Raw genomic sequence first — 57,671 nt, forward strand, 5'->3', positions numbered from 1 at the left:
GCAAAAATAACAATCCCCTTGCCGCTGGAAAACCATTTATACACAACTTCCTGCCAACGCTAGGCGATATGCTGCGGTTGAACATGGCCGTGCCTGCCACGCCCCGCGACGATGCAAAATTCAGCTCCCTCGGATTGGTTCAGGCTGCTGTGCTCGGTATAACCGACCCTGCCTACAATGGTTCTACCGATTTGCAATTCATACCTAATATGGACGGTTTCCCCAATGGCCGCCGCCTCGAAGACGATGTGACAACCATTGAGTTACAAGCCGTATCCGGCGTGGTCCTCGCGGCTGTCGGTTTATTTTATGACGATGCTACGGCAGAAGCCCCTGTTTCCCAGCAGCTTTTGAACGTGCTCACTTTTACTTCCGGTCCTACTAAAAATGATGTGGGGTTAAAAGCTGCCTTCCCGTACGTGCAAAATCCGTGGAGAGGATTTGACTATCCCGAAAAACCAAGATTCTGATCCCATCATCCAATAATAAATCGATTCATTATGAAAAATATTTTATACTTGATCGGGATCCTGGCTGCCATTTGCCTTAGTCCTGATCAGTCCACTGCTTCATCCCACCGCGAAGCGCCGCTGATCTCCAACGATCCGCTGGCCGATAATACCGATGTGTACGCTTTCAAGAGCCCGGTTAATAGTGAAAATATCGTTTTGATTGCCAATTATATACCTTTTGAACATCCTGCGGGAGGGCCAAACTGGTATTCATTCGGCGAAAATATCCGGTATGAAGTACATGTGGATAACAATGCTGCATCTCCCGGTGCGGACGTTGTTTACCGTTTTACATTCAAAAAAATGAATGAAGACCCATCCACTTTCTTTCTGATACGTCTGGGTAAAGAGAATCTGAAAACTACCTATACCTGCGAGCGCAGTACGGATGGCGGACGTACATTCTCTACCATTGTTTCAGATGGTAAAGTACCGCCCCCGCACATAGGACCGAGATCTATTGACAATACTACGGTTGGCCTGGGTAAATCTTATAACGCAATAGTGGAGCAGTCGATCATGACAGCCAGCACAGGTGAGAAAATCTTCTGCGGCCCTGTGGATGACCCTTTCTTTGTAGACCTCGGAGGTATATTCGACCTTGGAAATGTACGCCAGAGCGGCAGGGACGGAGTCGCCAAATTCAATTGTCATTCCATAGTCATTGAGGTTCCTGTTGCTACATTGCAAAAAGACAAGAAAACGGTTGCGATGGCGTCCAATATTCTGGATCCGGATTATGTGATCGGTGTGTATGCTTCTGCCAGCCGCAAGAAAATCACCACAATATACAATGGTGGTGACGTGGGTTTCGACGGCGAATGGGTACAGGTATCCCGGCTGGGTATGCCGCTGACCAACGAAGCGGTAATCCCGGTGGGAATGAAAGATAAATGGAATGCGGCTACTCCGGATAACGACCTGCAGTTTGCCAAGTATTTCACCAATCCCGAACTGGCATTATACATGGATGATTCGCAGTTTGGAACAGCAGTCCCTGGACTGGCACCGCTGAGGATTCAGTCAAAATCACTGGGTGCGTATGATTTCCGAAATGGCAAAGCAGGTCTATATGGTCTGAAAGGAAATGCAGCACTTGATGGTACCGCGCTTTCCGAGGCAGCTTTTGGTAGTGTTTTATTACCGGACGCGACCAGCCCCCGTGCGGTGGATATTTTACCAATATTTTATACTGGTGTTCCAAATTTGCCCCCTTATCAGCTTGCAACCGGCAAGGCAGGTAATCCGCTGGCAAAAGGAAAACCGTTTATCCACAATTTTTTGCCGACACTCGGCGACTGGCTGCGGCTGAACATGGCAGTACCGGCCACGCCTCGTAACGATCCCAAATTCAGTTCGCTGGGCTTAGTGCAGGCAGCAGCTTTGGGCTTGACAGACGCAGCGTATAACACCACTACCGATCTGCAGTTTATCCCTAATATGGATGGGTTCCCGAACGGACGCCGTCTTGAAGACGATGTCACAACTATCGAACTTCAGGCAGTGGGAGGTGTGGTACTGGCTGCGATCGGATTATGGTATGATGACTTTACCCCTAATGTTACGCCGAGCCCCTTAACTCCGAATCTGCTGAGTGTACTGGGCTTCAATGCCGGGGTTACCAAAAATGACACCACGCTTAAAGCGATGTTCCCTTACGAGCAAAACCCATGGCCTGGTTTCCGGGGTAATGGTTATGAGGGGCCAGTCAGCAATCCTGATCAGCCGCTTGCAGTGGCCATTACAAATTTTGATTGTCTCACAGGCGGATTCACTTTCAGCCACACAGGTGGAAATCCTTCCAAGACGGTCGAATATGCCGCTGCCGGGGTTGTAAACGGTGTGTATGGCACAAGTGTAAATCGTATGGTAGAAGCCGAGTTGTTCAAAGATGTAAACAGTAGCGGCGTCTTGATTGCCCGTGCACGGTATGTTAATGAACCTGCCTCCGAAGTTACTATGGAGTTTGACTTCCGGACGTTCTGCGGACAGAAAACATGGCGCATAGGATTTGAGGACAATGCTGAAAATGCCCTGGTTCCTTTATCTGCCACCGTCATGGGAAATCCGACTACCAATGACGAGGTCTTTGTTGAGATCAGGGGAGCCAGCGGTAAACGGGTGCAACTGGATCTTGCGAATATAAAAGGACAGGTAATTGGCCAGCAGGTGATCGGCAAAGCGGGAGTAACCGAGCAGAGATCGATCAAAATCGGACGTCAGCCTGGAATTTATTACCTGCGTGTAGTAACGGCTGATGACAGGCATACTGTCAAAATATTAAGGAAGTAACAATTACCGGCCGGAGGTTAACACTGCCCTCCGGCCATTTTTTGAACATCTATTCCCGGATTTACAACCACATGTATCATGAAAAAGATATTCACCCTTTACCTTCCCATACTGTTGCTGCTTCATTCGGCATGTACTGAAAAGAAGAAAACAGAAACTTCTCAGAGCTCGGGATCAGGCACAGATATCCCGCCTTTGTTTGAGCGCCACGGTGAGCTGGCGACAGCAGCCGAATGGCAAAAAACCAAAGAAAAAGTAGACGAGCTAAAACAAAAAATAAAAGAGAACCCGAAAGATGTAAAACCCCGCTTACAGGTTGTCGTGATTTATCTGGCAGAGGCCAGAATCACGGGTGAGCACCCGTATTATTATCCGGCAGCGCTCAAAATACTGGACGGAGTGCTGGCGATAGAGCCTCAGAATTTTGAAGCCAATACTTTTAAAGCCTCTGTAAAAATGTCGCAGCATCAGTTCTCGGAAGCGAGGGGCCTGGCTGAAAAAGCACGTCAGATCAATCCCAGTAATGCTTATGTATATGGAGTGCTTGTGGACGCTAATGTTGAGCTGGGCAACTATGAGGAAGCCGTGGCTATGTCCGACAAAATGCAGGCATTGAAACCTTCTCTGGAATCTTATTCCCGCGCGTCTTACCTTCGGGAGATCTACGGCAATTATCCCGGTGCAATTGCTGCAATGAAACTGGCGGTGGAGGCCGGTTTGCCTGGTTCTGAGCCACAATGCTGGAGTAAAAATACCCTGGGGCATTTGTATGAAACTACCGGTAACCTGAAAGATGCAGGTATACAATACGATGAAATCCTGGCCATGCGCCCGAGCTATGCATTCGCTTTACACGGAAAAGCACAGGTCTATAAGGCCGCAAAACAATATGACAAAGCACTGGCAGAACTGGAAAAAGCAGCCGCCATCATGCCGGAGTTTTCTTTTCATGAGGAAATGGCCGACATATATGCTTTGCAGGGTGACCAGATAAAAGCGCAGAAGAAGTATGCAGAAGTAGTAAAAATGTTGGACGAAGACGCGCAGTCAGGTCACGCGGTGGATCTTGAACTTGCCAAATTGTACATCAAAACCGGGCAACTGGATTCTGCACAAAAGTATGCTTTGAATGAGTACGCAAAAAGGCCAAAAAATATCGATGTGAACCATACGTTGGCGCTGGTTTATTTTAAAGAAAAAAATAACGCGAAGGCAAAGGACTATATGACGGTTGCATTAAGGACAGGCAGCAAAGACCCGGAACTGCTTCGGGTTGCGAGTGAGATAGAGGTGGCTTTGGGCAATAAAAATGAAGGAAGCAAATTGCTCGCCCAGGCAAAGAAAACAAATCCTAAATTTGTGCTTTGATCATGGATTCTGATTAACAAAGACATTTTCATCGTGAAAGCCCATGCATAAACTTCTACTCATCTCCCTTTTTGTGCTGGCTGGTTTTGGCGCTTATGCGCATCTGGGCGGCATTTCCGGCACTGTTTACGATCAGGCTACCCATCTTCCGGTTAAAAATGTGAACGTTATCCTGTCCAACCAGGGTAAGTCGGCGGTTACAAATGAATTGGGGCAATACCGGTTTGAAGGCCTGGTAGCATCCATGTACAAGGTCGAGTTATCGCATCTCAGTTTTAAAACGCAGGTGATAGAAGTAACAGTTAAGGATGACGAAACCACTTTTGCAAAAACATTATTAGCCAAGGCTGATGTGGAATTAAGCGAGGTTGTCATTTCATCACATCGCGCGCACGATCAGCAGCTGATCAGCAACCTGGACATCCGGCTCAGACCGATCACCAATTCCCAGGAAATACTGCGGATGGTGCCGGGCCTCTTTATCGGCCAGCATGCGGGAGGCGGAAAAGCCGAGCAGATTTTTTTACGCGGCTTTGACCTCGATCATGGAACGGATATCCGTCTGACGGTGGACGGTATGCCGGTAAACATGGTTTCTCACGCGCACGGGCAAGGTTATGCCGATCTTCATTTTGTAATTCCCGAGCTGGTTCAGGGTGTGGATTTTAAAAAAGGACCATACCATGCTGATAAAGGGAATTTTACCACCGCAGGTTGGGTTGATTTCCGGACAAAGGATGCTTTGGACAAATCTTTCGTCAAGCTGGAAGCCGGACAATATGATTCTTACCGGGCCGTGGCGGGTATTGATCTGCTGGGAAAGAAGGGTAGGGATAAAAATCAATCGGCCTATATTGCTTCTGAATATTCGTTCACCAATTCCTATTTTGATAATCCACAGGATTTCAACCGTTTGAACGTCGTCGGGAAATACCATGGGCATGTCAGCCCGAATACCAATCTCAAACTAACGGGCTCGACTTTCTGGAGTAAGTGGAACCACTCCGGGCAAATTCCTGACCGTGCTTATGAATCGGGACAAATCGGTTTTTTCGGTTCCATAGATCCGTCGGAAGGAGGAGAAACAAGCCGCACCAATTTCAATGCTGAGTTTGTAACCGTGACGGCTAAAAACTATGTGATCAAAAATCAGGCGTTTTTTAGTAATTACAACTTTGAGCTTTATTCCAATTTTACATTTTTTCTGGAAGACTCCCTGAACGGTGACCAGATCCGCCAGAAAGAAAAACGTAACCTGTTTGGCTATAATGGTAGTATTTCAAAAGAAACGTACATCGGCAAAACCAACTGGACTACGACCGTGGGCGTACAATACCGCCACGACCTGACCAAACGGAGCGAACTTTCACATACTAAAAACAGGACAGAAACTCTTGTTCCTTACCAGTTAGGGAATGTGAACGAACTCAATGCATCTCTCTACGCCGATGAGCAGGTTCAGGTAACCGATAAGTTTATGGTCAATGCTGGGGTTAGGCTGGACTATTTTCGGAATCAATATGAAGACCTGCTTGCCGATCCTGTCAATACCAGGCATGCCAGCGACGCTATTGTTTCCCCAAAACTTAATTTTTACTATACCTTCAATCCCCGGTTGCAGTTGTATCTTAATTCGGGACGGGGTTTCCATTCCAACGATACGCGGGTAGTGGTTCCGCAAGGCGGCAAGCAAATTTTGCCAGGTGCGTACGGTTCTGATTTTGGAATGATTTTCAAGCCTTTTCCCAAAATGTTTATCAATGCGGCGGTATGGTATCTCTGGCTGCAGCAGGAATTCGTTTATGTAGGTGATGCCGGGGTGATAGAGCCCAGCGGGAAATCAAAAAGGCAGGGTATTGATCTTTCTGTGCGCTACCAGCTCACCAAAACGCTTTATGCCGACGTGGATGTAAGTACTGCCAGGCCACGGGCAATAGGCGAAATGGAAGGTATGAATTATCTGCCCCTCGCGCCGCTTCTGACTTCTACCGGCGGACTTTCCCTTCAGATGCCAAACGGGCTGAGCGGATCACTGAGATACCGGTATATGGCCAACCGTCCTGCCAATGAAGACAATTCGATCGTAGCAAAAGGATATTTCGTCGGAGATATGCAGCTCAACTATGCCAGGAAAAACTACAACGTAGGCTTGTCCGTCCAAAATCTGCTGAATACCAAGTGGAAAGAAACCCAATTTGATACGGAAAGCAGGTTGAAGAATGAATCTCAGCCTGTTGAGGAGATTCATTTCACACCGGGTACCCCATTTTTCGCAAGATTAAGCCTTACATTGTTTTTTTGATCGGGTCCTGATCGATTGTCTTGTGTTTGCCCGTTGCTATAAAAATCCCTACAACGGCAATCATTCCTACGAAAAACCAGAGGCTCAGCATCAGGTTATAATACACAATCGCTACCAGGCAGATAGCAGATAACAGCAGCGCGACGATTGGAAAAAACGGATAGAACGGAACGGAAAATGGTCTTTCGAGATCAGGCTCTTTTTTTCTCAATGCAAACAGCGAAACCATGCTGATCATATACATCACCACCGCCCCAAGGGCAGCCAGAATAATAACCTGGTCTGTCGTGCCGAGGCTCAAAGCCACACATCCCGCCACACCTCCCGCGATCAGCGCCCAGTGGGGAGTTTGGAAGCGTGCATTTACTTTTCCTAAAAATGAAGGCAGGTAGCCGCTTCTTGCCAAAGCGAAAATCTGACGTGAATACCCGATGACCGTTCCATGGAAAGATGCAATGAGACCGAACAGTCCCAGACTTGCAAAAAGCTGCGTCCAGCTGCTGTCACGGCCCAATACAATACCCAGCGCAGCGGGAAGCGGGTAATCTATTTCACTCAATTGCCGCCAGTGCGCAACGCCCCCTGTAAAAATCATCACGGCCAGCGCAAGTACGACCAAGGTTAAAATACCATAAATATATCCCAGCGAGATCGTCCGTTTGGGATCTTCCACCTCTTCCGCCACCATAGCAACGCCTTCGATAGCTAGGTAAAACCATATCGCAAACGGCAGGGCAGCAAATATGCCGCCGAAGCCAAATGGCATCGGTTCTGTAACAAAAGTTTCATACGAGAAATGAGGGGCGACTATGCCGATATAGATCAGCAGCTCCACTACCGCCAGAATGGTGACAACCAGTGAAAACATAGCTGACTCTTTGATCCCCAATAGGTTGATGAGGATAAAAATGCCGTAACATGCAAAGGCAACGTCCAGGACTTTAAGCGAAGGATATAGAAAATGGGAATAACTGCCCAATGCAAACGCAATGGCGGGAGGCGTGACCAGAAACTCTACCAGTGTGGCATAACCGGCTATAAGGCCGCCCAACCATCCGAAGGCCCGGTAGGCATAAGAAAAAGGGCCGCCGGCCTGTGGAATAGAGGTTGTCAGTTCGGTGAAGCTGAAAATGAAGGTTACATACATCACCGTCACGACCAGCGTGGCAATCAGAAATCCGACGGTACCGGAAACTCCCCAGCCGTAGTTCCAGCCGAAATATTCACCGGAAATGACAAGCCCGACCGCTATGGCCCAGAGATGTATTGGTTTTAAAACTTTTTTAAGTGCAGCGTTTTGATCAGCAGACATTGGAGGGTTGTTATTGGGAATTGGTTATACCGGATCAATATAAGGCATAACTGGCCCAAAGCCATCATTTCTATGGGAGAAATTAAATGTTACTGTATAAAATTCTGGTTTTAGCGTGGTGCGGTGCGTAAATAGTCTCCCATCTCCCGTACTTTGTCCGTGTTGAGGTAATCTACGCCCAGGCTCATCATGGTTTTCCAGGAATTGATATTATCGGGTGTTGCCCATAGCCGGACTTTCTTTCCCATATCGTGGACCTTCCCGATCATGCTGTTCACCTTTTTCTTTTGGTTTTCCGGCAAGGGACCTTCGCCATTCCAGCGCGAATAGATCTGAAATGACTGGCTGATGAGCCCGACGCGAGCAAGCTGGGAAGGAGTATAGGTAATTTCAGGACGTCCGTCAAAAAATATATAAGACGGATATTTTTCGAAAGTTGCCGGGTCGGGGACATTGCCGCTGATCACGATCTTTACGGAACCTGCGGGTGCCAGCAGATCTTTATGCGGTTCCAGTTCTTTCACCAACGCAGCCAGCGTTTCTTCTCCGGAAGTTTTTAGATCGATCAGCAATTGTATCACCTGGTTTTTTTCGGGATAAATGCTGCCACCGTTTTTCTCTGTATACTCCTTGAGCGGTTGCAGATATAATTTTTGGAAAGTTCTTTTACTGGAAATATTTTTCATCTCATGTGCGACAAACAATGTGTCGTTCACCAGGTACAGATCGGCTTCCATAGATCCAAACTGCTGTTCGTACGCGTCATAAAATGCCCTTTTTTGCTCGTAGTCATTGTGAGAATGGGCGTTTGCGGTAGTGTAGGATTTTATGTTCTGGGCGGTCACTGTTTGCATTACAACCAATATGCCGGACAGAAGGATCAGGATGGATTTCATAACGTAACTTGCTGAAAGGTATAGGAACGGGCCGGTAAATATAAGCCAAATAACATCGCTGAAGAATCTTCTATGGAGTATTCGGCGATAATTCAACAAATTTTCAATGATTCGGAAGATACGTTAAGAATATCATTATTTTAGCCATCTTATTGGATACAACTGTCGCGTATAACCAGCTCCTGCATGAAACAAAATTCTTCTCTTTTTCGCAAAAAAACGGTTGATCAAATTCTTAAAGACGCTCATTCCGGCGAACATGGAAGTCTGGCAAAAATATTGGGTGTCCGCGACCTGGTATCTTTAGGGATAGCAGCCATTGTAGGGGCAGGGATTTTCAGCACAATTGGTCTGGCGAGCTACAATGGTGGTCCTGCGGTATCTTTATTGTTCGTTTTTACTGCAATTGCCTGCATTTTTACAGCTTTGTCCTATGCCCAGTTTGCAAGTACAGTGCCGGTTTCCGGTAGTGCATATACTTATGCTTACGTTGCTTTCGGCGAGTTGTTCGCTTGGATCATCGGTTGGGCCCTTATTCTGGAATATGCGGTTTCCAACATGGTGGTGGCCATTTCATGGTCGGAATATTTCGTAAGCATGCTGAAAGGTTTTGGAATCACCATGCCTGGCTGGCTTACCATGAACCAGGAATCTGCTTCGGAGGCGTTCCAGAAATTACAGACTCTGGGAGCTGCGGAATTATCAGCTTACGAACGTCTGGCGGCTGCAACTTTTGAAACAGCCCCGCGTATCGGCGACTTCCCGATTATCCTGAACCTGCCGGCCGGGCTTGTCACATTGTTTATCACCGCACTGGTTTATATTGGTATCCGGGAGTCGCGTACCGCCAGCAATATCATGGTCGTCCTCAAAATCGGCGTGGTGCTTCTCGTGATCTTCGCAGGTGCATTTTATGTAAAACCTGAAAACTGGACCCCTTTTGCCCCTAATGGTGTCAAGGGCGTTTTGAGTGGCGTCGCCGCAGTTTTTTTTGCATTTATAGGTTTTGATTCCATTTCCACTACCGCAGAAGAATGTAAGGACCCTCAGCGGGATATGCCCAAAGCCATGATCTATTGCCTTATTATCTGTACGGTTTTATATGTACTGATCACGCTGGTTTTGACGGGTATGGTCAACTACAAAGAACTACGTGTAAGCGACCCGCTAGCCTTTGTTTTCCAGAAAAATGGGCTTGATTTTATGGCCGGGGTGATTTCCATAAGTTCGGTCATTGCTATTACCAGCGCCCTGTTGGTATACCAGCTGGGACAGCCTAGGATCTGGATGACCATGAGCCGCGACGGACTGCTATGGAAGAAGTTTTCCAAAATCCACCCCAGGTATCAGACACCATCTTTTGCGACGATCATAACCGGTCTGGTCGTAGGAATTCCGGCCTTGTTTTTCAAAATGGATTTCTTCGTAGATCTTACGAGCGTAGGGACATTTTTTGCTTTTATACTTGTTTGTGCGGGTGTTTTATATCTGGACCACCATGGTATCTCCGCCCAGTCCAAATTCAGGGTGCCTTATCTGAATGGAAAATATCTGGTAGGCCTGCTATTCATATTGGCCATTGCGGGACTGCTGCTTTACGGACAAAGCGTCATTCTGGAATGGGAAGCGCTCACTGTTTCGGAAATTGTGGAGCATAAGCTTTTGACGATCGTCTTCTGGATAGTTTGGGCAATACTCTCGATCATGAGCTTTAAATATGATTTTTCTATATTGCCGGTAGCGGGGATTCTCACTAATCTTTATCTGATGACAGAGCTCGGCTCTTCCAACTGGCTGATATTTGCGATCTGGCTGGCAATAGGATTGGTGATCTATTTCTGTTATGGATACCGGAAAAGCAAGCTGGCTAATCAGCAGTAGACGCTACTTTTTCTCTATTTTCAGCATGATGCGATAGTCTTCTTTTTTCAAAGTGCTATCCACTTTTGGCCCAGGCTTTAATGACGAAAGTATGAACCTGTATTGCTGTCCTGCAAATGATTTATCAACCGTATCGGCCATAATATAGCCCGCCTGGGTGCTGTCTTTGCGGACAAGCCTGCAATCGCCCAGGCACATTTTAACGTGTTCATTAATGCCGCCCTCTGTTGTAACGCCAGATAGCACCAAATCCATAGATGCATAGCCCGCCCACACGCATTGTACGCCTTCGGGGCAACGGCTGTCCGAGAAATCAAAAAATGTAAGTGTGGCCCTCGGGACGTCGTTGATAACGACTGTCTCTTTGTATCTGATACCCTCGTCTTTTTTATCGATGGAAGAATTCTGGCACGAAAAAATGCTCCACAAGGCTGCGATCGTCAACAGAAACTTTTTCATAACATTCAGATTTATTTCTTCCAAGACGTGCGGAAGCGTCGAATGGTTGTAAGGAAGTTGCCGACAGCCGGTTAAATGACAAGTGTAAAAACCGTACCTTTTCCTACCTGGGAAGAAACATTCAATTGACCGTTATGTTGTTGCAAGATCTGGCGGGAAAGGCTCAGTCCGATTCCTGAGCCTGTTTTTTTTGTGGTGTAGAAAGGGATAAAAATATTTTCGATCGCTTCCGGCTCAATTCCGTCTCCATTGTCACTTACTTCAATGATCGTCAGATTGTCAGCTTGGTAGGCCGAAATACTGATCAGCCGATTGGTTTGATTCGAAAAAGATTCGGACGCATTTTTGATCAGGTTGATCAGTACCTGCTGGATCTGGCTTGCATCCGCTTTTACAGTAAGGGTTTCAGGTTTTACTGCTAATGCCCAAAGAACGCCTGCAACTGTAAGATCAGTTTGCAGAAGCTGCAGGACTTCCTGCAAAAGCTCTGCCACACTGATACTGGCAAAAACAGGCTTGGGTAGCGTGGTAAAGTCACGATAAGCATTGACGAACTGCATCATTCCCTTGCTTCTTTTTTCGAGGGTATGCAATGCTTCTTTCAGGTCATTGACAGCCTCTTGGTCGCTCGTTGATTTTTCAATATCCTCGTGCACAATCAGTTTCATTGTTCCTACCAGAGAAACAATAGGCGTCATGGAATTCATGATTTCGTGGCGCAGCACCCGGGTAAGGTTCTGCCATGATTCTACTTCCTGCTGCTGAAGTTCTGTCTGAATATTTTGCAAAACCACAATCCTGACCCACATTCCTCTCAACTGAATAGCTGCACCCTGCAATGCCAGCGGCTGATCCGAAGGAGTTCGGTACAGTTCCCTGACGCCGCTATCGAGATTGGAGAGGAGTTCGTACAGGCGTGGATGTTTGTCTTTGAGCTCTCCCAGCTGATGGAGGCGGTAAATGCCAAGCATCCGCAGCGCAGCATTGTTGATCAGGTTCACCTGGCCGGTACTGTCAAAAGTAATCAGGCCGGTACCGATATGCTGAACAATGGTGTTGAGATACTGAAGATTAGCCTCCTTTTCGGCCCTTGCCTGCCGGAATGCATGCAGCACTTCATTGAATTGCTGGTTGAGCTCCTTAAAAGTCCGGCCCATTTTATTATCCGACCGGAAATTGATCGTAAAATCGGAATACCGCACAGATTCCAGGAAGTACGTCAGCTTGCGGTTCACATTCGTGACATACTGGTATAACAATGAACCCTGTATGAAAATGAAAATCGTTCCGAGAATGTAAATCAGGACTACATTCGTTTCCTTGGACGTAAGCCAGGCCAAGGCGATCACGCTCAGGATGATGAGTGTGATCCTGAGTGTAATCATCAAACTGAAGTGGCGTAGTCCGGTCATTTAAGAGCTGTTAGCAGGAAGATCCTGCAATTTATTTATTTACTGCACTTTCCGGAACACCAGACATTTCACTGAGTATATATTTTTCAAGAGACGCAATTTTATAATGCGCCAGATCGAATTTTGAATCGGAAAATACTTCGGCTGCCGGCACCGAAATCGTGACCATCCCGGCTGCATGTGCCGAGCGGAGACCTGCATGTGAGTCTTCAAACGCGATGCATTCTTCAGGCAAAACGCCAAGCTTTTTGGCAGTAGTAAGATAAACCGCCGGGTGTGGTTTTGTAAATTCTTCCAGCTCACCGGAATGCCAGGTATCAAAATAATCAATGATTTCCAGACGTTTGAGTACCCCTTCGATCAGTTCCATGTGAGATGCCGAAGCGACCGCGATTTTCAGTCCCTGCGATTTCAGCTCTTTTATTATTTCAATTGCTCCGGGCATAGCCACGGCATGTGCAAGAATATTTTGATGTGCTACTTCAAGGATATCCCTTTCAAGTTCTTCGAAAGTGGGTGTGTTCCAGGGCTGCAGTTTATGGCAAAAATCCAGAAATAATTTAACGGATAATCCGGTAGTCTGAAGTTTCAGGGCGTCAGTTAAATCGAAATTTACTTTTTGCATCACTTCACGGGCGGCTTGTGTCCAGATCGGCTCCGAATCTATCAATAATCCGTCCATGTCAAATATGGCTGCTTTAATCATTATGTGTATTTGAAATTTTAAATAATCGTTTTCAATCCAAAACTACTACATTAGCGGGTAAGAATGGCTTTGGGGGTGTCCAAACGGACTGAGATTTATACCCTTTGAACCTGAAACAGTTTATACTGTCGGAGGAAAAAGCGTACAGATAGTTAACTATCTTTTCACTCTTTTAGTTGTCGCGCATCAGTTTTACGCATCTGACAGCACTAACGCAAAGCCCGTTCCGCTAAAATATTTTTCACCGGATTTTTTATACAAATGGTGTTTAATCCCGAACAAAATCTTGCCAAGATAAGAACTGTATCCCCGCTGGTTCACAACATTACCAACTTCGTCGTGATGAACTTCACGGCAAATGCACTGCTGGCAGTAGGAGCATCGCCGGTCATGGCACATGCGGTGGAGGAAGTGGAGGATATGGTTGCTATTGCCGGGTCACTGGTTATCAATATCGGTACATTGTCACCGGCTTGGGTAGAAGGAATGAAACTGGCTATGAAAGCAGCTTCAAAAATCGGGAAGCCAATTATTCTCGATCCTGTCGGCGCGGGTGCTACACCTTACCGGAACGCGGTTTTGACAGAATTGCTTGCTACGGCTTCACCTACGATCATCCGTGGCAATGCTTCCGAAATACTTGCGCTCGCTGGCACCAATGTTCAAACTAAAGGCGTAGACAGTACAGCCAGTTCGAAAGATAGCATCGACGCAGCCCGGGCATTGAGCCTGCAATACGGCTCGGTTGTCAGCGTCAGCGGAGCAACAGATGTAATTGTAAGTGGTGAAAAAACTGCGTTTGTAGAAAACGGAGTGCCATTGATGACCCGGATCACGGGGATGGGCTGCTCCGCCTCCGCCATTGCAGGCGCATTTGCCGCTATTCAGCCTGATCCTTTCGACGCCGCAGTTTCCGCTGCCGCAACCATGGGGCTCAGCGGTGAAATAGCCTATCGCAAAGTAAAACTTCCGGGATCTTTTCAAATTGCATTTCTCGACGCACTGGCGGAAATAACCCCGGCGCAATTAGCCGAACTAGCCAGAATAAAACACCAGCTGACCTAAATATGAAAACCAGAAATGACAATCCCTGACTAATCATGACGAAAAATAACTTCCAACTATACCTCGTCACCGACGAAGCTGCTTGCCTGGGAAGGGATTTTTTCTGGGTTGTTGAGGAGGCTGTCAGAGGTGGGGTCACAATGGTCCAGTTGCGGGAGAAAGCATTGCCGACAAGAGCTTTTATTGATAGGGCCAAACGGTTGAAAGATTTGCTTGCTTCATACAATGTTCCGCTGATTATCAATGACCGGGTGGATGTTGCATTGGCCGCAGATGCCGACGGCGTGCATGTAGGGCAAAGCGACATGCCGGTCGATACATTGATAAAATTGCTGCCGCCGGGAAAAATTATAGGTCTTTCAGCTGAAAACAAAGACAATGTACGAGAAGCGGAACAATGGAATTTGTCCTACCTGGCAGTGAGTCCGCTGTTCGCGACACCTTCCAAAACAGATACCGAAACGCCTTGGGGTATGGAAGGATTGCAATGGGTGAAACAAAACAGCCGTCATCCGCTGGTAGTCATTGGCGGATTAAATGACCAAAATACAAAAGAGGCGATTGAAAACGGGGCCGAAGGAATAGCAGTAATTTCAGCTATATGCAGCGCACCATCTCCAAAAACAGCCGCCGAAACCCTAAAATCGATTATTAGCAAACTGAACCTGACCACTCCTGACAATAAATGACTACTCCTGACCAAATCCTACTTCCCAAATGAAACGATACCCAACCGTACTAACCATTGCAGGATCAGATAGCGGAGGAGGGGCCGGTATTCAGGCTGACCTCAAAACCATTGCTGCGCTGGGAGCTTACGGGACGTCGGCGATCACTGCACTCACCGCTCAGAATACGCTCGGAGTCCGGGCCATACACCCTGTTCCTCCGGCATTTTTGCAAGAACAACTGGAAGCCGTTTTCGATGATATTACGATTGATGCCGTCAAGATCGGAATGATCAATACGGTTGAAGTTGCATTGGTCATCGCCGGGATCCTCGACAGGTTTCAGCCACGTTTTGTGGTATTTGACCCGGTGATGGTTTCTACCAGCGGATCGAAATTAATTCAGGATGAGACGGTTGAAGTGCTGTGGCAGGAGCTTTTTCCACGGGTGGATTTGATAACCCCCAATCTGGATGAGGCACAGATTCTTGTTCCCGGGACCATTGATTCGCTAGGTGCAATGAAAGCTGCGGCAGCTACCATGGTTGAAAAAGGATGTCGGGCAGTGTTGCTGAAAGGCGGACACTTAGTCGGTCCGACATTGTTTGATGTTTTTGCCCAACGGGATGAAGACACGCTGGTGTTGGAAACCAATTACATAGAAAGCAAAAATGTACACGGCACCGGATGCACCTTATCGTCGGCCATTGCAACATTCGTCGCAAATGGATATTCATTGCCGGAATCCATTCTTTTTGCAAAAAAATATATCTCGGGAGCTATCGAAGCGGGCAAAAATATAGTGACCGGCCATGGTTCCGGCCCGCTGAACCATTCTTTTTCCCCTCAAAAAATGCAGATCATATCATGAAATTTACGGACTACATCTGGCAAGAAGCATTGCCGGTTTATGAAAAAATTCAGTCACATCCGTTCAATCAGGAATTGAAAGAGGGGACGTTACCTGTTGAAAAATTCAAGTTTTACATTTACCAGGATTCGTTATATCTGGCTGATTTCGCGAAGGCACTGGCACTTGCAGGTACCCGGGCAAACAGCAGTCAGGAGTTGCTGGATTTTCTTCAGTTTGCACAAAACGCCATTCTTGTTGAGCGGGCGCTGCATATCAGCTATTTCAAAGAATATGATATTGCCTTTGACGGTGGGAAAGCGCCCGGATGTTTTGCTTATACCAATTATTTGCTCGCTACTTCTGCGTATGGATCTTATGAAGTGGCAGTAGCCGCATTGTTACCCTGTTTCTGGATATACAAAAGAGTCGGCGATTACATCTACGCCAATCAGAAATCCCCGAATCCTTATCAAAACTGGATCGATGCCTATGCCGGCGAAGACTTTGCAAAGTCTGTGGAAAAAGCCCTGGCGATCTGCGATTCGCTGGCTGAAAATGCATCAGAGAGCACGAAAATCAAGATGACCGAAGCATACCTTACAGCTTCCCGGCTGGAATATGTTTTTTGGGACAGTGCGTATCGGCTGGAGGCGTGGGAGGTGTGAGGGGCTGTCGGCGTTCAGCTTTCGGCATTTTATTTTAATGACTGGAGTTTGATATGTCACCCCATGCGGGGTTTGATGGCTTTGATATATGTTTTTCTAGAAAAATACCATCCCTTCGGGATTATCGGATGGTTTGAATATTAGTTAGTGCCAATTGAAGTGCCTTCCAACAAAAAGCCCAAAGGGCTGAAATTATTATAGAAAAAGGGAATTTCCATAAATCGAAACCCCGCGAGGGGTGACATAGTTTTCCGGAAAAGCCGACGGTCGAAAGCTGATAGCCGAAAGCCAAAAAATAATTTCTCCCAAACATTTTAGGGTAAGCCATAGCTAAGTTGTCAGGAATGAAAAACAACTAGCTATGAAAAAATATCTCTTTATTTTGTTGGCCGGAGCGTACTCACTGGCCTATGCACAGCAGCCAGTCCAGCTTGTTAAAGGCCGTATTGTTGATGCTGAATCGCAGCAACCGGTTATCGGCGCGAACATTATTATTACTTCCCTGAACCCGGTTATCGGCAGCACTACCGATACGGAAGGCTATTTTCGGATTGAAAACGTGGCTGTCGGCCGGCATTCCTTCAAGGTCACCAGCATTGGCTATGAAGATGCTTTTATGCAGGAGGTAACAGTGGGATCGGGTAAGGAGGTCGAACTGAATATCAAGCTTACCGAGTCCTTTCGTAAACTTAACGAAGTGGTGATTAAAGCTCAAAAAGAAAATGGCGCACCGCTCAACGATATGATCAGTGTGAGCGGACGATCATTCACCGTTGACCAGACCAAACGTTTTGCTGCGGCTGTAAATGATCCGGCAAGGATGGCATTGTCTTTTGCCGGAGTTGCCACCAATGACGATGGCGGCAACCAGATTATTATCCGTGGTAATAGTCCGAAAGGAATGCTATGGCGCATGGAAGGTGTGGAAATTCCTAATCCCAACCATTTTGCCCAGGAAGGTTCCAGTGGCGGCGGTATCAGTGCCCTGAGTGCCAACGTGCTCGGTAACTCCGATTTCCTAACCGGGGCTTTTCCTGCCGAGTATGGTAATGCAACCTCTGGTGTTTTTGATCTGAAAATGAGGAAAGGGAATAATGAAAAACGTGAATATGCAATGCAGGCTGGCGTGATGGGACTGGATTTTGCAGCAGAAGGGCCGATCGGCGAAAAAGGAGGCGCTTCTTATCTTGCCAATTACCGGTATTCCACACTTTCGGTATTGAATAAAATAGGGCTGAATATTGCTGGAGATGCGAGTACGGATTTTCAGGACGGGGCTTTCAAAGTCCATATTCCTTACGATGAAAAGGCGGTGGTGACAGTTTGGGGGATGGGTGGATTAAGCACTTCCACGGTAGACAAAGATGATTTTAAGGAAAACTTCAAATCCAACCGTGGCATTGTCGGCGTGAATTACCTGCGCTATCTGAACAGTAAATCCTATATGGAAAACATCGTTTCGTATACTGCCACCCGGCAGAGTAATGATTTTTATGATAAAGATAAGCAAACCACTTTTCAGCAAAATTTCACGAATCAGGGCCTTCGCATTTCTTTGCTATATAATTATAAACTGAATAGCCGGAACACTTTCCGTACTGGTTTGATTATCAATCATCTGAACTTTAACTTATTCGATCGGGACAATGAAGACGGACCTTTCCGCGTGAACGTGGATCAGAAAGGGAATACGCTGCTTTTTCAGGGATATGCGCAGTGGAAATACAGACTTACCCCTGCAATCACTTTGAACACCGGCGTACATGCAATGCTCCTGGATTTGAATAATCAGCATTCCATAGAGCCGCGGTTCGGGATGAAATGGTCGGTTGCACCGAAACATACCGTCAGTCTGGGGGCGGGGCTGCATAGCAAAACAGAATCCATATCAACCTATTTTGCGCAGGTAAGTGTAGGCGACAATAAAACTGATCTTTTAAATAAAAACCTCAAACTGATGAAATCAGGTCATGCCGTTGCAGGCTATGAATACCGCCCGTCGACAAGCTGGCGGATTCAGACGGAGGCATACTATCAGCACCACTATAACATTCCGATCGGGCCGGCAAATACCACAACGCCATTTTTGTTGCACAATTCGCTCATCAACGAAGTCAGTGGCTTTGTGACAGATTCTCTCGTCAGTGCAGGGAAAGGCAGGAGTTATGGATTGGAACTCACTGTGGAAAAATCTTTGACCAACGGTATTTATTTCATGAGTACAACTTCGCTCTACCAGTCGAAGTATACCGGAAGGGACGGGATCGAGCGGGATAGTCGTTTCAACGGGAAATTCGTGCAGAATGTGCTGGCCGGAAAAGAGTGGAAAGTGGGGAAGAATAAGACCAATATTTTTGCGGCAAATATCAAACTGCTGGCTTCCGGCGGAAACAGAACGACACCTATCGATCTTGAAAGATCGAGGGTAAGTGGCAAAACCGAACGGGACTGGACCGAAAGCTACTCGGAACAACTCCCATATTATTTTCGCTCAGACTTGCGTGTAAGCTATACTAAAAACAGAAAACGTACGACTTCGACGATTTCACTGGACATCCAGAATGTGTCCAACCGGCTCAACGCGTTTGACAAATATTATGACGATAAAGAGGACAAGATAGAACTGGTAACACAAACAGGCTTGATACCAGTCCTGAACTATCGCCTGGAATTCTGATGCGTTTTTGGAACGGTTGTTTTACCATCGTTATTTAAAATTTCACAACAGATTAAAAAAATAATCATGGAAAAGGACCTTCAAAGTAACGAAGCAATAAAAAAACTGAAATCGCTTGCCGAGAGCATCCGTTTTTGCATGTATACGACTTATAAAAATGGCAGGATCGAGTCGAGGCCTATGACTACCCTGGATATCGACGACGAAGGAAATGTATGGTTTTTTACCAGCAGAAACACAGAAATAGGAAGCGAAACTAGCCCGGAAGAGGCAGTTTCATTGATTTATTCCGATCCTTCCAACAATTCGTATGTAAGCGTTTCGGGAGACGCCGCCATTGTGGAGGACGAAGCAAAGAAAGAAGAATTGTGGGGGCCGATGTCGAAGGCATGGTTTCCGGGCGGAAAGGACGACCCGAACCTTGTGGTATTGAAAGTTACAACCGACGAGGCAGCATACTGGGACGCTACTTCATCAAAAATGGTAGTATTTTTCTCAATGGTGAAAGCTGTTCTCACAGGGACTACTCCGGAGGGAGGCGATCATGGAAAATTAAACCTGGCGTGATCCCGGGTGAATTTTGTTAATGAAATGCATAGAAAAAGGACAGCCACCAGCTGTCCTTTTTCATTATGTTTTACAAAGTTTAAACGCCCAGCTCAGCCAGAACTTCTGAAACTTTTGCAGCTGCCTCTTTGAATTCGATAGCAGAATAAACCTTCAATCCGGATTCGTTGATGATACGTGCGCCTTCTTCGGCGTTGGTACCTTGTAAACGAACGATAATAGGAACAGGAATTTCTCCGATTGCTTTGTAAGCTTCCACCACACCGGCAGCAACACGGTCGCAACGAACAATACCTCCGAAGATATTGATCAGGATCGCCTTTACATTCGGATCTTTCAGGATGATACGGAAACCTGCTTCTACGGTACGTGCGTTAGCGCCACCGCCAACGTCCAGGAAGTTAGCAGGCTCACCACCTGAGAGCTTGATCAGGTCCATTGTAGCCATAGCCAGACCGGCACCATTCACCATGCAACCCACGTTTCCGTCCAGTTTGACATAGTTCAGGTTATTCGCTCCAGCTTCTACTTCCAAAGGATCTTCTTCATTGGTATCGCGCATTTCAGCAAGCTCAGGGTGACGGTATAACGCATTGTCATCCAGGTCAACCTTTGCATCAACGGCAAGAATTTTATTGTCAGATGTTTTTAAAACCGGGTTGATTTCAAACATCGCAGAATCACTTTCGATATATGCTTTGTAAAGTGAAGTAATAAATTTCACCATTTCCTTGAAGGCATCACCTTCAAGACCCAAAGCAAAGGCTACTTTACGTGCCTGGAATGGCTGCAAGCCCACTTTTGGATCAATCCACTCTTTCATGATTTTCTCAGGCGTGTGCTCTGCGACTTCTTCAATGTCCATACCGCCTTCGGTACTTGCCATGATCACGTTGCAATTCCTGCCACGATCCAGCAAAATAGAAAGATAGTATTCTTTCGGCTCGCTAGGCCCTGGATAATATACGTCTTCGGCGATAAGCACTTTGTTAACACGTTTTCCGTCCGGGCCAGTCTGATGCGTCACCAGAACTTTACCGAGGATATTGTTGGAAATTGTGCGTACATCTTCAACAGATTTTGCCAGGGCTACACCACGCTGTTCTGTGCCAACGATGCGGCCTTTACCACGCCCGCCGGCATGGATCTGAGATTTTACTACATACCACTTGGTACCTGTCTGCTGGCTTAGCTCACGCGCAACTTCAACCGCCTTGTCCGGAGTGTCGGCTACGAGCCCTTCCTGAATACGCACACCGTATTTTTTAAGAACGCTTTTGCCTTGATATTCGTGAATATTCATGAGTATAAAAGTAAATTGGTATTTTCACGGCAAATTAAGGAATTAATCAAAACGGGCGTAGTTTTTTCGCCTATTATCTTTTCAGACAATGCATTTACTTCAGGCAAGAGGGATCAGGAAGACTTACGGTTCGTTACAGGTTTTGAAGGGGATCGATCTGGAAGTGGAGCGGGGAGAAGTGGTGGCAATAGTAGGTCCATCGGGGGCTGGTAAAAGTACTTTTCTGCATATACTGGGGACTTTGGATCGCCCCGACGAGGGGCAGGTTTTTATTGAGGACACCAATGTTTTTACCCAAAAAGACAAAGACCTTGCCAGGTTCAGGAATGAAAAAGTAGGTTTTATATTCCAGTTTCATAACCTGCTGGCCGAATTCACAGCCCTGGAAAATGCCTGCATGCCCGGCTATATCAATGGGTCGATGAATGAAAAGGATATTTTGAAGAGAGGAAAAGAACTGCTCGATCTGCTTGGTCTTTCGGGCAGGATGGATCACCTTCCTTCACAACTTTCGGGAGGGGAGCAGCAACGTGTGGCCGTGGCGCGGGCACTTTTAAACAAACCTTCTATCGTGCTGGCAGACGAGCCCAGCGGTAACCTCGACTCTCATAATGCATTGGAATTACATCAGTTGTTTTTTAAACTTAGAGAGGATATCGGGCAGACATTCGTGATCGTTACGCACAACGAAGAACTGGCAGAGATGGCCGACAGGCGGCTTGTGATGCAGGACGGAACAATGCTCCAATAAATTTTTTTTACTCAACGTGTGACCAAACGAAACTTTACACGTCATAAGGGAGAAGTTTTTCATAACGTTGAGTAATCAAAATAGCCGCCCGGATTTCCGAACGGCTATTTTTTTTTGTTATGTTATGGCTGATTACATCATGCCACCCATTCCACCACCGTGGCCATGGCCACCTGCAGCAGGAGCTTCTTCTGGCTCGTCAGCAATTACACATTCTGTTGTCAACAACAGACCTGCGATAGATGCTGCGTTTTCAAGCGCAAGACGTGAAACTTTCTTAGGGTCAATGATACCAGCTTCCAAAAGGTCTGTGTAAACATTGTCTTTGGCGTTGTAACCATAGGAACCTGTTCCTTCTTTCACTTTCGCAACAACTACTGAAGGCTCCTGGCCTGAGTTGGAAACGATCGTTCTCAAAGGAGCTTCCAGAGCTACGCGGATGATGTTGATACCGGTTGTCTCGTCTTCGTTGTTTCCTGTGAAGCCTTCAAGAGCAGCAGTAGCACGGATGTAAGCTACACCACCACCAGCTACGATACCTTCTTCAACAGCAGCACGGGTTGCGTGCAATGCATCGTCAACACGGTCTTTTTTCTCTTTCATTTCAACCTCAGTTGCAGCTCCGATATAAAGGATAGCTACACCACCTGACAATTTAGCCAGACGTTCCTGAAGTTTTTCGCGATCGTAATCAGAAGTTGTGTTTTCGATCTGCGCTTTGATCTGGTTCACTCGGCCCTGAATGTCTTCAGAGTTTCCTGATCCGTTAACCAAAGTTGTATTGTCTTTGTCGATAATCGCTTTTTCGCAAGTACCCAGATATTCCAAAGTAGCGTTTTCCAATTTGAAACCACGCTCTTCTGAAATTACTGTACCGCCAGTGATGATCGCGATGTCTTCAAGCATTGCTTTACGACGGTCACCAAAACCAGGAGCTTTCACAGCAGCCACTTTCAAGGCGCCACGGATTTTGTTCACTACCAACGTAGCCAACGCTTCTCCGTCAACATCTTCTGCCAGGATAAGCAAAGGACGGCCAGTTTGTGCAACTGCTTCCAATACAGGAAGAAGTTCTTTCATAGAAGAAACTTTCTTCTCAGAGATCAAAATGTATGGACGCTCAAGATCAGCTTCCATTTTCTCTGTATTGGTTACGAAATATGGAGACAGGTAACCACGGTCAAACTGCATACCTTCCACAGTTTTAACTTCTGTTTCAGTACCACGAGCTTCTTCAACCGTGATAACACCTTCTTTACCTACTTTTTCCATCGCCTCAGCAATCATCTGACCGATTTCTTCGTCATGGTTAGCCGAAATAGTAGCAACCTGAGCGATTTCTTTGGAAGTAGAGATATTTTTCTTTTGAGATTCAAGATCTTTCACGATCACAGAAACCGCTTTGTCGATTCCACGTTTCAGATCCATCGGGTTAGCACCCGCTGCTACGTTCTTTACTCCGATTGAGTAGATAGCCTGAGCCAATACAGTTGCAGTTGTAGTACCATCACCTGCCGAATCAGCAGTTTTTGAAGCTACTTCTTTCACCAGCTGAGCACCCATGTTTTCGATAGGGTCTTTCAGATCAATTTCTTTCGCAACTGTAACACCATCTTTCGTGATGCTTGGTGATCCGAATTTTTTGTCAATAACAACGTTACGGCCGCGAGGTCCCAATGTTACTTTTACGGCATCAGCCAATGTATCAACACCGCGCTTAATTTTATCACGAGCTTCGGTATCGAAAAATATTTTCTTAGACATACTAATTAATCGTTTTGATTTTTTTGATTTTAACTTACTTTTTGACCTTCAGATTATTAACCAATAATGGCGTAAATGTCAGATTCGCGCATGATCAGGACATCTTTTCCTTCATATGCCAGTTCAGTACCAGAGTACTTTCCGTATAATACGGTGTCACCCACCTTAACGGTCATAGGCTCGTCTTTTTTGCCCGGGCCTACTGCTACCACAGTTCCACGTTGAGGCTTTTCTTTTGCAGTATCAGGGATAATGATACCAAATGCTGTTTTTTCTTCGGCTGGGGCTGGTTCTACAAGAACACGATCAGCCAGAGGTTGTACGTTCACTTGTATTTCTGCTAAAGTTGACATAAATATTAAACGTTTGTTTTTTAATTGTCAGTAATTGATTTGACTGATAACCGGTAAGCACAATCTATGCCAGCAGTGTAGCTATGACATTTTTTCCGGCGGAGTGTGACAGTTTTGTATATAAGTCAGCTTTGATATGATTATTAGCCTATTTGCATGTCAGACGGTGCCGGTTAATTGTTAATGATATTGAAAATGCTTAAATTTTTAACGGCATCAAACCTGGACACTCTATGACGGATCTTCAGAAAAACTGGCTTACCGAAGGCATCTTTGATTTTGAATACAAGAAGTATGTGCTGATGGCATATTTGCAGGACATAGACAACCAATTTACGCAAAATCGCCTCTTTCCGCACCTCAAAAATTTAAAGTTTCATTTCGATTCCTGCATCAGTATTAAAACCAAGAAGAAGCAAATCAAAACGGCATTTCCTAAAAATCTGACCGGAATTGATGTGGCCACGTGGAAGCTGAGGTATGAAGAAACTGTCCAGGACGACCCCTACCTGGATGAATTGAATTATATACTGGATTTTGCGATTCCACGCTTTTCCAGGAGTATTGATGAAGGTATGGAGCGGTTCAGCGAAGTGGAAGAAAATGTCAAAATTTCTCCCGTCGGAATTATGCCACTTTGGGCAGAGGAGGGGTACCTATTATTTTTGCACACATTTCAGCCGGTAGTAAGTGTGTTTGAATACCAATTGGCACTGTACGACGAAATGAGGGAGCGCTACATGAAGACGCAATATAAAGAAACTGTCAGGATCGGGTTGGGTAGTACTGTTTCTCAATTAAAGGTTGAGCTGACCCGCAGGAATAAGTCGCTGCCAAATCCCGCTACCTATGTGGTCGAGTCAAAATACGATTATCCTTTGCATGAGGCACTATTGCCCGTTGCCAAGAAATTAATGCTGAAACAAATGAATGTTGCGTAGCCAAAGCACCAGGGTGAAGAAAAGCCGAAGGGCTGAAATTATTGTAACAAAATGACCTGCTATACCATCCAACCCCTCACGGGGTCATGTTTTGCTACAATATTATTTTCTAGAATAATCAGATCCCTTTGGGATTGCCCGGACTGCGTAGTTATGCACATGAAAAAACCGTTCACTGTGTTTACCACGATGAACGGTCATTTTTAATCTCTTGAAATCTTATTTCGCACTGTCAGCAGGAGCCGCAGGAGTTGTTGTTGCAGGCGTTGCAGCACCATTCTGCGCCGGAGCCGGAGCAATGTTTCCACCCGGGATTACAGTATTCTGGGCTTTATCAATGTTTACACTGTTGATTCCACCTCCGTCGGTACTTCCGCCAACGATAATGTAGGAAGCGAGAGAAATCAAAATAACCGCACCTGCCAGTCCCCAGGTAATTTGTTCAAGCAAGTCGGTAGTTTTCTTAACACCGAACATCTGGGTAGTACCTGCTCCGCTAAACTCGCTTGAAAGCCCCCCACCTTTGGAATTTTGGACCAAAACTACCAGAATCAACAATACTGCGACGATCGCAACCAGAATAATCAAACCCAAATACATGCCTTATAATTAATGATTGAATGAATGAATGAGTCAATGTGTGAATGAAGTAAAAATCAACGAATGACGGAATTGTTTAATTCGCTTAATTTTTTCGCAAAGTAATTCCTTTTTTCCGGTTTTTTCAAGATCAATTTTTGGTAGAGATCAATTGCCTTTTCTATTTTCCCTTGACGGACCAGGATTTTTGCAAATGCTTCGGTTTCAATACCTCCTGTTCCCGACTCCGCTACTCTGCCGCGGATATCGACCAAAACGGGTTCCAGATTGTTATCCTGGCGTACGATCCTTGGGTTTTTCCTGACGAAACCTTCTATGATCTGTTGCTGTCTTTTTTGCTCTTCGGTTTTCTGATTTTGAACTGGGACAGCTTCCTGTTCTACCAGGCTGATCAGGATATCTTCTCCGTTTTGCGGGATTGATTTTTCCTGCTCTTCAATTACTTCATCAATATTTACAGTCGCATCGTAACGTTCAGTATCACTTTCCACCAACTGCTGAAGGGCGATCCGGCTCAGCGCATAAGCAGCTGCACGCGGACGGGCTTCTTCGAAATTTTCGGTACCTGCCATGTTGGATGCTTTCGCCAACAGCGAATAGGGGATCTGACAATAGGGGAATGCCTTGATCGTGGATTCAAGGGCCGGGATCATCTCAGGCAATAGCATACCTGGCGATTTCACCAGTTTACTGAATGTTTCCTTTTCGATGATTGCCATGGGGTGTCGATAAATAAAGTAATAAGAGGATAAAATTAGTTAAAACAGGAGGCTGTTACCAGTCCGCAGCGGATTTATTAAATATCTGCTGGACAATGTTTTCCTGGATTGTTGGCAAAAGCCTTGCTTCATTTTGATTAAGCGTTTGATCCTGAGGGAAATCCGCGTAGTAGGTGAAAGCCTGGTCGAAATTTTTGGTTTCGTCTTTTGCATTTGTATATCTAACCTGTACCGTCACATTCAGCCGGTTGAGCCCGGCCTGGTCATTGGCGGTAGGGGCCGCGGCCAGTACGTCATATCCCGTAATCGAACCTTCCAAAACCAGATCCCCGCCGCCGGGCTGGCTGGTGAGGCTGGTATTTCTTTGAAAATATTCTTTCAGCTGCTCAGTAAGTCTTTGCGGTAAATCGGAAGGCCCTCCGGCGGTTCCCATTGTGAAGTTAAGCACCGAAAACGTCTTGATGTCCGGGGATAGGTTGGTGCCCGTGAAGGAATAAACACCACAGGCTGACATAAAAACAGAAGAATGGAGAACAAAAAGCAAAAGCAGCCACTTTTTGTTGTCAAATGCCTTCAATGACAGCTTTTTAGCGTAATTTTTTAAACTATTTTTTTGGGCAAAATTCATTTGGATAAAACATTTAATATTGACTTACTCCTCGATATCGTACTGTTTGATCTTCCTGTACAACGTGCGTTCCGATATGCCTAACGCACTGGCGGCATATTTTCTTTTATTATTGTTTTTCCGTAATGCCTTGATGATCATTTCTTTCTCCTTATCTTCCAGAGAGAGCGATTCTTCTTCTGCCGTAAAATGCGTAACATCCTCAATCTCACTTCTTTCGTCAGAATATCTGTCCAGATCAACGGTCCGTGGTGCCGGAGGTGTCAGCAAACGGGCGGGTTCGAGAGTAGGGGTGCTGATGACCGGTTCGGCATTGTTCAGCGAACTGAAAAGCTCCTGGTGGTCTTTCAGGATCTCGCCGCCGTATTTTTCATTTTCGAGCACATTTCTAACCAGTTTCTTAAGTTCGGTCATGTCCCGTCTCATGTCAAAAAGGACCTTATAGAGCAACTCCCTCTCCGAAAATGATCCCTGATCGTCACCTGAACGCAAGGGGACCAATGCTTTTCGGCTTGCGGGCTGATGCGGGTTCAAATAACCGTTCAGCGTTTCCGCACTGATAGGCAGCTCTTTGTCGGTTTCAAGAATTGTAATTTGCTCCGCAATGTTTTTCAGCTGCCTGATGTTACCGGGAAATGGATATTCCATCAGCAAGTCGCGCGCTTCCACATCCAGCCTTACAGGTTTTGTCCGGTACCTTTCGGAGAAATCATTCGTGAACTTCCTGAAAAGCAGCAGAATGTCCTCACCCCGGTCACGCAAAGGCGGGACATAAATAGGAACTGTATTGAGCCTGTAATAAAGATCTTCACGAAACTTGCCGTTGTTCACCGCATCGAGCAGGTTCACATTTGTAGCGGCAACCACCCGGACGTTTGTTTTAAGGACTTTTGATGATCCTACCCGGATATATTCCCCGTTTTCCAGCACGCGCAGGAGCCGGGCCTGGGTTCCCATGGGCATTTCACCTACTTCATCCAGAAAAATCGTACCGCTGTTGGTAGTTTCAAAATAACCCTTTCTTGCATCGAGAGCACCAGTAAAAGAACCTTTTTCGTGCCCGAAGAGCTCAGAATCAATAGTGCCTTCGGGAATGGCCCCGCAGTTGATCGCAATAAACGGTCCGTGTTTTCTGGAACTAAGGCTATGGATGATTTTTGAAAATGACTCTTTTCCACTACCACTTTCTCCGGTAATCATCACCGTAAGATCCGTTGCTGCTACCTGTATAGCTACATTAATGGCATGGTTTAATGCCGGCGAAGTACCAATAATCCCGAAACGGTTTTTTATCGCTTGTATTTCCGATGGATTCATGAATATGGTTGATGGCTTTAAGCTACGGTTGGCCGTTGCCGTTAACAATGAGCCTTTTAACCTTAATATTGATTTTTAAAAGACCGATTAATTTAATAAACGATTGACAGCTAATGCAGCACCGGAACTTCCGAAACAGCATGGCCTCGGAGCGTCGCCGCAGTACATTCGGTGATCATGACATCTACGTAATCTCCTATTTTGTAATGTTCTCTCGGGAAAACTACTCTTTTGTTCTGATCACTGCGGCCTGTAAAATCCTCTTTCGAGCGTTTCGAAGTTCCTTCGACAAGTATCTTTTGCAAGGTTCCGATCAGTTTCTGATTCCGTTCCAACGAAATGCGCTGCTGGACATCTATGATTTCGGCCAGTCGTCTTTGTTTTACATCAGCCGGAATATCGTCTGCAAACTTCTTGGCGGCAGGTGTGCCGGGACGTTCCGAATAAGCAAACATATATCCGAAGTCAAACCGCACATATTCCAGCAATGAAAGCGAATCGCGATGCTCTTCTTCCGTTTCAGTACAAAACCCGGCGATCATATCGTGGGAAACCGCGCAATCGTCGCCCAATATTCTGCGGATACTGTCTATCCTTTCCAGGTACCATTCCCTGTCGTAGGTGCGGTTCATGATTTCCAGCACACGGCTATTGCCGCTTTGGGCGGGTAAATGGATGTATTTACAGATGTTATCGTATTTTTTTATCGTGTAAAGCACTTCATCCGTAATGTCTTTTGGGTGTGAAGTACTGAACCTTACCCTCAACTCAGGACTAATTTTCGCTACCATTTCCAGCAGCCCGGCAAAATTGACCGATGCGTCTGATTGCTTCCATTTATAGCTGTCGACGTTCTGGCCAAGAAGCGTAACTTCTTTGTACCCTTCTCTGAAAAGGTCTTCCGCCTCTTTCAAAATCGAGTAGGGGTCGCGGCTCCGTTCCCGGCCTCGGGTATATGGCACGACGCAAAAACTGCACATATTATCGCAGCCGCGCATAATGGAGATCATAGCAGTAACTCCGTTGGAATTCAGTCTGATCGGTGAGATGTCGGCATAGGTTTCTTCCCTCGAAAGGAACACATTCACACCTTTTTGGCCCGTTTCGGCTTCCTCCACCAATCGCGGCAGGTCGCGGTAGGCATCAGGGCCGGTCACAATGTCTACCATTTTCTCCTCATCCAGTAACTTGGATTTCAACCTTTCGGCCATGCAGCCAAGTACCCCGATGAGCATTCCGGGTTTTTTCTTTTTGATTACGTTCAACTGGCTGAGTCTTTTCCTTACTCTTTGTTCAGCATTATCCCGTATCGCGCAAGTATTCAAAAATATAAGATCGGCATTGTCTACATCGGCAGTGGTGGCAAAGCCGGCGTCACGCATCACAGACGCTACAATTTCACTGTCAGCGAAATTCATCTGACAACCGTAACTTTCGATGAACAGTCTTTTCTTTCCCAGAAACGGTTCATTTTCAGTAGTGCGTACCGTTTCACAGGCTTGTTTGTCTGAATCACTCAGTATTTTTAATGTCTCTGCAATTCTATGCTCCATCGGACAAATTCTAAACGCTTAAATAACTACCCGCAGCACCTGAGGGTTTTTGAAATGCTCTGTCAGAGCATTTCAGACAATCACAAATATAGGAAGAAATAAGCGAAAACTGACAAACTGTCATAGCACAGGAAGTTGCTAAAATGGATATCCTACGCCCAGGTTGATATTGAGAAAGTTGGACTGTGTTCTTTTGAAAAGCTTATTAAATTCCAGTTCGTCCAGGACGAAGCGCTGTAACGACGGATCATATACTTTCACCCCGAAATCAAATCTCAGGACAAAAAAAGACAGGTCATAACGAATTCCAAAACCTGTCCCGATCGCGATTTCACTCAGGAACTTGTTTGCTTTCAGTTTTTGTGATTCGGTAGCAGTACTGTTGAGGTTCCACACATTTCCTACGTCGATAAACAATGCATAATTGATGTCGCCAAAGAACTTAGCAAGAAATCCGCGGTATTCGAGGTTTCCTTCGAGGACAAATTCTCCTGGAGACTCAATCGATAGGCTATCGGAAGTCAGCCGGGGAAGCGATGACCCGGGGCCCAGCCTTCGGGGCAGCCATGCTCTCAGACTGTTCGAACCTCCGGCAAAAAAGTATTTTTCGTAAGGTGGCACCTTGCTGTCGCCGTAACTGTAAATAGCACCGGTATTGATCCTGGCAACAAAAGCCGAACGTTTGCCGGTTGGCCAATAGCGCCGAAAGTCTACATTCCCCCGCAGATACTTATAAAACTGCAATTCGCCCTGCAAATCGCCGAAAACATTCTTGATAAGTTGTTTCTGGCCCGGCAGGACATTGAGCGAAGTTCCGCCCGATTCCAGTGCAACGCGGAGGTAACGCGCATTTTTAGGTGGGCCGATCAAAGAATTGGTATTATATACAAAATTGAAGTTAATGTCCGATACAAATGATTTCTGAAAACTGTTGATCAGGTTATTTCCCTGCGATTGAAGGGCAACCAACAAATCTTGGAAATCTTGGCGTATATTCTGTGTGTTCAGAATATTGAGATCAATCAGTGATAAATTGAAGAGGGTGGTATTGGTAGGTTGCCACGAATAGGTAGTGGATATTTTGACATTCGTCCGGGTATATTCCGGCCGGTTTACGTAATTATAGCCAAGCCCGACTTGTGTCCGTGGGTTAAAGCCCGCGGTTTGTTTCTGAAAAGGGTTTCCTGGAAAAATCAGTCGCGGGAATATAAGAGAAGTGTTCACCCCCACTTCCTCACTGCGATATATTTGCCGGTTACCCAAAAAACCGGGTACCAGCTCGATTCCACCTCTGATGCTGGTTTCAAAGTTTTCCAGTCCGTTGAAAACATTTCTGATCTTATACGTCAAATTGGCAAACGGGCCTGGGGCACCCTGCAGCTGTATTACGTTAAGGCCTATATCCGTAGATATCTGATATTTTTCAAGCGGAATCACTTTGAATGAGCTATTGATCCCCTTACCGGTTGAGTCGAAAGTGTAGTTGTAATTAACAAAGCGGAATTGGTCAGTAAGCGAAAGCTGCTGCTGCGTATCCCGCTCTTTTTGCTGACTGTAATATGCGCCGGGGCGTACCTGAATTTTCGTGTCCAGGATTTTGGTAGAGAATTTTTTATCGGCAAAAATATAATTGATGCCCTGGAAATTAATCGTATCCTTCCTGAAAAGTGAATCAGGCAAACCGGAGGGGGAAAGGACTTCAAAATTTACCGATGAGATCTTATACCGGGCCTGCTTGCTGTTCGGGGAAGGTACATCAACCAAAACATTGACGTCTACGGATTTAAATAAACTGTCCGTGGCAGCATTCGTGATCGTATCATTGACCAGGTAGGTAACATTCTGACGGGAAAAACCAAAGTAACCCTGATTTCGCAGCAACGTCTCAATCCTGATCCTTTCTTCTTCAAATGAATCGCCATCGTACCGTTTTTTACTGACGAGTGTAGCTTCCTTGTTATTTGCCTTAAGAATGCTGTCCGCGAGATTGTTTTTTACCTGATACCTGATGTTGTTGATCATGGTAGGGCGGTTCTCGGAGATAAGGTAATTGACCCTGATCCGATTAAAGATCGTATCCTGCTTAAAATGCACAGCTGCTTGAAAAAAACCATTGTTATACAGGTATTTCTGCATTTTCTCGGCATTCTGGGATACTTCATTGATATTGAAATAAACCGGGGCCTCGCCAACTACCCGCATCCAGAAATTGCCCTGGTCGGCTCGGTTCTGTGCTTTTTCCAGTTTTTTGGCATATCGGCGCTGTACCTTTTCCAGCTTTCGCGGAGAATTTTCGTAAATGCGTGATTCTTTCTGATAATTTTGCGTGACTTCAATTACTTTTCGCAGCTTTTCTTCCCGGTTGTAAAATAGCTCGCCAAAACGGTACAGACCGACATACGGAAAGAACGGAAGGCCAAGAAAACGGCGGTTGGGTTTTTGAGGAATAAGGGCATCGAGCTCTGCATCGCTGATCACCCGATTGCCTTTAATTGAAGAATTTCCAAGGTAATAACTTTTGGACTGTGTTGCGGACCTCGGTGCGCAGGAAGCCAATCCCATAAGAAAAAGGAAGAGATACCAGCTATATGTAATCCTGAAATTAATATTCAATGCTCTCGAAAAATCGTATAAAATATATTAACTCACTTAAAATCAAGAAATACCGGCAGGTTCATCAGTCTTTTATTATCGAGGGTGCCAAGAGTGTGCTGGAATTGCTGAATTCTGATTTCAAAATTGAGTTTGTACTTGTAACAAAGGAATTTCAACAAAAATACTCAAGTATTTTAACCCGGCATAATGCACTTTTAGAAACGGTTACTGCGGAAGAATTGCAGGGATTGGGTTCGTTTCAAACGAATGATTCTTGCCTGGCTGTTGCTAAAACAAAGCAAAACGATTTTTTGTCTCCCGAAAAAACAGAATATGTCCTGGTTCTGGATGATGTTCGTGACCCTGGAAACCTCGGTACGATCATCAGGGTTGCTGACTGGTACGGTATCCACAAAATCATCTGCTCGAATGATACCACAGATATTTATAATCCTAAAGTAATCACTGCCAGCAAGGGATCTTTTTTGCGGGTCAATGTTTTTTACACGGATCTGTCGTCGTACCTGGCCGAAAACGCAGCTGGTAAAAATATAATCGGAGCGTTTCTGGGAGGAGAATCGCTGTATGATTTCAATTTTTCAGCAACCGGAGGTTTCATCGTGATGGGTAATGAATCCAATGGGATCGGCGAGGAGGTGGCGTCTCTTGTTACCAACAAAATCACAATTCCCAGAGTCGGAGAAGCAGAATCTCTGAATGTAGGGATCGCTACCGCAGTGATGCTGGATAATCTGCGGCGGCAGATCCCAGGATAGCGACCCTATTCGTGTGCCGCCTTGTGTGAAAGTTCCTCTGCGTATTCTTTGCCAAGATACTTATCGATAAAATAATGGGCTATATAAAGCAGAGGTGTGAGGAGTATCGCAACTATTCCTTTGTACAGGTAATTGATGCTGCCTACTGAAAAAACCTGTTTAAGGTCCCAGTTTCCAAAAATATAAAACGCAATTCCGATCACCAGGAAACTGTCGATCAATTGAGAGAACATGGTTGAACCAGTGGCGCGGAGCCAGATAAAGCGGCTGCCTGTTTTTCGGCGCAGCCATGAAAATACAAATACGTCAAGCAACTGGCCGAGGAGAAACGCTACAATGGATCCGATCATAATGCCCAGTCCCTGATTGAAGATTTTGGAAAAAGCATCATTGATATTGAAGACATTTCCCTCTTTATCAGTATTGTTGAGGTCAAGCCAGAACTGCGCAGGTGGTAACTTGGTGGAGACGAAAATGGTGATAAAAGTATAAACGATAAATCCTGCCGTGAGAAAGGAAATCCGTTTTACACCTTTATGCCCGAAATATTCATTGATTATATCGGATGTGATAAATACCACAGGCCAGTTGACCACCCCCGCGGTCATATTGAAATCCAGCCGCTGGCCACCAATCAGCAGCTGTGCCGGAGGAATACCCAGCAGCGATTCCACAGAGAAAATCTTGCCGCCGACAATTTCAGCGATCAACGCGTTGGTCAGAAAAATTCCGCATAGCAGCAGGAACAGACGTTGTCTTTTGGCGTCCTGTAAAGTATTAGCTGTAGTGATCATTAATTCGTGCTGCTTTGCTGACTGGGAGGTTTGATTACTATTGTTTATGCGATGATGTCCTCAACTGTTTTGTTCGATAAAACCCGATGTGTTTCGAGAAAGTATTCGAGTTTGTCCATCGCCTGGTTCAGCTCATCAATTGTGGGAAGGAAAACGATCCGGAAATGGTCATCGGTAATGTAATTAAAACCGGTACCTGCTACCACCAGGACCTTCTGGTCACTCAACAGATCATATACGAACTGTTCATCAGAATGCAGCCCGAATTTTTTAAGGTCTATTTTCGGGAACACATATAAAGAACCTTTGGGTTTAACGCACGTAATTCCGGGGATCGAAGTCAGGCGCTCATAAACAAGGTTCATTTGCTTGTGCAGCCTGCCGGATGGGACAACGAGTTCTTTGATGCTCTGATAACCTCCCAAAGCAGTCTGAATTGCATATTGTGTCGGGACATTAGCACAGAGGCGCATACTGGCGAGAAGCAGCAATCCCTCCGAATAGGATTTCGCTTTGTGCTTGGCCCCGCTCAGGATCATCCACCCGCCGCGAAAACCGGCTGAACGGTAATTTTTAGAAAGACCGCCATATGTCACGCAAAGCGTGTCGGTAACGAAAGACCCCATCGGATAGTGCACGGCACCATCATATAAAATCTTGTCGTAGATCTCATCGGAGAAAATGATCAGACCGTGTTCTTCCGCAATCTTTGCGATACGGATCAAAACATCCTTCTCGTAAACAGCACCGGTAGGGTTGTTGGGATTGATCAGAACAATGCCTTTGGTGCGGGAAGTAATCTTGCTTTCCAGGTCAGCAAGGTCTGGGTTCCAGTCGGATTCTTCATCGCAGACATAATGCACGGGTTTTCCGCCGCTCAGCGCAATAGAGGCCGTCCACAAAGGATAGTCCGGAGACGGTACCAGAATTTCATCACCAGGATTCAGCAAGGCCTGCATCGAGAGCAGAATAAGCTCACTTACGCCATTCCCAATGAAAATATCGTTGATTTCAACATCTTGAATACCAATTGTTTGTGTGTAGTGCATCACGGCCTTCCTCGCGGCAAACAGTCCTCTTGAATCAGAATATCCCTGCGCGTTACGAAGGTTCATGATGATATCATGAACGATCTCATCCGGAGAGTCAAATCCGAATGGTGCAGGATTTCCGATGTTCAGATTGTGGATCTTGTAGCCCTGGCTTTCCAGCTCAAGTGCTTTTTGATAGGTAGCGCCGCGAATCTCATATTTCAGATTGTTCAGACGCTGGCTTTTGAGGAATTCCATTGTTTTTAGATACGATAACAGACAAAGTTAAAAAATCCGGTTGTAAAACGTTCTATGGGATCCAACAACATTAAACACAAAAAAATCAGCCAGCCTGTTTCGGCCAGCTAATTTTCAGGCTATTTTCATTTCTCTATTTTCTTGCCAGGATTTCTTCCGCCACGCGCCACCCGTTAGCACCCATGTAACCGTATCTCAAATAAAAGGTTTTGGTTGCAGGATCATAGGTATTATTGGCTTTGGAGGCATTTGCCCAGGCAGGCAGATAAGGATCTGGCAATGCGGTATCAAATTGCGTGTAAGGTGCTCCCGCTGCCCCGGCCGACGGAGTTATAGTTACCTTATTGGTGGTCGGGTTAACAGTCAGATCAGCAAAATAGCCTGATCCTCCCAAATCTCCCAGTTCCACTTTAACTGTCGTCGGCGAGACAGTGACGACCGGCTTGTTTTTATTCACTGCCCTGGGTAGGGTGGGGTGATAAACATATCCGGAGGCTGCGTAGGTGGCGTCATAGATGTTTTTTGCTTTAACAGCCAGCAATATTGTGCCAAAGTTACCGCTTACTTCTCCCACAGACACGGATTTAATTTGAATCGGGAGGACATAATTCTTCACAAAGTCAAATTTCTCTGTTTTAAGTTTGATTAGAACTTCTGCTGTGCGCTGCCCTTTTTTAATCACTACGGTAGCAGGAAAATGATAAAGGTCTGCAGTGATGACATCGAATTTTGCCTTTTGTTCCTCATTATACTGGCGTACTGCCGATGTATCCACACCAAGGGTTACCGTGATGTCCTGAGGAGCGACATGAGCTCCCGAGTAGCTCACGGTAACAGGATAATTTGCCTCTGGAGCCAGGTCAAATGCATTGTTGTACAGCGCATATTTACTACCATAGGGTGAGACAAAGGCTGACGGGTTTTTGAACTCAACCACATTAACTGATTTTTCGGGATCAAGCGCGACATTATCTTCGGTCAGGCAGGAGGAAAACAGCGTGGCCATCATTGCAAAGGCGAGCATTTTTATTTCATTTCTCATATCTTTAATCAATTGGGATCCCAGAAAATTTTGTCGGAAAATGGATTGATGACCTTGTAGTTGGCGGAATTGTAAGATAACTCTGATGAAGGATACATGATCCGCGACGGGAGTTTATCAGCCCTGGTGGAGTTGGATTTATTGGAAGCCATGTTGTGATAACCGTCCCCTGTCGGCTGCGTGACGGGAAAGCCTGTCCTGCGGTATTCGTTCCAGGCTTCATCGCAATTGATCATATTGAGCGCAATGTATTTTTGCGTAATGATCGCCTCCAGTTTTTCGGCCGGTGTTTTGGCAAGAGCAACATTGACGAGGTAACTCTCCTCATTATCCGTTTTGTATTGTTCAACATCAGATTTGACGTCTTTTCCGGATGCTACAAGGTTGGTGACGTCTTTGTACAAATAAGTGAATGAAGCGATAATTCCCTGCTCAAAGTTTTCCTCGAATTTGCCGGGTATGAGACCTTTCAGCCTCGCCTCTGCCTGCAGGAAATTCGATTCGGCCACAAGCATGAGCGGCTGCCCCTGCGATGGACCTTTCATAATTCCCTGCGAATTTGTAATACTGGAGGAGCTGTTAAAAACACCGGTGTACCAGGTCGAATAGTTGGTGACTACCGTTGGGGCATTCGTTTCGTTTCCAAGTTGATTTACGGGTGTTCCATTAGTCGCGAAGTTTTTGAAAATCACCAGGCCTCTGCCTTCATCGGTTAGCTTTTGCCCTTTGTAAAAGCCGTAAATAAATTGTGCAGGAATACGTGCCGAATTAGCAATGGCACCTGCGGGAGTATATCCCCAGCTGTTCCATAGCGGGTTCGGTCTGTCTCTTACATATCCTGGATTGACTATTGCATCTTCGGTCAGGAAGCCCAGCTTCTGGTCGATTTTTGCAAAATGGTCTTTAGTAAAAGCGGCCAGGGCGGGCAGACCGGAAATCCGGATCAGCAATCTTAATTTCAGGGTATTGGCAAACTGTTTCCACCTGTTCATATTCCCGCCAAACAATGGATCGGATGAAGGATTTAGTGTTACCGGGGATTTGGCATTGTCTATGACCGCAATAGCTTCATCCAATTTCACGACGAGGTCCTGGTAAATTGCGGCCGCATCATCGTATTTGGGGGTAAGGTTTTCATTGCTTTTCAAAGCTTCCGAATACGGAATGTCATTGTATGCATCTACTAATCGCTGGTAATTCAGCACAGTCATGATCATTGCTGAAGCCTTAAAATAAGACTGTTCATCCTGATCTTTTGACTGATCAATTACATATTTGAAATCCTGAAGATTATCGTAAGAATTGACCCAAATGGTGTTATGGTCTCCCGGAACAAGGTTGTAATTCAGCAAACTGCCAAATCCTGAATATCCCCCGGCATTTGCCATGTAGCCTGCAAAATGCGCTGCATGACTACTGAATGCGTTGGACACGGACGCAGAACCCACAATAGCCTGCGGAAGTACCAGTTCGGCAGATGCGCTGGTGGCATAATTGGGGTTTGTGTTTATATCAAGATAGTCGGTGCAGGAGGGCAGGGCGAGCAAAGCCAAGAGCCAGAATCGATTATATTTTCTCATATCAGTTGCTTAAAATGTTAGGGATACTGTTCCGCCGAAGTATCGGGCAGGAGGTGTTTGGGCCAGATTGGTGATACCTACGGCATTGTTGTCGGCTCCGTTGGAGCTATACTCAGGATCGGTATACAGGTTGGATTTGGGAACCCAGATGAACAGGTTGCGTCCCTGCACGCTGATCGTGACACCTTGTATGAATTTTGTTTTGGCCAAAATAGAAGCGGGAAGCTGATAAGAAAGTGAAGCCTCTCTCATCTTCCAGAAACCCGCTGAGTTGATGTAGTTTTCGCCAATGTTTGTATTACGGGTTCCATCTGTCCAGAAATCGGCTCCTCCGCTTCTCACAGCGATATTCGTGTTTGGAACATATTGCCCTTCGGCATTCTTATAAGATGAATTGGGGACTACGAAACGGTCGCGATTGTACCAGGCTGTACGGATACCAGCTCCGGAAAAGTCGTACCCGGTTGCGATGGAATTGAAAATGTAATGTCCGTTGCGGTATTCAAACAATGCACTTAATCGGAGTCCTTTGAATTTGATAGTGCCATTTGCCCCGAGGATGTGCGGCGGGTTTGTTACACCTATATCGCTGAAGGTGCCGTCGGATGAAGGATAACCGGTTTTGGCATCAACAATAATCCTTCCCTGCGGATCGCGGTTATAAGTCGTTGTCTGAAGTAGCGGAAAAGGTGAGCCAACTTTGGCGAGTACCCTTGCTACGGCGCCCACACCGGCGAGCGTTAGTTGGTTCGACCCTTCCGACAGGGATAAAACTTTATTTCTGTTGTGGGTGTAATTAGCGCCCAGCGATACTTCCAGCCCATAGGATGTTTTGAGCGGAGTGAGGTTGAGGTATATTTCCATCCCTTTGTTTTCCACTTCCCCCACATTGGTGGCCAAGCTGTTAAACCCGGTTGTAGATGATATCAGGACTGAGATGGTCTGATCAACCGTGTTGGTCTTATAAAATGTAAGACCGCCACTGATTTTAAACGGTTTTATATCAAAATCAAATCCTCCTTCAAGGCCCGTCGTTATTTCCGGTTTGATGTTCGGTGCGACAATGTTATCACCCATTGTAAAACCGGCACCGCTGGAATAGGGATAACCGTAGATCTGAGAAAATGTAGTGTTTAATGCATAAGCCCCGTAAGTTGTCCCGAACTGGTAGGGAGTTGTGTTCGCCAGGTTCACCTGCCCGACCTGCGAATATCCTCCACGTATTTTCAGGCTTTGCAACCAATTTGACTGGTTAAGAAAAGGAAGCGCATCCGAGGCTATGAATGACAGGTCGACAGACGGATAAAAGAAAGATCTGTTGTCTTTTGCAAGAACCGATCTCCAGTCGTTTCTGCCGGTAAAGTGCAGGTAAATGTAATCCTTGAATCCGATACGTGCCTCGCCATACACACCTGCCTGTCGTGCTTTATATATGTTCTCCAACACCGTAGGGTTAGTCAGACTATTCCCGGCATTATATAAATCGTCGATAACGAGGCCGGTTATACCAGCGGCCAGATCTTTGCGGCTGTTTTCACGAAATGTGACTCCCAGCGCGAGATTGAGGCTTATATTTCGGGAAAGGCTGTTTTTGTACTCAGCAATAAAATCGTTGACAAGTTGTGTCGTGAATCCCGCGTAATCGGCCACAGTTCCGGGAATATCCCTTTTCGAACTCCCGGAAATTCCTTTGGTATAGTTAGAATAAACAAATTTCCCCGTGTGTATTTTGTTAGTATTGTTTTTGGTACTGATCCCTACCCGGTAAGTGAGTGTCAGCGGTTTCACAGGATTCCATTTCACTTCCAAATTACCCTGAAAATAATCGTTGCGGGCCTTGTTTCGTGTGTTGGATAATGTGAAATAGGGATTTTGGTAATATTCGTTATAATAACCGTTCGGGTTCGCAAACGGATCGGTTCGCCAGTTTTCGTACTTGGTAATGTCCACATGCTGGGGCGACATGAGCAGGCTTTGATACGCCTCGAGTGTCGCCAAACTATTGTCGTACCGATTGGCGATAAAGTTGGCGTTAAAAGTGGCTTTCAGGGTTTTATAAATATTACGGGTGCTGTTTGCCCGTATACTGTAACGCTTGTAATTATCATAAGGAACCGTCGAAGTTTGATCAAAATATTGCCCTGACAGATAATACGTGCTCTTTTCATCACCGGAAGACAAACTAAAGTCGCTTTGATTTGCAATGCCGGTTTTCCAGAAATTTTCCCTCGAATTTTGCGCTGTGTAGGGGACCGTCTGTATCGATCCGTCTTGAAGGGGCTTGCCTATCGGCACCATCGTACCATCAAAAGCGGGGCCATACTGCTGATTTTCGTAAGGTGTATAACTTGGCACGTCGTCAGGCGTAGTGCCGGAACCGAAGCCGTTTTGAAGTTGGGGGAGGAAACTTACTTTTTCGAACGTAACGGTATTGGAGATTTTAATTTCTGTCTTGCCCGATTTTCCTTTTTTGGTAGTAACAATCAATGCACCGTTGGAAGCGTCGGAACCATATAATGCCGCTGCGCCGGCACCGTTCAATACCTGAATATCATCAATGTCCTCCGGGTTCATATTGCCCAGGATATCACTTGTAGATATGATGTTGTCGATAATCACCAAAGCCTGGTTGTTTCCTGTCAGTGACCGGTTTCCCCGAAGCACAAGCCGGTAATTCGGGTTTGTCCCACTGCTTACTGCGGACACAAGCAGTCCCGGAACGCGACCCGCAAGGCTGGAGGCGACGCTGGTAGGGCGGCCCTGCGAAATATCCTGTGCCTTGATTGTAGTAGACTGATTGCCCAGTTCCCGCCTTTGTGCTGTCAACCCTCCTGCGGTAATGACCACCTCGTTTAATGCCAACTCGTCCAGCACCAGTGAAATGTCCAAGTTCCCTTCGGCAGGTGCTTTCAGTTCCTGGTTCAGGAAGCCGATGTAGGAGAATAGCAGAGTTTGTCCGGTTTTGGCCTGGATGCTGTACGTGCCTTTTTCATTGGTAAGGGCTCCGGTGTTGGTTCCTTTGATCCGGATGGAGACGCCCGGTAAAGGAGAACCGTCGTCCTGCGACTTCACGGTTCCGGATACCGTGCGGGTTTGGGCGTAGGACTGGCTACAAAAGAGCAGCAGCACCGCCAAAAAGAAGGGTAACGCTTTTTTCATCAAAGTAAGGTTTGTTGTTAACTCAGAAAATTTTATTGTTCTGAAATTACAACCTGAAAAATCTGTTTTTCGAACCTCATTTTGATGTAGTTATCCTTCGGCTTTATGGAAATTTTTTAACGGTTATATTTTCAGTGTAATCGGAAGAGATGCCGAGCAACGGTCAGAAGCTGCTTGTTTACTTCTACCGGAAATCTGGTAAAACTTGCCACTTGCCCGGCTGTTCACAAGCGGTCTTTGGCGGGATCGGGCACAAAAAAGGCCGTCTCAAATTAAATGAGACGGCCTTTATCGTAGTTCAGAATCGATCAGAATTTATCCCACCAAAGTTTAGTGGTTGCAAGATCACCGCCGATAGCGTCAGCAGCGGAAGAACGGTTTGCTCCGTTGAGTGTTTGCTCGTTGATAGGGTAGATCATGCGGACAGGAATGGCAAGTCCTGCCGGGGCGTTACCACCGGTTGGAGGAAGTAATTTTGGGAAATCCAGCCTTCTCCATTCAACCCATGATTCCCATCCTCTGTTGTAGAGTGCGAGCCACTTCTGGAAGCCAATTTTTTCTTTCCATGTAGCACCGGCAGTTGCATAGGCTACTTTTGGTTGCGCGAGGTATGCAGCCGCTGCGGTAGTAGCGGTAGCAGCAGGAACGCCTATATTGTCGAGCCAGTAAAGGATTGACGCTGTTACGCCTTTATTGTAATGCTCTGCGGCAGAACCAGTAATGAAACCTCTTTCCACAGCCTCGGCAAGTAAAAATTCAACTTCCGAATAATCCAGGATCATACCTTCCAGTGTGGGATCGATGATATTATCGCCTACGTGAGAGAATGCCGAATAGGTGTTAAGGAACCCGTATTTACCGCCAACAAATTTATCATCAACAGTGGTAAAAAATGCAGGTCTTCTTGGATCCATCAATTCATTCATCGGATTCAGAATCGTCTCCGAAGCTACGAAATCCTGACGGCTTGAATAAAGCGGGTTCATGTTCTGTGCGATCGGGTTGTAGTTCGGCGGTGTTGAAACGTAGGGGAATGCAGCTCTGTCAGCGTTTGAAGTAAACACTTTGGGCGCTGCTTCTGCCACCATCGTTTTAGCCTTCGCAGCATCGCTGTCTGCGATGATCATGGCCAGTTTCAGCTTGATTGAGTTGCCAAATTTAACCCATTTCGGGATGTCTCCCTGATAGAGAAGATCACCATTTCCAAACGGGGTTCCGCCACTTTCCAGTTTTGGTAACGCCGCATCCAGCCGGGTCAACAACGCATCGTACACAGTTTTTGCATCATCATATTTTGGAAGCGGCTTTTCCGGGTCGAGCGCTTCCGAATAAGGTATATTGCCAAATGTATTAACAAGATTGGCCCAGGTCAGAACTTCAACAATTTCAATTTGAGCAAGTTGTACGTCTTTGGTAGCGGGCAAAATAAACTCGTCCGCATTGATCAGCCTTTTCGCCTCATTGAGATCCGAAATCACCCCTTTGTATAATCCCTGCCAGAAATTTTGCGGGATAATACGGGCTGTTACATTATATCTTGGCTCGTCAAGATAAGTCGTGGTTGCCCAGTGCTGCACATACAGACGATAGTTGTTAACATTCACGTTCGGACTTGTGAGTGTATCGGCAAGTCCTTTAAGTGCATTGGAGAACAAAGTTACGGGCGGTGCTACCGAAGGACGTTTGATGTCCACATTGTAGTCATCCAGACTGTCGACGCAAGCGGTCAACAGAAGTATGGGCAAAAAGAAAATGATTATCTTTTTCATATATTTTTTTAGAAACGGAATTTAACATTGAAACCATAACTTCTGACGGCTGGATAAGCACCACTTTGGTAGCCACCGGCTCCGCTTGAAATACCTGAGCTCAACCCCTCTTCCGGATCAGAATATTCCATGTTTTTGTGGATGATCCAAAGGTTACGACCAATCAGAGAAAGATCGATGGCTTTGAACGCGCGAAGTTTAGAAACAACCGATTGCGGAAGACCGAAAGTAAGCGCAACTTCTCTCAGTTTGACATAGCTTCCGTCATAGATATACATGGCACGTGGAGGATTGCCCGGATACCCGTAAGCAGTTGCGCCGTTACCGTCAAGGTTTTCGGCTCTCACATCATTAGGTGTACCATCTGCTTTCACACCCGGGAACAAAACACCTCCCGGATTTGGCAGCAGGTTCAATCTTTGTCCGTCTTCGTCATAAGCGTATGCAGGATCTCTTTTAGGATTGCCCAGTTCGTTCACGCCGGCAGTAATCGGATACATACCTGTGCCTTCACCATACCATTGATCCAGAGACCATACATCGCCCCCATGGCGGATGTCAAGCAGGAAATTAAGAGATACAGTTTTGTATTTAAGTGTATTGGAGAAGCCGCCGATCCAGTCCGGATTAGGATTTCCAATTATTCTGTCCGAAGCTGGAGTCGCTGCGTAAATACCGTTAGACTTCACGATCCGCTGCCCGTTCGCATGGTACTGATAGTCAGTTCCTCTGATGATACCGAAAGGTTGTCCCTCAGCAGCATTCAACGTGACGCCTCCCTGTGGTGCAGCTATCTCCACGTTGGTAACTTTGTTGTCACCTTCGCCGTACAGACTGAGTACCTTATTCCTGTTTCTTGCGAAATTGACGTTCATAGTCCAGGAAAAGTCGCCGCTTCTTACAGGCGTAACATAAGCTGATATTTCAATACCCTTGTTCTCAACTTCTCCGGAGTTTACATACCTGAATGAATAACCAGTCGCGGCAGAAATCCTTACAGGAAGTACCTGATCAAGTGTATTAGATCGGTAATAAGTAACATTAAGACCTACGCGATCATCAAGAAATGCTGTTTCAAGGCCGAATTCAAGATTTTTGGTACGCTCAGGTTTCAAGTTGGGATTATTCTTGGTGTTGCGAAGCGTAAAATATGGAATAGAACCGATACCAGTTGGTTTGTCATAAACGTCCAGTATACTTCCCCAAGGCGCATCGTTACCCACTTCTGCGTAGTTGGCGCTGATTTTACCCATCGTCAGCCAGTTTGTTTTTAAAGCCTCAAGATTCGAGAAATTGAAGTTGGCACCTATCGCAGGATAAAAATAGGTATTGTTCCCCTCCGGCAGGGTGGTAGATTTGTCCTGTCTGGCCGTAAGGTCAAGGTTCACAAGTTCCTTGTAGGCGAAAGAAGCCTGTCCGTAAAGACCGTCAACACCGATACGTTTGTAAACTTCCGACGGCGCTTCGATCGGGTTGATCGAGTTCAGCAACGAATAAAGGTTTGGTACCACCATACCTCCGTTGGTTTGTGCCCTGATCGACTCTTCTTTCGATCTCCGCATACTTCCTCCCAGTAAACCCGAGAAATAAAAGTCCTTGGAGATGCTTTTACGGAAATTCAGGATCAGATCAAGGTTAGTTTCATGGAAAGATCTGTTGAACCTTTTGTACTGGGATGGATCCGCACTTCCGAAAGCAATTCTTTCTTCCTGCATATCGCTGGTACCATTGTATGCGAACCGGCCGGTGAAGTCGACCCATGAAGCGATTTTGTAGACGGCTTGCGTGTAGCCGAAAAAGTTGTCGCGGGAGTCGTTAGAGTAGTTCTGGTAACGGGAGAAGTAAGGGTTTTCAGAGTAGATTGGCCCGTTTTCTTCGTAAGGAGCAGTAGGATCAGCCCAGTTCCAGGTAACGTTTTGGTTATTTCTGAAATAAGCATCTTTTTGTTCGATCAGATCCACGTTGGTCTGGAACCATTGCCTGAATTGCTGGTTCGGGTTTTTACCATCATAACCAGTTCCATACCTTCCCAAACCTTTGATCTGAGAATAGTTGGCATTTGCGGTAACTGTCAGCTTTTTCGAAAGATCGAATGATGCCGAGAAGTTGAAAAGGTTTTTGTTCAGCTTGCTGTTTGGAAGAACACCTTTTTCATCACTTCTTGTGTAACCAACTTTGAAAGTTGAATTTTCCCCTCCACCCGATATGTTAATGCTCTGGTTAGAGTTAACAGCTGTTTCGTAAAATTTGTCGGGGCCATTCTGTGCGGCAACCCATGGACGCATTTTGCCAAAATTTGGCGAAAAGGGATCGATCGCGTCCCACTGATAAACCATGCGGCTGGGATCAAATTTCGGTCCGAAAGAAGCATCAGCATCGAAAACGGCAATATCGCCTTCGCCTGAACCCAGGTCACCGCGATAGAACTGGTCAGCTGCACCGTCGCCGCCATAACCTGCACCGTATTCCTTTTGGTATCTTACAAAAGTCGATTTGTCAATTTTTCCCCAGGTTACACCACTGTTGACAGTTACATCAAAACTGTTTTTGCGTCCTTGTTTGGTGGTGATCAAAATTACCCCGTTGGAAGCACGTGAACCGTAGAGTGCCGTAGCAGCCGCACCTTTTAACACGTTGATAGAAGCGATGTTGTCAGGGTTGATATCCGATGCTGCGTTCCCGTAATCCGCTCCTGCCCGACCAGTTTGCTGATCCTGGGTGTTGTTGGTGGCATTGGATACCGGCACCCCGTCGATAACCCACAAAGCCTGGTTATTACCGGTGATCGACTTGTAACCCCGGATAACAACATTGGTAGATCCACCCATGTTGTTATTGGTTTTGATATCGAGCCCGGCCACTTTACCAGCCAGTGAGTTCATTACGTTGGCGCCACGGGTCTGGGTAATCTGTTCCGCGGTCACCTGCTGAGCTGCGTACACAAGCTCGTTTCTTTTTCTTTGTTGGCCCAATGCTGTTACAACCACTTCCTGAAGTTGGCTGACATCATTTTTAAGCGTGATGTTGATGGTAGTGAGACTTCCTATTACTGCTTCCTGAGTTTGAAAGCCGATGAAGCTAAAAACAAGTGTAGCGCCCGATGCTGCTGTGATCGAGTAAGCGCCTTCGCTGTCGGTTGTAGTACCGCGATTAGTACCTTTCAAAGAAATGTTAACCCCAGGTAGTACTGAGCCGTCATCCGCTGTCACCTTTCCGGTAACCGCTCGATCCTGGGCATAAGCCTGCGCACTCAACAGAAGCAGGCATGCCATTAAGGATAATAGAGTATTCTTCATACTTAAATAAAAGTTAGGTTTGTTATGCAGACATAATATTGCAAAATTAATTATTGTTTTAACCATTACAATGATCAAATTGCAAATTTTCAAAATTTGCTTTGGTGTAACAGTATGTTTTAGCAAATTTTAATTTAAAGTAGTCTGTTTTTTGCGATTTTTTTAAATGTTTGAAATTTCTGAAATTGTTGTTCTAATTATATTTTTGTTAATGGATTGATGATTTTGTTAACTTTTTCGTATCATTACTACAAGGAGGCGATGAAGTTTGGCAATTGGCTTATGAAGAATTTCCAATAGTAATTAAGAATGGATCTAAATTAAATTGTGACAATTTTTTTTAAATCAATTACATCATATTTCGCCGATCGGTTACAACAGTATAGGATTATTTCAATATCAACTATATAAACCCAATGTTCATGGTACGAAGTGTTTTACTTTTAGGCTGCCTTTTATTATTTGGTATCCCCAGCTTTGGTCAGGTTTCCAATATTGACCAGAAAGCCAGGTCGATAGAAGAAAAAATCATTCAGTGGAGGCGTTACTTTCATCAGAATCCGGAGCTTGGAAACCGGGAATTCAAAACCGCCGAAAAAGTCGCAGAACACCTGAAACAATTGGGGATTGAAGTGAAGACCGGAGTGGCCCATACCGGGGTAGTCGGGATTCTGAAGGGCGGAAAAGCAGGGCCTGTTGTTGCCCTAAGGGCTGACATGGACGGTTTGCCTGTTACGGAGAGAGTTGAGGTTCCGTTCAAATCAACGGTTGTGGCAGACTATAACGGACAGAAAACCGGGGTAATGCACGCTTGTGGACATGATACCCATATCGCGATTTTGATGGGCGTCGCTGAGGTACTGGCTTCCATGAAGAATGAGTTGAAAGGAACCGTAAAATTCATTTTTCAGCCAGCTGAGGAAGGTGCTCCGGAAGGCGAGGAGGGTGGTGCCAAACTGATGGTCAAAGAAGGGGTACTTGAGAACCCGAAAGTGGAGGCGATTTTTGGACTACATATAGATTCACAGATCGAAGTCGGAAAAATCGCTTACCGGCCTGGTGCTACGATGGCGGCAGTTGATTTTTTTAGCATTAATGTAAAAGGAAAGCAAACCCACGGTGCATATCCATGGTCGGGAGTTGATCCTATTGTGACCTCATCGCAGATCGTCACAGCACTGCAGACCATTGTGAGCCGCAATCTGAATCTCACACAAGCTCCGGCGGTAGTGACGATCGGAGCAATCAATGGCGGTATCCGGCAGAACATTATTCCGGAAGAAGTGAAGATGATCGGCACAATCCGCACTTTCGATGAAGGAATGCATTCGTATGTACATAAGCGTGTGTCTGAGATTTCTACGCACATTGCGGAGAGTGCGGGCGCGACTGCAAACGTGAAGATCGATGTGTTGTACCCGGTAACTTTCAATGACGTAGCGCTGACCGAAAAGATGATCGGGACTGTGCAGAATGTGGCTGGGAAGGAAAATGTAACATTGATCCCCGCCAAAACAGGGGCCGAGGATTTTTCGTACTACCAGCAAAAAGTGCCTGGCTTCTTCTTCTTCCTTGGTGGAAAACCAAAAGGAAAGGATGTCTCAGAGGCTGCTCCCCATCACACTCCCGACTTTTTTGTAGATGAAAGCAGCATGGTACTGGGCGTGAGGTCGCTAAGCCGGCTGGCAGTGGATTACCTGGAAAAAGCCAAATAATATTTTACTCAGGAATATTTTTCCTAACCTGGTCAAAAAGGAAATCCGGAAAAAACCTTTTCATATAAATAGCGGCAACTTCCTTAAAACCACCGATATAGATTTCTTTTTTATCCTTTTTTACAGCTTCAAGGATCCTCCCGGCACATTCTTCTGCTGGGATCCCTTTTTGCTGATTGGCGTCCATTTTGCCGAACTTACTTCCGGACTCATTCAGCGCATTTAATGAAATATTGGTACGGATATAGCCCGGGCATATCGTGGTCACTTTGATGTTGTGCTCATAACCTTCGGCCCGCAGGGAATCGTAAAAGCCCTGCAACGCATGTTTGGCTGCATTATACCCTGACCGCATAATTGTTCCTATCTTCCCCGCCACACTGCTGATTACAATAAAATGCCCGCTTTTCTGCTCCATCATGTAGGGAAGTACAGCTTTGGTGAGGGCCACCGTACTGAAAAAATTCACTTCCATCAGCTTTTTATAAACTTCCAATTCCGTGTCCCGGATATAGGAACGCTGGCTTACACCGGCATTATGGACCATGATGTCAATACGTTGAAAATGTGCTATCACTTTTTCGGCGGCAGGTTTTGCTTTGTCGAGGTCAGTAACGTCCATTGGTAGCACCAGTACGTGAGACTCTGGCAGCCCGGTCAGTTTTTTTACCCGTTCGAGTTCCTCCTCCCTGCGTGCAGTAAGTACCAGTTTTGCACCTTCCTGAGCGAAGGCCATTGTTAGCGCCTCGCCAATTCCTGCCGAAGCTCCCGTGATCCATACGACCTTATCCTTAAACGAGTTCATGAAAATGATTTAGATAATTGAAGGGGAAGTATTTAAGTGCTGAAATTTAGCTTTGCGGCTATTTACCTCCAGCCGGCAATTCATTCCTATCCCCATCGCCCGGTTATCACCAACATGGCCGACCGGAAAATTATAGCAAACCGGGTAATTAAATCCGGAAACATGTTCCTGAACAATTTCATTTGCATCCTTGCCAAATGTCGGATTGCTATTGTCTTTCATGTCTGTAAATTGTCCGACAACGAGGCCGGCGAGGTGCTCCAGCTTTCCCGCGCGTTTCATCTGGACCATCATCCGGTCCAGATTATAGAGGTATTCACCTACATCTTCAATGAAAAGGATCTTTCCGCGGGTGTCGGTCTCGGTCGCAGAGCCAATCATGTGAGCAAGAATGCAAAGATTTCCCCCCACAAGGTTTCCACTGGCTATTCCGTTCCGGTTGAAAGGATGTGCTGGAATGTCGTATTCAGCTAATTCGCCAAACAACAACTGTCTCAGCGACTCGGCGGCGAGGCCGGCGCCCTCGGTAGTGATCGACTTGGCCATAGGCGCATGTGCTCCTGCATAACCAAGCTGATATATCCGGGATAAAATAACCGTAAGGTCGCTGAATCCAACGACCCATTTGGGTGATTTCAAAAACTGATCAAAATTGAGTCGGTCGACAATCCGGGAACACCCGTAACCGCCGCGGGCCGCGACAACAGCCTTGATGGATGGATCGTCCAGCATATTCTGAAGGTCAGCAAGCCGGACGGCGTCGGTTGCCGAAAACTGGTTAAAGGAGTCTTTCAGCGTTTCGCCTTCGGTAACTTCCAGTCCCCATTTATTTTTAAAAAGGTTGATTCCCGGAATTACATCCTCGTAACGTACGATACTTGCGGGAGCTGTAATTCCTATTTTATCTCCTGCTTGCAAAAAAGGAGGGAGCTTGATTTCGTTCATGCAAATTTTTTGCGGATCAACAGGCGTGGGCCATTGCTAAATAAACACCACATCCTCGACCAGGCTTGTGCCCATTTCCCGGTTTATGAGTTCAATAATTTTTGATTTCGCGCGAACCAGCTCGTTCCGCAATGGAGCAGATTCTATCTGAAGGAAAAGCGTCCGCTCTTTGATATAGACAGTTTTGGTACGGGAAGCGATTGCCGATCCCATTATTTTATCCCAATGTGCAACGACATAGGACTGGTCGAACCTGTTGCGGAGCCGGTACTTTTCCAGCATCTGGTCTATGGCTTCTTTTAAAGGAGTAATACCTGGCCGGCGCGATGCTTTTTCTTTATCAAAACGATAGTGTTGTGCCATAGTTGAAAGGGATTATTACAAATGTAGAAAGATAAGGGAGATTGATCTCATCAACACTCACTACTTTTTTAACAATTCCTGATACACCACATCCATGATCGCAGTGCGGATATTCAAAGTCGATATCTTGCTGTTTTCCCTGGTCGGATAAACCCGGTTAGAGAAAAACACGTAGTTCAATTTCCAGGCCGGGTCCGCCCAGGTCATGATCCCGGTGTAGCCGGTATGCCCAAAGCTCGACGGACTCGCATACCGGGGAGCATTGCCCGAATATTTGAAAGTTGGCTTGTCAAAACCAATTCCGCGGCGGCTGCCCATTTCCGGATACTGATATCTGGTAAATTCGATGAGCGCATCTTTGCTCAGTAATTGCTGGCCGCCATAGTAACCTTGCTGCAGGTACATCTGCCATACTTTCATAACATCATTGACATCTCCGAACAAACCCGCGTGCCCGCTCAGTCCGCCCAGCATAGCTGCCGCCTCGTCATGAACCTGGCCATGCAGCTGGGTCATGCGGAAAAAAGTATCCCGCTCGGTAGGAACGATATCTTCGAGCTTGTAAAACCGTTTCGGATTAAATGTAAGGGTATTGGCGCCGAGTTTATGATAGTAGTGGTTTTTCAGATAATCCTCGAAATTTTCACCGGAAAGGCGTTTTACAATTTGTGGATATAATATGAATGACAAATCGCTGTACACATAACCTTCCTTTTCATTCAGCGGGGAATCCCGGATGGCGTGGAAAATGGTCTGGTCGTAATTTTTGAAAATAAACAGGCTGTCGCCCACGACGGAAGTAGGATAGCGCCTGGACTGTTTGGCGCTGAATGTTCTCTTTTTCCATGTTCCGTCGGGATTTTGCGCTTCTTTCCAAAGCACAATAAATGCTTTCAAACGTGCGCTGTGGGTCAATACCCGTCTCCACTGCAGATCTGCTTTATTGGATTTGGCAAAATCCGGAAGATAGTCCTTCATAGTTGCATCCAGATCAAATTTCTTTTGGTCCCAAAGACTCATCAATGCCAGTGTAGAAGCGGTGATTTTTGTTACTGATGCCAAATCGTACAGATCGGTCAGTTTCACCGGTGCCTGGCCTTCATAGGTATGTTTGCCGTAAGCTTTCCTGAAAAAAACTTTTCCGTCTTTGGCCAGCTGCACTACACAGCCAGGGGTTGCTTTTTCGGTGATGGCAAGGTTGGCAATGGAGTCAATTTTAAAAGTGATGGTTCCGGAGTCCATCCCAAGCTCTTCCGGAATGGTATATTTCAGCCTGCCGATGGCGGGTGTTTCGATGCCTGAATTGTAGGGGAATTGTGCATTCACTGTCACGGGTAATTTCCCTTGCGCCGGAATTGCCCCAAAAACTAGCTGGGCAGACAGATCCTGCGTATAAGGAGTGAGCTGATAAGACATGATCAATGCCCGGGAACTTTCAACAGACGGGATCTTATTAAGTGCATAGGGGTTACCAAATATCGATACCACTGCTTTTTTGGTAGCGATCAATTCTTGTAAAACTGCATTCATCTGATCCGTAAGTCCGTAATTGGTGCGGGGAGAAATGCTGCCGAGATGCACACCGACCAATAACAGATTATAAGATGAAAGTTTAGTGCGAAGTGCTGCTATTTGCGCTTCCGTTGGTTTTGTAGGTATAAAATAATGATCTACCGTGGTATACAAACCCAGCGTTTTCTGAAAGCTGGTGATCGTATCTGCTCCCAGTGACACGGACGCGATTTTTAAAGTATCCAGATCACGCAGCGGCAAAAGGTCGTTGTCATTTTTTAAAATCGTCAATGCCTTTTCCGTCAGTAATCTGTTGGTAAGCTCGGCGGCTTTGGGGTTCAGATCTTCGTAAAGATTGTTCAGGTCGACCGGCTTATATTGATTCAGACCCGCCCAGGCTTTCGCTTCCAGGACTTTGCGGCAGCGGAAGTCTATTTCAGCTTGTGTGATTTTCCCTTCCGCAATGCTCTTTTTAATTTCGGCAATGGATTTGGAAACATCTTCAGTGAACTCCAGCAAATCCATTCCCGCTTCCAGGCCCATAGCATCTGCCTTTCCGTCGGGGAAATATTTTGTCACCCCCTTCATATTCATCGCGTCGGAATAGATCAGCCCTTCAAAACCCAACTGATTTCTCAAAAGATCCGATATAATAGGTTTGGAAAGCGTAGACGGAAGATTTGCTGTTTTATCCAAAGCCGGAATACTAAGGTGTGCAATCATCATTCCGCTTAGTCCTGCATTGATAAGTGCTTTAAAGGGATATAATTCAAGAGAATCGATTCTGGTTGCATCGTGTGAGATCAAAGGCAAATCATAGTGAGAGTCGGTGCCGGTATCACCGTGGCCAGGGAAATGTTTCGCGCTGGTCAACAAGCCGCCATCCTGCATACCTCTCATATATGCCACCGCCTTGTCAGCCACTTTGTACTTATTTTCGCCGAAAGAACGGAAGCTGATCACCGGATTGTTCGGGTTGTTGTTGACATCTGCTACCGGGGCAAAATTGACATGCATACCCAGTCTCCGCATTTGCCTGGCGAGCTGAGCACCCATTTCGTAGATCAGGTCATTGTTTCCCTGAACAGCGCCCAAAGTCATCTGGTAAGGATATCTAACGGTGCTGTCGATCCGCATTGCAAGACCAAATTCTGCATCCATGGCAATGAGAAGCGGTACTTTTGAGATCGATTGAAAATGGTTTGTCAGTTGCGCCTGCGGAACCGGCCCTCCCTGAAAAAACACAACCCCTCCAACCTTATTTTCGCGGATCAGTTTTTCCACGGCCGCCGGGTTGCTGATCTTTGGATCGATTAAAGCTCTTTTTACATCAGACACTGCCGCTACCATGATCAACTGGGCGATTCGCTCGTCCGGTGTGAGCGTTGCAAAGACAGAATCGACCCACTGCTTGTTTTTATTCAGGAAATTAGGGGAAGTAATGATTTGGGCATTGGCAATACAGAAACTCGAAAGTAAAAGGCAGAAGGCTGCGAAGGATTTTTTCATGAGTTGGGACATAACAGGAATAAGTTTCCAAAGTTTGAAAAACCTATCGACTATTGCAATGGAAAGTATTTAACTTAAACGGGCAATGATATAGGGATAAAGGGTAATGTTTGATTAAAAAGCCAATCCCAGTATCAATCCACCCAGAATGATGAGGTAGGACGGGAATTTGGTAAAAGCCAGCACCAGCAGCGTTACGATAACCGTGAGCAGCGGCTGCCAGTCGGTCAGCATGGGTTGAAAAAGGGACATAGCCGCTGCGATGGTAAGCCCGCAGCTGGCGGCATGAATTCCCTGAAGCGACGCCCTGATCCCCCGGTATTTTTTCAATTGGTCCCAGAAAGGGTAAGCAAAAAATATGAAAAAAGTCCCCGGTAAAAAGATGCCTGCGGTAGCCACAAAACCGCCAATGATTTGTCCGGTAACACCTTCCGACTGCATGGAAACGCTTCCTACAAAAGTTGCGATCGAAAAGACGGGCCCTGGTACAACCTGCGTCAGTGCCATTCCCGCAAGAAATTCCTGGTCGGTGAGGTAGCTTTTGAATTCTACAAATTCGTTGTAAAGAATAGGGATCAATACCTGGCCGCCGCCGAAAACCAGACTGCCGTTCCGGTAAAAGTTCTCAAAAAGACGTACCGGCAATGAATTGGTGACCTTACCTACAATCGCTGCCGTGATCAGAACGGATATCCAGAAAATGATAGGCCGCCAGCGAATCCGTATCGGCCCTTTTTCCATTTTTTCATGCTTTTGAAAGTTCAGCGAAGCTGCTATCCCCCCGGAAATAATCAGCACAGGAGTCATGTATGGCGATGGATACAGGTAAGCTAGCACTGTGGATATGATCAGGAACGACCAGCCCTGCAGGTTGTGGATTACTTTTCGCGCGATAGCATAGGCGCCATAGATCAGAAAAGCCACCGCCATCGGGCCTACGAACCGCGTAAATCCAAGCGAAACACTATTTCGTTCCAGGTAGTGGATACCTATTGCCGCGAGGGTCATCAATACCATTGCAGGAAGAGACCAAACCAGTAAGCTGAGATAGGCAAGAGGCTGTCCCCCGATTTTTAGCCCGATTGCCGTGACGGTTTGCGTAGAACTCGGACCAGGTAGGAGCTGGCAAAGAGCTTGTAATTCAAGAAGTTCTTCTTCGGTGATATAGCGTCGTTTCCGCACCAGTCTTTCGATCATCATCATCAAATGCACCTGTGCCCCGCCAAAGGCTGTAAGGGACAACAACAGGATATCCATCAGGTAAATGATGTAACGGAAACGGCGGATAGGTGGGTAGGCCAATGGATTTTTATTTCTTTAATCCTAATTCTCTTAACCGCTCATCCAGAAACTCGCCCGCAGTCATATTGGTATACAATTTTGGCTGGTCAGCCGTGACACAGCTTTCCAGGCACGTCAGGTCCATATCCGCCCTGGGATGCATGAAAAACGGGATTGAATAGCGGGACGTACCCATTTTTTCCCGCGGCGGATTGACAACTCTGTGAATCGTGGATTTTAATTTATGGTTGGTAAGCCTGTCGAGCATATCGCCTACATTGACTACGATCTGATCGGGCAGGGCCGTGATTGCGATCCACTCACCGTCCCGACGGAGCACTTCCAGCCCTTCTGCGCTGGCGCCCATCAGCAAAGTGATCAGGTTAATGTCTCCGTGGGCTGCGGCCCTTACGGCACCTTCAGGTACCAGTTCTGGGTTTGGGATCGGGAAGTAATGCAATGCCCTTAAAAGGCTGTCGCCGTTTTTAACTTTATCTTCAAAATAATCTTCCGGCAAATTCAGGTATAGCGCAATAGCCCTGAGCAATGTTTTTCCCGCCTGTTCAAAAGTTTCGTAAACTTTGAGTGTATATTTTTTGAAATCGGGCAGTTCGTCCGGGAAAATATTGGAAGGCATGCTGCCGATCGGGTCAGGCTGGCCGATGTGGTAAAATTCTTTGAGATCTCCTACTTTAAATCCTTTCGCGGTTTCTTTGCCTTTGCCCACATAACCCCGCTGACCGAAAAGTTCGGCAAATTCATATTTCCTTTTTATTTCATCGGGGAATTCAAAAAACTCCCTGACGGTATCGTAAAGACTGGCCCGCAGCGCATCACTGAGTCCGTGATTTTTGATGGCAACAAACCCGATGTTTGTAAATGCTTCCCCCAGATCTTCAACAAATTTTTCTTTCTGGCCGGCATCACCGGAAGTGAAATTGGCTAAATCCAGTGACGGGACTTGATTTAATAATGCAGGCTCCATAATTGTTTTTTTGCAAAGTATAAAACTATCTGTTGGTTCTGCAACCCCCCGAAAGAAAACAGACTTGCCGGATATTAATTCCCGGCAAGTCTGAAAAGTTATTCTTTGATTCCTTTGATATATGCAATCGTCTGCGGAATTTGTTTCAGGTAAGATGGGCTTTCATCCTCTATAAAGTAATGTTTGATGCCTACTTTTTTCGCGGCTTTCAACACGGCAGGGATATCGATCTGGCCTGTTCCGAGCGCTACATCATTGGTAGTGGGTGTGCCTCCGGACAAATTACCTTTCACACCTTTTTTCAGGTCCTTCAGGTGCATTAGTTTCCAGCGGGTAGGGTATTTCAGGAGCAATTTTGCGGGGTCCTGTCCCGGAAAAGCAGTCCATAACACATCCATTTCAAAGGATACATACTCGGGATTTGTATTTTTTACAATGTAATCGAACAACGTTCCGTCTTCGTAGGGCACAAACTCATAACCGTGATTGTGATAAGTAAGCGTGATTCCTGCTTCTTTCAGCTCTTTGCCGGCTTTGTTGAAATCGGCCACAGCCTTTTTTGCAGTTTCGAGGTCAAAATTGCCTCCTTTGTGAGGTATCCAGGCTACCATTACATACTTGGCACCAAAGATTTTGGCATTCTTGATCGTCTCGGCGGTGCTTTCGCTGAGGAGTTTGTAATCAGCACCAATGGAAACCATTTTGATGCCTCGTTTGTCCAGTTGTTTGCGAAGTTCTTCTGCTGTCATGCCTTTGAGCGGTCCGCCTTCCATTTCAGTTACGCCCAGGGATTTGATCGTATCCAGAGTCGCCTCGATACCCTTGTCCCAGCTGCCGCGGAAAGTGTATGCCTGCAGACCGATGGGACTTGTATAAACTGGTTTTCCCTGCGCAAATACGCCGGTCTGAGTGGCCAGCAGGGCAATTAAAAAACAACCCCAATATGTTAATTTCTGCATTTTGATAATGTTTAAAGTTTGATTTGATACTAAGATTGAATGCCCGAAGATAGCCTTGTTAAAAGCAGGTGCTTCCTTTGATATACTAAAATCCGTCTGCCTTGATTTGCTTTTCGGTTATCTCGCCATATTTCTTTACCTGGTCTCTGATTTCATCGGCTTTTCCGATCAGGACAAACTGCAGATTGTTTTTGGGAAAATAGGTAGCAATGACTTCTTTCGCCTGTGCTGTGGTGAGTCCGTCGACTTTGCTTTGAAAGGTATTGATAAAATTTCCATCAAAATTATAGACGAACATATCGGTTAACAGACGGGCTAGGGCACCGGCAGACTCGTATTCCGGTGGAAAATCGCCTTTTACATATGCCTTGGCAGAGGCGAGGATTTCTTCGTTGATACCAGTTTTGTGCAGACTGTCCAATACACTCAGCGCCATATCGATCGCCGGGACTGTAGTGGAATTTTTGGTAAAGGTACTGATCGCGAAAGTGCCCGCATATTTGTACCTGCTGAACCGGCTGCCGGCACCATAAGTCAGACCGGAATTTACGCGGAGCGCGTCATTGAGCCAGGAAGTAAACCGGCCACCAAGAATTGTATTCATCACCAGCACCGGCACATAGTCAGGAGAATTGTAATCAATGCCTTTGCCGCCGATCAGAAAAGTGGTTTCCCGTGCATCGTCTTTATTGACGAGCAGAACCCGGCTTTTGTCAAATTCTAGGTCCGGAGCTACCCGTTTTACCATCCGCGATTCGGCAGTTTTCCAGTTGCTGAACAAAGCAGTGATCGTCTTTTTCATGTCGGCAGTTTTGAAATCACCAACCACCGCAATTGCGCCACGTCCTGTGGTATAATTACTTTTATAAAAGGCTTTTACGTCTGCGGAAGTGATTTTCTCCACCGTGGATTTCGTACCCCCGACAGGCGTGGCATAGGGGAAGCTTTTAAACAAAAATACATTGAAATAATTGCCGATCACCGAGCGTGGGCTTTCCTTTTGCTGCGTGAGTTCGAGCAAAGTCCTTTGCTTGTGTTTGTCAAATTCCGTCGCGTCGAAAACAGGATACATCAGTACCTGCTGAATGATATCAAACAGCTTTTCCTGATCTTTTGCAGCAAATGAAGATGTCAGGCCGGCACTTTCTTTCCCGGCCACGGTATTGAGCGTCGCGCCGACAAAGTCCGTCATTTCCTCTATCTGCGGCTTCGTATATTTTTGTGTTCCAAAAACAAGGGCATCCGCTGTCAGGCTCGACAGCCCGTACCGGTCACCGTCGTTCATGGCGCCGGCGTCAAATACCGCGGATACATTGATGAGTGGCACTTCGTGCTGTTCCATCAGATAGATGGTCAGGCCGTTTTTGAGCGTGAATTTTTCATATTTCGGGACTTTAAAATTGTTCTGCGCAACAGCGTTGACAGCCAGCATCGCAAAAAATAAAAAGAATATATTTTTCATCGGGAAAGAATTGATGTTTTAAATAAGTTGACTGGCAGACATTATTTTGATTTTTCCGGGAGCAAAAAGCCTGTTGTTTTGTTGCGGTCGGTAAAATACGCTGCCGCCACTCGTTTGATATCGGCGGTCGTCACTTTTTGATATAATTCCGGAGCCTCAAACATTTTCCTGTAATCGCCGAAGAACACATCATAAGTCCCGATGCTGTTTGCTTTTCCGTTGATGGTTTCCAGCGTGCGATAGAATTCCATCAGCTTCTGATTTTTCACTT

The 57,671-nt window shown here is 46.1% G+C and carries 45 protein-coding genes and 1 riboswitch (2 of these 46 running past the window's edge); of the genes, 15 read left to right on the forward strand and 30 right to left on the reverse strand.

Features of this window, described 5'->3' with window-relative positions:
* From FBF61_RS11580 to FBF61_RS11595, 4 genes are all read left to right on the forward strand, one after another.
* A protein-coding gene (locus FBF61_RS11580; protein ID WP_138478073.1) for a DUF4331 domain-containing protein crosses the window boundary here: on the forward strand, positions 1-470 show its final stretch. 1,231 nt of this gene lie to the left of the window's left edge; the window shows 470 of its 1,701 coding nt (coding positions 1,232-1,701); its start codon lies off the left edge, out of view; its stop codon occupies positions 468-470.
* 30 nt (positions 471-500) lie between these two features.
* Positions 501-2,804, forward strand: coding sequence for a DUF4331 family protein (locus FBF61_RS11585; RefSeq protein WP_138477391.1), 2,304 nt, complete (start codon positions 501-503; stop codon positions 2,802-2,804).
* A gap of 78 nt (positions 2,805-2,882) precedes the next feature.
* Positions 2,883-4,172 (forward strand): tetratricopeptide repeat protein, encoded by a 1,290-nt coding sequence (locus tag FBF61_RS11590; protein ID WP_138477392.1) that lies wholly within the window; start codon positions 2,883-2,885, stop codon positions 4,170-4,172.
* Positions 4,173-4,215: 43 nt separating this feature from the next.
* Positions 4,216-6,474: a TonB-dependent receptor gene (locus FBF61_RS11595; protein WP_138477393.1), complete on the forward strand. Its 2,259-nt coding sequence runs from the start codon at positions 4,216-4,218 to the stop codon at positions 6,472-6,474.
* On the opposite strand, the gene eat is transcribed toward FBF61_RS11595, so the two are convergent.
* Together eat and FBF61_RS11605 are read right to left on the reverse strand one after the other, a co-directional pair.
* Positions 6,458-7,786 carry an ethanolamine permease gene (eat, locus tag FBF61_RS11600; protein WP_138477394.1) on the reverse strand — a complete coding sequence of 443 codons (1,329 nt, stop codon included), beginning with the start codon at positions 7,784-7,786 and terminating at the stop codon, positions 6,458-6,460. The two genes, FBF61_RS11595 and eat, sit on opposite strands and share 17 nt — an antisense overlap.
* A gap of 110 nt (positions 7,787-7,896) precedes the next feature.
* The gene (locus FBF61_RS11605; protein WP_138477395.1) at positions 7,897-8,682 is read right to left on the reverse strand and encodes a phosphatidylinositol-specific phospholipase C/glycerophosphodiester phosphodiesterase family protein; all 786 of its coding nucleotides are present in this window, start codon (positions 8,680-8,682) and stop codon (positions 7,897-7,899) included.
* A 186-nt stretch (positions 8,683-8,868) separates the two neighbouring features.
* Here FBF61_RS11605 and FBF61_RS11610 point away from each other — a divergent pair, with 186 nt between their 5' ends.
* Positions 8,869-10,563 (forward strand): amino acid permease, encoded by a 1,695-nt coding sequence (locus FBF61_RS11610; RefSeq protein WP_138477396.1) that lies wholly within the window; start codon positions 8,869-8,871, stop codon positions 10,561-10,563.
* A 3-nt stretch (positions 10,564-10,566) separates the two neighbouring features.
* Here the strand turns inward: FBF61_RS11610 and FBF61_RS11615 are convergent, their stop codons facing one another.
* From FBF61_RS11615 to hxpB, 3 genes are all read right to left on the reverse strand, one after another.
* Complete coding sequence (locus FBF61_RS11615; protein ID WP_138477397.1) at positions 10,567-11,022, reverse strand: hypothetical protein; 456 nt, start codon at positions 11,020-11,022, stop codon at positions 10,567-10,569.
* Between the two features lie 71 nt (positions 11,023-11,093).
* Positions 11,094-12,434, reverse strand: a complete 1,341-nt coding sequence (locus tag FBF61_RS11620; RefSeq protein ID WP_138477398.1) for a sensor histidine kinase — start codon at positions 12,432-12,434, stop codon at positions 11,094-11,096.
* Positions 12,435-12,465: 31 nt separating this feature from the next.
* Positions 12,466-13,140 carry a hexitol phosphatase HxpB gene (gene hxpB, locus FBF61_RS11625; protein ID WP_138477399.1) on the reverse strand — a complete coding sequence of 225 codons (675 nt, stop codon included), beginning with the start codon at positions 13,138-13,140 and terminating at the stop codon, positions 12,466-12,468.
* Between the two features lie 61 nt (positions 13,141-13,201).
* A riboswitch (TPP riboswitch) is annotated at positions 13,202-13,294 on the forward strand.
* A 107-nt stretch (positions 13,295-13,401) separates the two neighbouring features.
* Here hxpB and thiM point away from each other — a divergent pair.
* The 6 genes from thiM (at position 13,402) to FBF61_RS11655 (ending at position 19,635) form a co-directional block, all read left to right on the forward strand.
* Positions 13,402-14,205, forward strand: a complete 804-nt coding sequence (thiM, locus tag FBF61_RS11630) for a hydroxyethylthiazole kinase (protein ID WP_138477400.1) — start codon at positions 13,402-13,404, stop codon at positions 14,203-14,205.
* A 35-nt stretch (positions 14,206-14,240) separates the two neighbouring features.
* Complete coding sequence (gene thiE / locus FBF61_RS11635; RefSeq protein WP_138477401.1) at positions 14,241-14,894, forward strand: thiamine phosphate synthase; 654 nt, start codon at positions 14,241-14,243, stop codon at positions 14,892-14,894.
* 28 nt (positions 14,895-14,922) lie between these two features.
* Entirely contained in the window at positions 14,923-15,744 is an 822-nt protein-coding gene (thiD, locus tag FBF61_RS11640; RefSeq protein WP_138477402.1) for a bifunctional hydroxymethylpyrimidine kinase/phosphomethylpyrimidine kinase, read from the forward strand.
* Positions 15,741-16,391: a thiaminase II gene (gene tenA / locus FBF61_RS11645; protein WP_138477403.1), complete on the forward strand. Its 651-nt coding sequence runs from the start codon at positions 15,741-15,743 to the stop codon at positions 16,389-16,391. Before thiD ends, tenA begins: the two co-directional genes overlap by 4 nt.
* A gap of 361 nt (positions 16,392-16,752) precedes the next feature.
* Positions 16,753-19,068, forward strand: a complete 2,316-nt coding sequence (locus tag FBF61_RS11650) for a TonB-dependent receptor (protein ID WP_138477404.1) — start codon at positions 16,753-16,755, stop codon at positions 19,066-19,068.
* Between the two features lie 66 nt (positions 19,069-19,134).
* Positions 19,135-19,635, forward strand: a complete 501-nt coding sequence (locus tag FBF61_RS11655) for a pyridoxamine 5'-phosphate oxidase family protein (protein ID WP_138477405.1) — start codon at positions 19,135-19,137, stop codon at positions 19,633-19,635.
* Positions 19,636-19,714: 79 nt separating this feature from the next.
* Here the strand turns inward: FBF61_RS11655 and sucC are convergent, their stop codons facing one another.
* Entirely contained in the window at positions 19,715-20,938 is a 1,224-nt protein-coding gene (sucC, locus tag FBF61_RS11660) for an ADP-forming succinate--CoA ligase subunit beta (protein ID WP_138477406.1), read from the reverse strand.
* A gap of 88 nt (positions 20,939-21,026) precedes the next feature.
* Here sucC and FBF61_RS11665 point away from each other — a divergent pair, with 88 nt between their 5' ends.
* On the forward strand, positions 21,027-21,689 hold the full coding sequence (locus FBF61_RS11665) for an ABC transporter ATP-binding protein (RefSeq protein ID WP_138477407.1): 663 nt from the start codon (positions 21,027-21,029) through the stop codon (positions 21,687-21,689).
* Between the two features lie 132 nt (positions 21,690-21,821).
* Here the strand turns inward: FBF61_RS11665 and groL are convergent, their stop codons facing one another.
* Both groL and FBF61_RS11675 read right to left on the reverse strand, forming a co-directional pair.
* Positions 21,822-23,453, reverse strand: coding sequence for a chaperonin GroEL (gene groL / locus FBF61_RS11670; protein WP_138477408.1), 1,632 nt, complete (start codon positions 23,451-23,453; stop codon positions 21,822-21,824).
* A 56-nt stretch (positions 23,454-23,509) separates the two neighbouring features.
* Positions 23,510-23,806, reverse strand: a complete 297-nt coding sequence (locus FBF61_RS11675) for a co-chaperone GroES (RefSeq protein ID WP_026628287.1) — start codon at positions 23,804-23,806, stop codon at positions 23,510-23,512.
* Between the two features lie 233 nt (positions 23,807-24,039).
* Between FBF61_RS11675 and FBF61_RS11680 the strand changes: the two genes are divergently transcribed.
* Positions 24,040-24,747, forward strand: a complete 708-nt coding sequence (locus FBF61_RS11680; RefSeq protein WP_138477409.1) for a hypothetical protein — start codon at positions 24,040-24,042, stop codon at positions 24,745-24,747.
* A gap of 219 nt (positions 24,748-24,966) precedes the next feature.
* Here FBF61_RS11680 and secG read toward each other — a convergent pair whose 3' ends face one another.
* The 6 genes from secG to tamL all read right to left on the reverse strand — a co-directional run bounded on the left by secG (position 24,967) and on the right by tamL (position 32,126).
* The gene (gene secG, locus FBF61_RS11685; protein ID WP_138477410.1) at positions 24,967-25,347 is read right to left on the reverse strand and encodes a preprotein translocase subunit SecG; all 381 of its coding nucleotides are present in this window, start codon (positions 25,345-25,347) and stop codon (positions 24,967-24,969) included.
* A gap of 56 nt (positions 25,348-25,403) precedes the next feature.
* Positions 25,404-26,066, reverse strand: coding sequence for a DUF8458 domain-containing protein (locus tag FBF61_RS11690; RefSeq protein WP_138477411.1), 663 nt, complete (start codon positions 26,064-26,066; stop codon positions 25,404-25,406).
* 55 nt (positions 26,067-26,121) lie between these two features.
* Positions 26,122-26,694, reverse strand: coding sequence for an LptE family protein (locus tag FBF61_RS11695; RefSeq protein ID WP_229215010.1), 573 nt, complete (start codon positions 26,692-26,694; stop codon positions 26,122-26,124).
* A gap of 24 nt (positions 26,695-26,718) precedes the next feature.
* Entirely contained in the window at positions 26,719-28,011 is a 1,293-nt protein-coding gene (locus FBF61_RS11700; protein ID WP_138477412.1) for a sigma-54 interaction domain-containing protein, read from the reverse strand.
* A 110-nt stretch (positions 28,012-28,121) separates the two neighbouring features.
* Positions 28,122-29,564, reverse strand: coding sequence for a tRNA (N6-isopentenyl adenosine(37)-C2)-methylthiotransferase MiaB (gene miaB / locus FBF61_RS11705; protein ID WP_138477413.1), 1,443 nt, complete (start codon positions 29,562-29,564; stop codon positions 28,122-28,124).
* Positions 29,565-29,702: 138 nt separating this feature from the next.
* On the reverse strand, positions 29,703-32,126 hold the full coding sequence (gene tamL / locus FBF61_RS11710; RefSeq protein ID WP_138477414.1) for a translocation and assembly module lipoprotein TamL: 2,424 nt from the start codon (positions 32,124-32,126) through the stop codon (positions 29,703-29,705).
* Between the two features lie 50 nt (positions 32,127-32,176).
* Between tamL and FBF61_RS11715 the strand changes: the two genes are divergently transcribed.
* Positions 32,177-32,935: a TrmH family RNA methyltransferase gene (locus FBF61_RS11715; RefSeq protein WP_138477415.1), complete on the forward strand. Its 759-nt coding sequence runs from the start codon at positions 32,177-32,179 to the stop codon at positions 32,933-32,935.
* Between the two features lie 5 nt (positions 32,936-32,940).
* Here the strand turns inward: FBF61_RS11715 and FBF61_RS11720 are convergent, their stop codons facing one another.
* From FBF61_RS11720 to FBF61_RS11750, 7 genes are all read right to left on the reverse strand, one after another.
* Positions 32,941-33,729 carry a queuosine precursor transporter gene (locus FBF61_RS11720; RefSeq protein WP_138477416.1) on the reverse strand — a complete coding sequence of 263 codons (789 nt, stop codon included), beginning with the start codon at positions 33,727-33,729 and terminating at the stop codon, positions 32,941-32,943.
* 44 nt (positions 33,730-33,773) lie between these two features.
* Positions 33,774-35,018 carry a pyridoxal phosphate-dependent aminotransferase gene (locus FBF61_RS11725; RefSeq protein ID WP_138477417.1) on the reverse strand — a complete coding sequence of 415 codons (1,245 nt, stop codon included), beginning with the start codon at positions 35,016-35,018 and terminating at the stop codon, positions 33,774-33,776.
* 133 nt (positions 35,019-35,151) lie between these two features.
* Positions 35,152-36,060: a BT_3987 domain-containing protein gene (locus FBF61_RS11730; RefSeq protein ID WP_138477418.1), complete on the reverse strand. Its 909-nt coding sequence runs from the start codon at positions 36,058-36,060 to the stop codon at positions 35,152-35,154.
* 8 nt (positions 36,061-36,068) lie between these two features.
* Positions 36,069-37,640: a SusD/RagB family nutrient-binding outer membrane lipoprotein gene (locus FBF61_RS11735; protein ID WP_138477419.1), complete on the reverse strand. Its 1,572-nt coding sequence runs from the start codon at positions 37,638-37,640 to the stop codon at positions 36,069-36,071.
* A gap of 9 nt (positions 37,641-37,649) precedes the next feature.
* A complete protein-coding gene (locus FBF61_RS11740; protein ID WP_138477420.1) occupies positions 37,650-40,799 on the reverse strand; it encodes a SusC/RagA family TonB-linked outer membrane protein in 3,150 nt (1,049 codons plus the stop codon).
* Positions 40,800-41,107: 308 nt separating this feature from the next.
* Positions 41,108-42,568, reverse strand: coding sequence for a SusD/RagB family nutrient-binding outer membrane lipoprotein (locus FBF61_RS11745; protein ID WP_138477421.1), 1,461 nt, complete (start codon positions 42,566-42,568; stop codon positions 41,108-41,110).
* An 8-nt stretch (positions 42,569-42,576) separates the two neighbouring features.
* Positions 42,577-45,864: a SusC/RagA family TonB-linked outer membrane protein gene (locus tag FBF61_RS11750; RefSeq protein ID WP_229215012.1), complete on the reverse strand. Its 3,288-nt coding sequence runs from the start codon at positions 45,862-45,864 to the stop codon at positions 42,577-42,579.
* Between the two features lie 422 nt (positions 45,865-46,286).
* Here FBF61_RS11750 and FBF61_RS11755 point away from each other — a divergent pair, with 422 nt between their 5' ends.
* A complete protein-coding gene (locus FBF61_RS11755; protein WP_138477422.1) occupies positions 46,287-47,579 on the forward strand; it encodes an amidohydrolase in 1,293 nt (430 codons plus the stop codon).
* Between the two features lie 4 nt (positions 47,580-47,583).
* On the opposite strand, the gene FBF61_RS11760 is transcribed toward FBF61_RS11755, so the two are convergent.
* The 9 genes from FBF61_RS11760 to FBF61_RS11800 form a co-directional block, all read right to left on the reverse strand.
* A complete protein-coding gene (locus tag FBF61_RS11760) occupies positions 47,584-48,384 on the reverse strand; it encodes an SDR family oxidoreductase (RefSeq protein ID WP_138477423.1) in 801 nt (266 codons plus the stop codon).
* Positions 48,385-48,393: 9 nt separating this feature from the next.
* Positions 48,394-49,329 (reverse strand): S66 peptidase family protein, encoded by a 936-nt coding sequence (locus tag FBF61_RS11765; protein WP_138477424.1) that lies wholly within the window; start codon positions 49,327-49,329, stop codon positions 48,394-48,396.
* A 36-nt stretch (positions 49,330-49,365) separates the two neighbouring features.
* Entirely contained in the window at positions 49,366-49,692 is a 327-nt protein-coding gene (locus FBF61_RS11770; RefSeq protein ID WP_138477425.1) for a DciA family protein, read from the reverse strand.
* Between the two features lie 60 nt (positions 49,693-49,752).
* On the reverse strand, positions 49,753-52,713 hold the full coding sequence (locus tag FBF61_RS11775) for a serine hydrolase domain-containing protein (RefSeq protein WP_138477426.1): 2,961 nt from the start codon (positions 52,711-52,713) through the stop codon (positions 49,753-49,755).
* A gap of 114 nt (positions 52,714-52,827) precedes the next feature.
* Positions 52,828-53,970 (reverse strand): chromate efflux transporter, encoded by a 1,143-nt coding sequence (chrA, locus tag FBF61_RS11780; RefSeq protein WP_138478079.1) that lies wholly within the window; start codon positions 53,968-53,970, stop codon positions 52,828-52,830.
* A 52-nt stretch (positions 53,971-54,022) separates the two neighbouring features.
* Positions 54,023-54,979 carry an isopenicillin N synthase family dioxygenase gene (locus tag FBF61_RS11785; protein WP_138477427.1) on the reverse strand — a complete coding sequence of 319 codons (957 nt, stop codon included), beginning with the start codon at positions 54,977-54,979 and terminating at the stop codon, positions 54,023-54,025.
* Between the two features lie 98 nt (positions 54,980-55,077).
* Positions 55,078-55,938, reverse strand: coding sequence for a sugar phosphate isomerase/epimerase family protein (locus FBF61_RS11790; RefSeq protein WP_205748273.1), 861 nt, complete (start codon positions 55,936-55,938; stop codon positions 55,078-55,080).
* A gap of 85 nt (positions 55,939-56,023) precedes the next feature.
* Complete coding sequence (locus tag FBF61_RS11795; protein WP_138477428.1) at positions 56,024-57,400, reverse strand: M16 family metallopeptidase; 1,377 nt, start codon at positions 57,398-57,400, stop codon at positions 56,024-56,026.
* A 41-nt stretch (positions 57,401-57,441) separates the two neighbouring features.
* Positions 57,442-57,671 carry the final stretch of a M16 family metallopeptidase gene (locus FBF61_RS11800; protein ID WP_138477429.1) on the reverse strand. The gene runs 1,093 nt beyond the window's last position, so the window shows 230 of its 1,323 coding nt (coding positions 1,094-1,323); its start codon lies off the right edge, out of view; the stop codon is at positions 57,442-57,444.

The organism is Dyadobacter bucti, from assembly GCF_005869225.1.
Taxonomy (GTDB): Bacteria; Bacteroidota; Bacteroidia; order Cytophagales; family Spirosomataceae; genus Dyadobacter; species Dyadobacter bucti.

Bases quoted from the DNA above. Each gene is read 5' to 3' on its own strand.
- thiD (WP_138477402.1), top strand. From the start codon at position 14,923: ATGAAACGATACCCAACCGTACTAACCATTGCAGGATCAGATAGCGGA.
- FBF61_RS11680 (WP_138477409.1), top strand. From the start codon at position 24,040: ATGACGGATCTTCAGAAAAACTGGCTTACCGAAGGCATCTTTGATTTT.
- thiM (WP_138477400.1), top strand. From the start codon at position 13,402: ATGGTGTTTAATCCCGAACAAAATCTTGCCAAGATAAGAACTGTATCC.
- FBF61_RS11760 (WP_138477423.1), bottom strand. From the start codon at position 48,384: ATGAACTCGTTTAAGGATAAGGTCGTATGGATCACGGGAGCTTCGGCA.
- FBF61_RS11790 (WP_205748273.1), bottom strand. From the start codon at position 55,938: ATGCAGAAATTAACATATTGGGGTTGTTTTTTAATTGCCCTGCTGGCC.
- FBF61_RS11665 (WP_138477407.1), top strand. From the start codon at position 21,027: ATGCATTTACTTCAGGCAAGAGGGATCAGGAAGACTTACGGTTCGTTA.
- FBF61_RS11795 (WP_138477428.1), bottom strand. From the start codon at position 57,400: ATGAAAAATATATTCTTTTTATTTTTTGCGATGCTGGCTGTCAACGCT.
- FBF61_RS11690 (WP_138477411.1), bottom strand. From the start codon at position 26,066: ATGGCAATCATCGAAAAGGAAACATTCAGTAAACTGGTGAAATCGCCA.
- FBF61_RS11770 (WP_138477425.1), bottom strand. From the start codon at position 49,692: ATGGCACAACACTATCGTTTTGATAAAGAAAAAGCATCGCGCCGGCCA.
- FBF61_RS11715 (WP_138477415.1), top strand. From the start codon at position 32,177: ATGCTCTCGAAAAATCGTATAAAATATATTAACTCACTTAAAATCAAG.
- FBF61_RS11740 (WP_138477420.1), bottom strand. From the start codon at position 40,799: ATGAAAAAAGCGTTACCCTTCTTTTTGGCGGTGCTGCTGCTCTTTTGT.
- FBF61_RS11675 (WP_026628287.1), bottom strand. From the start codon at position 23,806: ATGTCAACTTTAGCAGAAATACAAGTGAACGTACAACCTCTGGCTGAT.
- FBF61_RS11725 (WP_138477417.1), bottom strand. From the start codon at position 35,018: ATGGAATTCCTCAAAAGCCAGCGTCTGAACAATCTGAAATATGAGATT.
- thiE (WP_138477401.1), top strand. From the start codon at position 14,241: ATGACGAAAAATAACTTCCAACTATACCTCGTCACCGACGAAGCTGCT.
- tamL (WP_138477414.1), bottom strand. From the start codon at position 32,126: ATGGGATTGGCTTCCTGCGCACCGAGGTCCGCAACACAGTCCAAAAGT.
- FBF61_RS11755 (WP_138477422.1), top strand. From the start codon at position 46,287: ATGGTACGAAGTGTTTTACTTTTAGGCTGCCTTTTATTATTTGGTATC.
- chrA (WP_138478079.1), bottom strand. From the start codon at position 53,970: ATGGATATCCTGTTGTTGTCCCTTACAGCCTTTGGCGGGGCACAGGTG.
- FBF61_RS11735 (WP_138477419.1), bottom strand. From the start codon at position 37,640: ATGAGAAAATATAATCGATTCTGGCTCTTGGCTTTGCTCGCCCTGCCC.
- sucC (WP_138477406.1), bottom strand. From the start codon at position 20,938: ATGAATATTCACGAATATCAAGGCAAAAGCGTTCTTAAAAAATACGGT.
- FBF61_RS11590 (WP_138477392.1), top strand. From the start codon at position 2,883: ATGAAAAAGATATTCACCCTTTACCTTCCCATACTGTTGCTGCTTCAT.
- FBF61_RS11695 (WP_229215010.1), bottom strand. From the start codon at position 26,694: ATGAATTTTGCCCAAAAAAATAGTTTAAAAAATTACGCTAAAAAGCTG.
- FBF61_RS11650 (WP_138477404.1), top strand. From the start codon at position 16,753: ATGAAAAAATATCTCTTTATTTTGTTGGCCGGAGCGTACTCACTGGCC.
- FBF61_RS11745 (WP_138477421.1), bottom strand. From the start codon at position 42,568: ATGAAAAAGATAATCATTTTCTTTTTGCCCATACTTCTGTTGACCGCT.
- FBF61_RS11615 (WP_138477397.1), bottom strand. From the start codon at position 11,022: ATGAAAAAGTTTCTGTTGACGATCGCAGCCTTGTGGAGCATTTTTTCG.
- FBF61_RS11655 (WP_138477405.1), top strand. From the start codon at position 19,135: ATGGAAAAGGACCTTCAAAGTAACGAAGCAATAAAAAAACTGAAATCG.
- FBF61_RS11605 (WP_138477395.1), bottom strand. From the start codon at position 8,682: ATGAAATCCATCCTGATCCTTCTGTCCGGCATATTGGTTGTAATGCAA.
- hxpB (WP_138477399.1), bottom strand. From the start codon at position 13,140: ATGATTAAAGCAGCCATATTTGACATGGACGGATTATTGATAGATTCG.
- groL (WP_138477408.1), bottom strand. From the start codon at position 23,453: ATGTCTAAGAAAATATTTTTCGATACCGAAGCTCGTGATAAAATTAAG.
- FBF61_RS11720 (WP_138477416.1), bottom strand. From the start codon at position 33,729: ATGATCACTACAGCTAATACTTTACAGGACGCCAAAAGACAACGTCTG.
- eat (WP_138477394.1), bottom strand. From the start codon at position 7,786: ATGTCTGCTGATCAAAACGCTGCACTTAAAAAAGTTTTAAAACCAATA.
- tenA (WP_138477403.1), top strand. From the start codon at position 15,741: ATGAAATTTACGGACTACATCTGGCAAGAAGCATTGCCGGTTTATGAA.
- FBF61_RS11730 (WP_138477418.1), bottom strand. From the start codon at position 36,060: ATGAGAAATGAAATAAAAATGCTCGCCTTTGCAATGATGGCCACGCTG.
- FBF61_RS11775 (WP_138477426.1), bottom strand. From the start codon at position 52,713: ATGAAAAAATCCTTCGCAGCCTTCTGCCTTTTACTTTCGAGTTTCTGT.
- FBF61_RS11585 (WP_138477391.1), top strand. From the start codon at position 501: ATGAAAAATATTTTATACTTGATCGGGATCCTGGCTGCCATTTGCCTT.
- secG (WP_138477410.1), bottom strand. From the start codon at position 25,347: ATGTATTTGGGTTTGATTATTCTGGTTGCGATCGTCGCAGTATTGTTG.
- FBF61_RS11785 (WP_138477427.1), bottom strand. From the start codon at position 54,979: ATGGAGCCTGCATTATTAAATCAAGTCCCGTCACTGGATTTAGCCAAT.
- FBF61_RS11765 (WP_138477424.1), bottom strand. From the start codon at position 49,329: ATGAACGAAATCAAGCTCCCTCCTTTTTTGCAAGCAGGAGATAAAATA.
- miaB (WP_138477413.1), bottom strand. From the start codon at position 29,564: ATGGAGCATAGAATTGCAGAGACATTAAAAATACTGAGTGATTCAGAC.
- FBF61_RS11620 (WP_138477398.1), bottom strand. From the start codon at position 12,434: ATGACCGGACTACGCCACTTCAGTTTGATGATTACACTCAGGATCACA.
- FBF61_RS11595 (WP_138477393.1), top strand. From the start codon at position 4,216: ATGCATAAACTTCTACTCATCTCCCTTTTTGTGCTGGCTGGTTTTGGC.
- FBF61_RS11610 (WP_138477396.1), top strand. From the start codon at position 8,869: ATGAAACAAAATTCTTCTCTTTTTCGCAAAAAAACGGTTGATCAAATT.
- FBF61_RS11700 (WP_138477412.1), bottom strand. From the start codon at position 28,011: ATGAATCCATCGGAAATACAAGCGATAAAAAACCGTTTCGGGATTATT.
- FBF61_RS11750 (WP_229215012.1), bottom strand. From the start codon at position 45,864: ATGAAGAATACTCTATTATCCTTAATGGCATGCCTGCTTCTGTTGAGT.